Below are 57,671 nucleotides of genomic sequence, written 5' to 3'. Positions count from 1 at the left end.
TTCAACTCAGTTGGTCTTTTGATCAATTGATTGGATATTTAAACACATGGTCAGCTGCAAAACATTTTATAGAAGAGAGAAACTTTAATCCAATAGAAAACTTACAAAGAAAAATGGAAAAAGTATGGGATGATGGACTTAGCAAGCAAATTGATTTTCCTTTACTTTTTCGAATGGGTCAGGTTCAAAAATGATTTCTAGTTGGCTAAACAACACCTTAAATCATTTTTCTTAAGCTTTGATTTACGTCTTTAGTATTTATAATAACAGAGAAAATGGAGCTGTGGAATTTATTTTATATATTGATGCGACGAAGATCTTATTTTTGATAAAATCAATTATAGTTAAAAAGGAATCTTTTTCGCTGTTAGTATCTTATGACTTTTGTTTATTTTGATTTTTTACATTTAGGTGTATTGGAATTGATTAATGCATTATATTTGTAGTTCAATGAATGTTACGAAGGCTGAGCAAAAGGTTTTGGCTTATTGAAGATTCGTTCAGTTTGTAAAAAAATTAATATTTACTTGGAAGAATTCCTGCTTGTTGAATATATTTGTCTCAATGGAATGATCTTTGTTTTTTTTTTGGTAAACAGGGCAATGGAAAATTTAGCTGGCGCATATAATAGGGATAGGATTATCTGATTTTAATTTATCTATTTGTAAGTCCGCCATTAAAATTAGTATTGGAAATTATTGATGAGTTATAATATTGTAAAACTTTAATTAGATAAATTTAGAATGGATAAGAAGTATTTTGTTTTGCACTTGTTACCCTCAAGACCAGATTTTGCTCAGACTATGTCGGATGACGAAACAGCAATTATGATGGAGCATATTGGGTACTGGACTGAAAAAATGAATCTTGGAAAAGTTCTTGTATTTGGTCCTGTTTTAGATCCTAGAGCAGTTTATGGACTTGGCATCGTTGCAGTGGATAGTGAGCAGGAAGTAGAAGAATTCATTGCCAATGATCCAGCTGGAAAGATAAATAAATATGAGTATTTCCCAATGAGAGCAATGGTTCCAACAATGTGATTAACTACGTAAATATAAAATTTATTACAAAATGAAAAGAAGGAATCTGGTTATTTACTGGATAGCTACGGCACTATTTGCTTTCGGGATGACAGCAAGTGGAATTTCTCAAATCCTAGGATTAAAGGAAATGAATGAAATAATGATCCATTTAGGCTACCCTTTATACTTAATGCCATTGTTAGGTGTTTGGAAATTGATGGGAGTAATCGCTGTATTAGTGCCAAACTATAAATTGGTGAAGGAGTGGTCTTATGCAGGTTTCTTTTTTCTGTTATCAGGAGCCCTTGTTTCTCATATCGTCATGGGTGATAGCGGAAAATCAATATTAGGTCCCTTGTTCCAAATTATTTTTTTATGTATTTCTTGGTATTTTCGACCTGAAAACCGTAAACTCAAAACATTTTAATGATGGCCAAGAATCCTGAGGTAAATTGGTTTTTTGAACAAAATACAAAATGGCGCGAAGCTTATTGTGAATTGAGAGAAGTACTGATTAGCTCAGAATTGACGGAAGAACTGAAATGGGGAACTCCATGCTATACACTTGGGAAACAGAACGTAGTGTTGATTCATGGATTTAAGGATTATTGCGCGTTACTTTTTATGAAAGGTGCAATCATGGATGATCCAAATAATATATTGATTCAACAGACAAAGAATGTCCAGGCTGCTCGACAGATAAGATTTTCAAATCTTATAGATTTGTTAAAGCAAAAGACCGTTCTATTTTCCTATATAAAAAATGCTATTGATGTTGAGAAATCCAAGGTCAAGATTGAGTTGAAGAAAACTTCCGAGTACATTATACCTGAAGAATTTAAATTGGCATTAGAAGAAGTAAAAGGTCTGAACGAAGCTTTTTTAAAGCTTACACCTGGTCGTCAAAGAGCTTATATATTGTACTTTTCTTCTGCAATACAATCTAAAACCAGAGTGGATCGAATTGAGAAGTACGCCAGCAGAATTCTTGAGGGTATAGGATTAAACGACTAATTTATCCTGAGAATAGGGTTAAATTCTGGTCTATTATACTAAACCAAGTGGTTGGGAATCCTTTGTTAATGTTTTATTTGTGGGATAGATTGGGGAAACATGGAGCTCCTTCAATTCAAATAGAGTATGCATAGTGTCGTCCAGCTCATATGTTAACTTATATTGAGAACTATAGTTAATTGAACAAGCTACTGGTTCTATTGAGTGGGCCTAAATACTCTTAATATCCATTCTTGAACTACTGGTATAAATGATCAGAAAACTATACATTTGCACTAACCCATGACTTGATATCATCAGAGGAGACAAGAAGTTAACAGGAAGTATATTTTGCATTTACATCTGGCTGAGGGGTTGAACAATCTGCTGTTTCAATTAAAATGAGTTATATTATTTGAGCTGTTACATTTGTCGATGTTGAAAACTTTTATTAGTTTTATTTCAAATCTAAAATAAAGATCAATTCAATTCATTTAGCAATAGGAATTTTCAGTTTATAGAAGCAATAAATGTATAACTTTAAAAGCAAGTTATTTAAACTGTTAAATTAAAATTATTATACCTTTTCATGTGATGTTAGTTAATTGAATTTGTATGATTTTATATTTTTGAAGATAAGGATGAAAATTTATATTAAAAATATGGTTTGTAATCGCTGCATTATGGTAGTAAAAAGCGAACTTGAAAAACTTGGCTTTACTCCACTGAGTTTGGTATTAGGTGAAGTTGAGATCCATGAAAATTTGGAAGATTATCAAAAATCTATTATCAACAGGCATTTACAATCATTTGGATTTGAATTGATAGACGATAAGAAAAGTCGCATTATCGAAAGAATAAAGAATAGAATTATCGACTTGGTGCACAAGCAGGATAACGACATTAGAGAGAATCTTTCAGCTCTGTTGAGCCGGGAATTGCATCATGATTACAATTATTTATCCAATCTTTTTTCAGAAGTCGAAGGAACAACAATTGAAAAATATTTTATCGCTCAAAAAATTGAAAGAATTAAAGAACTGTTGGTATATGATGAATTGTCATTGAGTGAAATAGCTTTTCGATTGAATTATTCTAGCGTTGCTTATTTGAGCAATCAATTTAAAAAAGTTACAGGATTAACGCCAAGTCATTTTAAGCAATTGGGAGGAGATAGAAGAAAGCCATTGGATAAAGTGTAAATAGTACAAATCAAATACAGAATTTCACAAAGAATAATTCATGAAACATTTCCAATTTTGCAATGTCAATAAGACTGAATGGAAATGGCAGAAAATAAATTAAATAGTTTGATCTATATTCCTCTGGAAGGAGTTGACAGCGAACATTGCGCATTCATTGTCGATAAAGCTTTGTCACAAGTGAAGGGAGTCAAAACCCACAAAGTGGAGTTGAACAACCAAATGGCAGTGATTACGACTGATTTTCCGGAAGTAATAAGTGAAATAGTTCGGTCTATCAGGAATCTGGGTTATGGGGTTTCAACCGTAAAGAAAGCTCTTCCGGTGTTGGGTATGAGCTGTGCTTCCTGTGCGGTCAGTACAGAAAACATTGTAAAACAACAACAAGGCGTTGTTTATGCATCCGTAAATTTTGCAAACAATGAGCTTACTGTTGAGTATTTACCTCATGTAACAGACACTGACAAGCTACAGAAAGCAGTACAATCAATAGGATATGATTTGATGATGGATTCTAAAGATGATGGTTTGGAAACACTGGAATCTATCCGAGAAAGAAAATTTAAGGAACTTAGGATAAAAACGATTTGGTCTGCTCTACTTTCATTGCCTGTATTTATCATTGGAATGTTCTTTATGGATTGGTCCTTTGCCAATCTTTTCATGTGGGCGCTTTCCACACCTGTGGTATTTTACTTTGGAAGAGATTTTTTTACAAACGCCTTGAAACAAGCTAGACACCGTTCAGCAAATATGGATACTCTGGTGGCATTAAGCACAGGAATTGCATACGTATTTAGTGTGTTCAATCTTTTGTTTGCAGACTTTTTACATCAAAAAGGGTTCCAATCGCATGTATATTTTGAATCAGCATCTGTTATTATTGCATTTATTTTGTTCGGAAAATATTTGGAGGAAAGAGCTAAGAGTTACACATCATCAGCGATCAAAAATTTGATGAGTTTGCAAGCCAAAACTGTTACACTTGTTCTTCCTGATGGCACAGTAAAATTAACGGATATCGAAAAAATAAAACCAGGTAATATTTTATTGGTTAAACCTGGTGAGAAGATAGCAGTTGATGGGACGATTATTTCTGGCAGTTCTTACGTGGATGAGAGTATGTTGACCGGCGAATCGATTCCAGTATCCAAAAAGGAACATGAAAAAGTCTTTGCCGGGACAATAAATCAAAAAGGCAGTTTCCAGTTTCAGGCGATCAACGTGGGAGAGGATACAATGCTTTCCCAGATCATTAGAACGGTGCAAGAAGCACAAGGAAGCAAAGCTCCAGTTCAAAAACTTGTTGATAAAATATCGAGCATTTTTGTACCAGTGGTTATTGGCATAGCTGTTCTCACGTTTATTTTATGGTTTCTGATGGGAGGTGAAAACGGATTAGTTCAAGGATTATTGGCTGGCATTACTGTATTGATTATTGCATGTCCATGTGCTCTGGGATTAGCAACGCCTACCGCAATTTTAGTCGGAGTCGGCAAAGCTGCTGATCTTGGGATTTTGATCAAAGACGCCGAAAGTCTAGAGTTAGCAAAAAAGGTGGATGCAATTATTTTAGATAAAACAGGAACCATCACACTTGGTAAGCCGCAGCTTACGAACATCCAATGGTTGAATGACGACGATTCAAGTAAGGAAATTCTTTTGGGGATAGAAAAGCAATCGGAACATCCATTAGCAGAGGCCATAGTAAAATATTTAGAGCAAGTCCCTGTAAGAAAAGTATCAAACTTTATAAGTATCACAGGTAAAGGTGTAAAAGCCAATCATGGCAACGAAACCTATTGGGTCGGTAGTAAAAACTTGCTGACAGACAATAATATAAGCATTGCCACTTCACTACAATTTTTCGCAGATCTATGGAGCCGCCAATCCAAAACCTTAGTTTGGTTCGCCGATAGCAAACAGACCCTTTCTGTTATTGCAATTTCCGACCAAATCAAAACATCATCTTTAGCAGCTGTTAAGGAAATGCAAGAGATGTACCTAGAGGTGTATATGCTTACCGGGGATCATGCGACTACTGCTAAAACCATAGCTGAACAATTGGGAATTAAACATTATAAATCAGAGATGTTGCCCCAAAGTAAAGCCGATTTTGTGAAAGAATTGCAGCAACAAAACAAAGTCGTCGCAATGGTTGGTGATGGAATCAATGATAGTTCTGCTCTTGCTACTGCTGATGTAAGTATTGCAATGGGCAAGGGCTCAGATATTGCTATGGATGTAGCAAAAATGACAATTATTTCTTCCGATCTAAGAAAGATACCTCAGGCAATTAAACTTTCAAGGCAGACAGTGGCAACCATCAAACAAAATTTGTTTTGGGCATTTATCTATAACGTTATCGGTATTCCGATAGCTGCAGGTATTTTGTATCCAATCAATGGTTTTTTGCTAAATCCAATGATTGCAGGAGCAGCAATGGCATTGAGCAGTGTAAGCGTGGTTAGTAACAGTTTAAGGTTGAAGTGGAAAAAATGAGTTTTTGTGGTATTGCTGCAAAATTTACTGTAAATTTCACAAATCAAGTTATAAATTCTACAACGGTTTTTGGCAGTAGTGTACTTAAATTTGCAATGCAGGAAGATCATGATGTATCAATGAAATTAAAACAGCAAGTTGACTATGTTCTTTTTAGGCATGTTTGTTATGGACATGAGTTAAAAACTGATGACGTAGTAAGTCACCATGTTTCAAATAGAATGAAGCTTCTTTACCAAATATAAAAGCAATTGTGGTGAGCGTTTAGAAAAAGATGATTATACATCTTCATAATATTTGGTTACGTGTAAACATTAAATACATAAAAATAAATACAATGGATAACAAAGAATTTCAGTTTAAAACAAATATAAATTGTAGTGGATGTGAAGCCGCAGTCAAACCCTACTTAGATCAGGAAGAAGCTGTTTGTGAGTGGAAAGTGGACACTACGAACAAGGATAAAATCCTGAAAGTAATTGCAGAAGGCATTACTGAAGATCAATTAATTGATATAGTAGAAAAAGCAGGTTTCAAAGCGATGCCTTTGACTCAATCAGTTTAAAATTTAAAAATTATAATTTATGAAAAAATTAATTGTAACTTGTGCAATATTCTTAGCTGGATACTTCGCAATATTCCAAAATACTAATGGTTTTTTATATAAGTATATCAATATAAAAAATGCATTAGTAAACAGTGACGCAAAGGAGGCAAGCACAGCCATCGATGTTTTTTATAAAGCGATTCAAAGTGAAGAAAATTTCAAGCAGAAGAATAACCTGCTCAAATCCACAGAAAAGTTGAATAAAGCAGAGAATATAGAAAAACAAAGGGCGGCTTTCAATGATGTGTCCACGATAATGTGGAAATTAGTGAAGGAGTCGGATAAAATAGATCAATCCGTTTATTATCAATACTGTCCTATGAAAAAAGCATATTGGTTAAGCTTTGAAAAAGACATCAGGAATCCTTATTACGGCTCTTCAATGCTTACCTGCGGAAAGGTAGCTGAGACTAGCAAGTAAAATTTATTTCATGCAATTTATTTACAAGGATTACCAAGGCAATGTTTCAAAAAAAATGTTGCTGTTGAAGTTAATGATCCTTTTTCTTTGGCAATTCGGTTTTTCCCAAAGAATAGTTCATTACGATTTATATGTAAAAGACACGATCGTTGAATACGCAGCTAAGGAAAAGAGAGCTATTGCAGTAAACGGTCAGATACCAATGCCGACCCTGGAATTTACAGAAGGAGATACAGCTGAGATTGTGTTGCACAATCTTTTGAAGGAAAGCACCTCTCTACATTGGCACGGTTTATTTCTACCCAATAAAGAAGACGGGGTTCCATATTTGACTCAGATGCCAATTAGATCAGGGGAGACCCGAACTTACCGTTTTCCGATTATCCAGAACGGGACACACTGGTATCACTCCCATTCAGGACTTCAGGAACAGATTGGTATGTACGGGAGCTTCATTATCCACAAAAAGGCTGGCGATAAAACTTTCAGAGTAGGAATCGATGATTTACCATCTATTCCGATAATTATAAGTGAATGGACAAATCTGAACCCAAAAAATGTAAACCGAATGCTCCATAATGCCAGTGACTGGTTTGCTATAAAAAAAGGATCGACGCAGAGCTACTCAGAAGCAATAACTGCAGGGTATTTAAGAACAAAACTCACAAATGAATGGAAGCGGATGTTGGCTATGGATGTGAGCGATATTTATTATGATCGCATTCTATTGAATGGTAGTCAATCTTCTGCATTCACTGCGGTCGGCAAAAAAGCATTGAAGGGAGGTGACAAAATTCGCTTGCGAATATCCAACGCCGGGGCATCATCTTATTTTTGGCTTCGCTATGCTGGAGGTAAAATGACGGTAGTGGCGAGTGATGGGAATGATGTAGAGCCGGTAGATGTGGATAGACTTATTATTGCCGTATCCGAAACTTATGATATTGTAGTTACTATCCCGGAGAATACTAAATCCTATATGTTTATGGCAACCACTGAAGACCGAACTCAATCCGCCAGTTTTTTCTTAGGGAATGGAATTAAGCAAATTTTACCTGAGATGCCCCACCTGAAATATTTTGAAGGAATGAAGATGATGAATGATATGATGGAGATGGATGGTGATTTAGATGATATGGGTATGAATATGAGTCTTAATCAAATGGATATGAATGTCGTCATGTATCCTGAAATGAGCAATGAAACAATGCAGGAAAATGAGCATCAACATCATCCTATGGACCTGGGTGATGATCACAAAAGTGGCGATTCCATTATCTCAAAAAATATTGTGACATTGAACTACGCCATGCTGAAATCTCCAAACGCCAGCTCATTGCCAAATGATGCACCGATTCTACAGATCAAGTTTACACTCACTGGCAATATGAATCGTTATGTATGGAGTATTGATAATCGTGTACTTTCGGAGAGCGATAAAATACTGGTAAAGAAAGGAGAAATATTGAGAATAATCCTTTACAACAATTCGATGATGAGACATCCGATGCACTTGCATGGAAATGATTTTAGATTGTTGAACAAACATGGAGAATATGCTCCAATGAAAAACATCATTGACATTATGCCAATGGAAACGGATACCATAGAATTTTTGGCAAATACTGATGGTGACTGGTTTTTTCACTGCCACATACTTTATCACATGATGGCAGGAATGAACAGAGTGTTTGCAGTGGGTAACTACCAAAACCCTTATTTGCCCAACAGAGAGAAAGCGTACAAACTTTTGCAAAGAGAGAGTAATATGCCTCATTTCATGGTGAAAAATGACTTTGCAACGAATGGAAACGATGGAGAATTGATGTTAATGAATGCTAGATATAGCTTAACTATGGATTGGCGCTTGGGTTACCACAGTAAACACGGTTATGAAATTGAAACTCATTTGGGCAGATATATTGGGAAGATGCAATGGTTGATGCCATTTATAGGATTAGATTGGCGATATAGAAATGATGGAAATAAACAAGACGAGAAAACTCCATTTAATCAATCAAATAAGAAGGATAAAAGGACAGCATTTAGTTTGGGAGTGATGTACACATTACCTATGTTATTAAATGCTCAGGCTGAAATTTATCATGATGGTATTGTACGGCTATCTATGGTGCGTGAAGATATTCCGCTTTCAAAAAGATTGAGAGCCGGGTTTATGGTAAACACCGACCTGGAGTATATGCTTGATCTGAACTATGTCTTAGCCAGGAATTTTAGCATCAGAACGCATTATGACAGCGATATGGGCATTGGTATTGGTCTGACGGTATCCTACTAAGGTAATATACATTGACTTCTTTCAGAATTTTTCTTTGCCTCTAAAAATTGGCAACCTAATTTACCAAGTAAAACAATTTTACTTATCCAGATAGTATTGTAAGATTTGGAATACAATATTATAATAGTTATAGGTAATAGCACCATCTCCTAATGCTACTATTTTGAAGCTGGTTAAGATATTAAGTTTAATTACTAAATTTTCCCTCCATTTTTCAAGAAGAGGCTTCGTTATTACATATATTTACGATAAAATGAGGCATGATTATAAACGGTAATTAGCTATACATATCTAATAAGATAGTTAAATTGAGAAACTCTCCTGTGTTATGTAAAGGATTCTAACTTTGTTGTGTTAGTAAACCGGCATAATATAAATCATCCGCTTTTTTTACTAATTTTACATCTTTAGTTTTGTAAGGAATAAATTTATATTCAACTGTAAATGAATCATGTGAAAAATCAATTATTGAATGCTCTGAGTCCATTCTGGCTCATTTCTTTGAGTATTGTATTTGGACTTACTCTTCCAATATTGATTCAGGATGCAATGTTTCAGGATGCAATGTTATATAGTAGCGTTTCTCACAATTTAAGTATGGGTATCGGCACGTTCTGGTTTCTTCAATACAGTACCTTAAATCTAGAAGGTATTCCTTCATTTCATGAGCAACCACCATTAGTTTTTGGTATTCAGTCCATTTTCTATAAACTATTGGGACACAGTTATTATGTGGAGCGATTTTATACATTATTAATGATTGTTTTTCATATATTGCTTATTAACTACTTGTGGAAAACCATCCTTAAGAACAAAGTCGAATACAAATCCTTTGGTTGGTTACCCGTTTTTTTATGGATTATAATTCCGGTTTGTTTTTGGTCATTCAGGAACAATATGATTGAGAATACAGTAAGTGTATTTACGCTCATCTCTGTTATTTTAAGTTATAAGAGTATTCAGTTGAAAGAGCCCAATTACCTTGCGTGGTTCGGTTCCGGGTTTTTTATCTTTTTGGCGTCATTCAGTAAAGGTATCCCCGGTTTTTTCCCAATTACATTTCCTTTTATTTACTGGTTGGTTATTCGAGATATCAGTTTTAAGAAATGTATTTATTATTCCTTGATATTGATCGCTGTACCTGCTATTATATATGTAATTTTATTATATTTTCCGGAAAGCAGAAGAAGTTTGATGATTTACTTTTATGAGCGACTTATAAAAAGGGTAAATCATATGCCCACTGCCAATTATCGATTGGAAATTCTTTGGAGATTGTTTACAGAATTGATCCCTATATTAATTATAGTTACGATTACAATTTTTGCCAGTGGTAAAAATAAGCTGAGGGATTATTTAAGTGAAAATAGGAAACTGGCAGTTTTGTTTTTTTGTATTGGAATGTCAGGTTCAGTTCCATTGACACTAACAATGGTGCAAAAAGGGTGGTACATGGTACCAAGTTTTCCATATTTTGCTTTATCATTTGCTCTTTTAATTGTACCATTTATCTATAAACCTATCAGCAAATGGAGCATGCAATCATACAACTACAAAACTTTTGTGTTCGTGTCTATATTATTGTTTGTGTCTGTACTGGTATTTTCTGGAATGCAGAAAGGTAAAATTAGCAGGGAGCAGGATATTGTTAGTGATGTGTATAAAGTTGGAAGTGTAGTGCCTAGATTTTCTACAATTACTGTACCCTTGGAAATGTATGATCAGTATGATTTTATTTTGCAAGGATTTTTAGTCAGATATTTTAATATTAGTATCAGTCCTTACCGGCAATATCGATATTACCTTAAAGAGAAAGATATAAATTCTGAAGTTCCAAATATTTATAGAAAAGTTGATATGGACTTAATTAATTATGATTTATTTGTTCAAGATAGCGTACCAAGGTAGTTTATTACAAAATAATTTCAAGTTTTGTTTTGTATGTTTTCATTTATAATGGATATTTTAATATATAGTATTGCCGGGGAAATTAATTTTAATAAGTCCGACTCATTTATTTTGAAATGTCCAAAATAATTTCAGGTGTCCAATGAGTAGACAGTATTTTTCTTTCTAATGAGTATTGGGGAGAAACATATTGAAAGGTTAGCTGATGATTGGCCGATGCATGCTGGAGCAATATTTTTTCAGGAAAAAGGAATTTGTTTATATTTACTGTCTAAATATGTCAAAAGGACATGTTTCCAGATATTTCAGCTGTATCGGAATCACTGAAAAATTAAGGTGATTTTATACTTGTTGGCAGATTAAAGAAGGAATTGTTGAATAGCTAGTTAAATGCAATTTTTTTAAGGGTTTTCCCGTATTGATAATGTGTAATACTTTGTCACCATAGGCTGAATTGTTTTTTGATCGAAACATATACCATTTATAGTTAGCGCAAATTGATTAATATGGCGACCTCAGTAATAATCATAGTTATAGGTATTTTTATTTTCTTTGGACACTTTTTAAGTGGTGTATTTGAGAGACGAAGTATACCGGACGTACTTGGGCTTATGTTGCTTGGAATTTTCATTGGCCCAATATTTCATTTGGTTGACCCTGCTGCTTTTGGACAATTTGGTTCATTATTTAGTAACCTCGTATTGATTTTTATATTATTCGAGAGTGGCACCGATCTGAGGATTTCTGAAGTGAGAAATTCCTTAAGAGACTCCACAGGGATTACAGTCATGGGGTTTTTGACCACTTGGGTTACAGCAACGATATTATGTTATCTGATTTTTGATATCTCTTTTTTATCTTGTCTATTTATAGGTGCAACTCTGGGAGGTACTTCATCAGCAGTTGTCGTCGGATTGGTGAAGAAAGTGGCCATAAGACCGCGGACATCGACTACTCTTATTATTGAATCCGCAGAGTCTGATGTATTCACTTTGGCCATCCCGCTTAGTATATTGGGACTAATGACTACGGGTGAAATCCATGCAAATGCTCTTGTATCACAGTTTATCTCGTCATTGATCATGGCATTATTTTTTGGAATTGGCGGAGCATTCCTATGGTCCTTTATTTTGAATCAGTCACCTGCTTTGAAATCAACAAAATTTTCAACCCCGGCTTTTCTTTTTATTCTATATGGCATTACAGAGTACCTCAATTTTAGTGGACCACTTGCGGCACTTTCATTTGGTATAGCGATTGGAAATTTGCAATATTTTGAGCCCAAACTTTTACAGAGATTTATCACAAATCAGAATATCATATTGCCTCAGGAGGAAAAGGATTTTTTTGGGGAAATGGTTTTTCTTTTACGGACTTTCTTCTTTGTGTTTATTGGAGTAAGTATCAAAATCAACCGACTGGATTGGCTGTTTTATGGTGCTATGATAACGCTTGTATTATATGTAGTCAGAATATTTGCGGTAAGAATCGTTGTAAAAAATAATACACCATTGTTGGATAAAGCAATGATGTCATTTATGATTCCCAAAGGTTTAGGTTCAGCAGTGATCGCTACACTACCTTTGCAACAAGGATATATCGATGGTATTATCATTCAATCTGTATGCTTTTCCATCATTTTATTTTCTACATTATATTGCGTAGGGTTGTTCTTTTTAGCCAAAAAAGGTATCACACTTCCGTTCTATGCCAAAATATTTGGGCCTTCAGAAGTTGTGGGAGAAGAGATAAAGTCTAAGGCAAATGTAAAATGATGAAAGCAGTATATTATGTAACATTACTTTTAATCATTTTGATGATGGCATTTTTTGCTTTCAATTTTTTTTATGATACATTCATGGATCCATACAAAAAATTTAAACACTCGGTCGTGTTCTTGATTGCGACTTTGATTTTGGCAGTCGGAATATATCTTTCTTACAACGTAGGATTTTCGACCCACAATTATAGTAGTGCGGTTATTCTTCACCTTGTTTCCGTGGTGCTTACACTGGTATGGATGCTTATTGCGATGCTTTTTATAATTCCTTTTCGATGGCAGTGAGTCCTATTTATATGCGTTGGAATTTTAATTTCATATTTGAAATGAGGACTGAGAAAATTCACAATCCGTTTTTTATTTTACTTGTTTTGTGCAGAAAGTGAATCAGAGAAGTATTCTATAGCTTGTTTATAATCAGGTTACGGATTTTTAGTGTCGGCTATATTTATATTGCTTAAAAAGAAGAACGTTCTTTAATCGTTCCAATGCCCGACAGCGATTCAAGATCTTATTTATTTACAACAGACAGATTGGAAAGATTCCTGACAAATGGATTCAGATATCCGCTTCTAGACATGTATTTGGACGATTTTTTTGGAGCTGTGTTGACGGATCAGAAAAATTTAAAATTATTAGATGCAGTGATTGAAAAAATATGTGCTATAGCACATCCAAATGACACTGACATTTGTGTCCTAACGCACAAATACTTTTCTGATGCATTCTTCGCTTACAGAGTCACTCCTGAGGGTATTGAACCAACTGTAATCACCAGAATTAGATCCGATCACACAGCGAATCAAGTTTTTGAAAAAGGATGCGGGGCTGCAATAGGTCAAATGAAAGCTGCGTCAGAGGGAAAATGAATAGGCTTGGTTGCAGAAAATCGAACTCCGGCAATAGTAGTGATAATTGACTTTGACTATTATACCGGTAAATTGTCAAATATAATCCGGCTGAGGCCTTCAGGAGCTGATTATGGTATCGAGTTTTCTTCGGACAATTCAAAATTTTACGATCAAAGTCGTGGAGCTGTTTCTCAGTAAGACTTATTTAAATCTGATAATGCATCTATCACTGCTTCAAAAACTTTGATAGATGCGCCTTCTGTAACACTTGGCAATTCCAATCCGGGTCGAATAACAAAATTTATGTTTCCTCCTGTGATACTATACTCAGTGTTATTCACTCACCAAACTAGCCGAGCTTAGTATGTAATTTTACATTTAAATCCTTAGACGTCGCACCATGCAAAAACAATACCTTTTTCCCTTCATTTTTAGCGGGATTTAAGTACGGAATAATAGGTCTCCATTTTGTGGAAAAACTGCCCTCTGAGATATTAAATCTAATCAGCAATACATAATTGTACGCAATCCTATGGATCAATCGACCATTTTAGAATGGAATAGTCTCGAAAAGTTCAGTACAATGATGATTTACCACTCGACAGGACAACTGGTACAAGTGATTTCGGATATTACTACAACTCGGAATGTAATTGAAAGACAAAATTTAGCTTCAGGATTATACATATTTTTTTTACACTCCCAAGATGGACATTTCTTGCGTGGCAAGTTTTACATTGCATAAAATCAGTGTACATAATACTGGTAAAAAAATGGTATAATCAAAAACCAGCAGAAATATTGAACGTCCTATACAAAAATTAAAGCCGATCTATGCAATAAGCTGTAACTGCATTGAATTAAAGCATTATAATAAATATAAATGTAATCTTTAATCTTGTGATGAAATCGAAACTGAAGGATTAACTCCTCTTCACAAGTCCAATAAGGAACAGCAATACAAGCGCACCAACAACGGAAGTAATAATACTACTTAACAAACCGCTTCCTAAATGAATTCCGAGAACTCCAAAAAGCCAATTTCCTAGGAAACCGCCCAGTATACCAACAATGATATTGCCTAACAAGCCAAAACCATAGCCTCTTCTGAGCTCACCTGCCAACCACCCGGCTATTGCACCGACTATCAAAACAACTACTAATGTGTTTAAGTCCATTTGTGAAAATTTTGATTGTGATAAAATGATTATTTGGTAAAGATAAAATAAAAAAAGCGGAATTCCAAGCTTTCATAAAAGCTTATCACATCGCTTTAAACCAACTACAATCTGAGCATGAATTCCTAACCCATAGATCTATGGATGTATGATCAGGAGAATATAAGCGAGAAAATTTACTAACAAGACAACACCGTAAACGATATTTGATTTTCCACTGATCAATAACATGAGTACAATAAACACAGAAAGAGATAACACTGCCTTGTGGGAGGGGAGCAAACAGATTTTAATTTCAAGCGCTTTTAAAAATTTTGTTTGCGATTGTTAGCGTTTTCTATTTTCAGAATTTCACGATATTTAGCAACTGTTCGTCTCGCTATCGGATAACCGCTTTTTTCTAGCTCCACCGCAATTTGCAAATCCGAAAGAGGTTCCAACTTACTCTCTGCATCTACTAATTCTTTGAGCCTGGCCATGATTTCCTGATTTGTGACTTGCTTGCCATCAGATTTTGACATGGCTTGTTGAAACAAGGATTTCAAACTGATTACTCCAAAATCTGTGAGAGCGTACTTGCTGCTGGTCACTCTCGAGATGGTTGATGCATTGAGTCCGGTCAAATCCGCAATATCTTTTAGTACCATTGGTTTGAGATCATTACGATCTCCGGTAAGAAAAAACTTCTTTTGAAACAACACGATGGATTTCATCACATCCAACATATTGTTTTCTCTTTGATGGATCATTTCCATCAGCCATTTAGCGGAGTCAAATTTGGATTGCAGGTACTGAAGTGCTGCTTTTTGGGATTTTCCTGCGCGTTTGATACTTTTTTGCTTGTCGAGTTCCTCTACTTTTTCTTTGTTCAGCTTGATTTGTACTTGTTGAGTAGCCAGCGATATATTCAGTTTGTCGGAGTCTATTCTTTCGATGACAAATTCAGGTATGATTTGCTGACTTTTGGTCTGAGCGGTCGAATTCAAGCCCACGGGTTTTGGATTCAGTTTTTGAATCAGCTGTATGGCACATTTGAGTTCTGTTTCACTCAAGTGAAGCTGATGTTGAATTTTAACATAGGACTTTTGGGCGAGGTCCTGCAGGTGCGATTTTACTATTTCAAAAGCAGCCTGGATGCATTCTGTTTTAGCATGTTTGGATTCGAGTTGGAGAAGTAAACACTCCTGTAGATTTCTTGCACCAATGCCCGGAGGGTCTAGACTTTGTATTGTCTCTACGGCATCCTGTAGCTCTGATTCGTCGATAAAAAGGTTATGGTAAAAAGCCAAATTGTCCAGCAAGTCATCGTTTGACATGCGCAGGTAACCATCATCATCCAAACTATTGATAATGTATTCACAAAGAGATTTTTGGGAAGTATCTATATCGAGTAAATGAATTTGCTGCTGTAGGTTTTTCCTAAAGTCCACAGATTCAGCAAGCGTAGGAAATCCTGACAAATCCGTATCCTGATGTTGGGCGAGCTGATAATCCTCAGCTGTCTCCTCATCGTCCTGCAGAATTCGGTCCATAAGCTCCCCTGTTTCCTCTGAGGTAAGAGTATCATTATTTTCTTCATCGGTTCTGTCATACTCCTGAGGGTCCTGATTTTCAGGGGTATCCTGGAGAATTTCCAGCATTGGATTGTCCAAAACTTCATCTCTGAGCTCTTTGTCCAATTCAGCAGAGTTGTATTGGATGAATTGCAAAAGCTGAATCTGTTGTGGAGACAGATTCATTTTCTGCTTTTGTATTTGTTGGAGATTCTGGCGAAACATGGATAATAAAGCAACAATTATTTTCACAAAAGTATTTGTAAAAGGCTCAGCTTTCCACCAAAATTTGGGTTCTCCTATCCCAAACAAGGACATTCCACATCCCTGTTGTCATAAAAAATAAAAGAATTTATCCTATTGAGAAACACTGCTCATGTAACCCATCCCCCTACGGGTCTATTTTCTCAGCATTTGAAAGTTGGAACATGAGTCTATTGAGGTCACTTCGATTGAGCTTGAGCTTCCCCCTCAGTGTGATTTTTTCAGAAGTATAAAGGATTGGCTTTAGAGTGTGGACTTCAATTACAGTTTCAGGTCCTGCACCACCACAAAAGAAGCAGTTTTTATAAGGAAATTGTGAAAAAACGAATTCTTGTTGGTTCTTGTAGCCGTCTGTGGGTATAATAAATCCGCGCAATTCGACCAGGGTGTTTTCTCTAGACTGCAAATCCTTGCTAAAAAGCGGAAAATCGACTTCAAATCCCATATTTTCGTCCATCATCTTTTTAAAGCTGACCTTTGATAAAAGCTCCCAGTCTCCCTGAGCTTTCAGTGAACAGACTTGAAAGAGGATCAATGCAAGAACTGCATACCAGAATTTATTATTTATGATTTTCATTCCAATGTTTGATGATGGATTCGGCTAACTTACCCTGTGGTGTATAATCTTTTTCCGGATAACCTTCATGACCTTTCATTTCAGGGAACCATTTCCACAAAAACCCCCCGGCAAAGTAAGGCTTACACCAAAAAGCGGAATACAAAGCATCAAATGCATTGGCCTGGGCTTGTTCATTGACCTGTAAACGATCGACATTAGGCTCTAGTTCCCATGACTTTCCTGCGCAGCTATCTACACTCAGATAACCATATTCAGTAAATAAAATAGGTTTTTGCATCTGCTTTGAAAACATTTCCAATTCTGATTGCCATGGTTTCCATTTTTCTAAGAGCAATTCTTTTGAAGGTGTACGTTCATCTGTGAGTGGAAAATAAGCGCTTATACCAATGTAGTCAAGCTCATTCCAGAAGGGAACAGTGCTATATTGATCCCAATTGGCGCTATAACACAATTTGCCGGAATAGATTTTGCGCAGTTTTTGAATGAGCTTGCGCCAAAATTGCGGCCGCCTCTCGGCAGAATGTTTAATTTCTGTTCCAATGCAAATCATTTCCACCTGAGATTCGTTGGCTATAGCTGCGATGTCGAGAATGTATTTTTCATAAGCTTGTTCCCATAAGCTCCAGGCACTGTCTGAATCAAAATCCAGGTCACCTATCCATTTTCTATGAATATACACATGAGGTTTAAGCATAACATTGAGCTTATTCTGCCTTGCCAACCTTATACTTTCGCGAATACCTTCAGGGGTTTCTCCCCACCATTGCCAGTGATTGACATCATAATGCAATTCAGGACGGTTTCCAGAACTAAAAGCATAAGGGATTAAAGCTATCCAGTCTATCCCTAGCTGTTTGATAGGGACCATTGGATCTGATTGGAAAGGTTCAGGAGGCGCGACAAAGTTCACCCCTTTAATCAACAAAGGACAGACTTCTGATTTTTGATGAGGAGGATAAAGAAAAAAAGCGCTGAAACAAATCAGTATGAATAAAAGAACCAGCAAAACTTTCATGTCATGCAAGAATAACTATTTCATTACCACCGATGATGAAGCAGGGAGGCAAAAAGTGAAACAACGACTTATCTCTATCCCGATATCAGGCTGTAATCCAGTATTGACCGGATAGTGTCGCGATGAGGATAAAACAGAACCTTAGGAAGGCCTTTTCTTGCTTCACGCAATTCTTTTATTTCATTTGAGATATCGCAATCTGAATCCGCAAATTCCTCGATCAGCTGTGATTCTGTCGGGCTGCATTCATTGTAAGTGTAACGTACTAACTGATTTAATGTAAAAGTATCTACCATAGGCTGAATTGTGATCATTTATGATAGTACAATAACTTCTGATGACTCTGTCTTATTGTTATGATCGATTGATTTATTTCACTCTGTACCAACTTTGAGTTCGGCCCAGAAGAGAAATCCCAAAATAACCTCGTACTTCAAGCTCCTCAGGGCTTTTGAGCCACATACTGCAAGAATATACTTTCCCATTTTTTGGATCCACGATTTGACCGTTGGACCAATAGTTCTTATACTTGCTCATGTTCCACATGATATCTAATCCAACCAGATTCTTTCCTTTTTTATCACCTGGACAATCATTGCAAATTTGCGTTGTGGCACCTGGGAGGAGTTTGACAACTTTAGCAAAATAGCTGTCGTTCTTCATGTAGATTTCGACATACGATTTTTCTTTACCACTTTGGTCATCAACCGTTTTCCAAATGCCTGCAGGACTATTTTGGCAGAAAATCGACAATGATATTGCATTGAGCAAGAAAGTCAAAAGATATTTCATAGACATGAGTTTTTTTGAAATAATGTGAAGGTAACCTCTTCAGTTCGTTTTGCCAAGATCCTTTATCCCAATTTTTGATGTTGAGATTGCAGATGCAATGATTCGCAATACAATTTAAGTTGTAAAAATTGGGTTTGACTTCGTGCCCAATGAATGCGATATATCAGATATAGGTTTGATGTATGGTGAGTAGTGATTATTTTTACAGGTCAACTGATAATGATGAAAAGATATTGTTTTTTATTTTGTTTGCTGCTCTCCGGATTCATCGCTTGCAAATCTGACAAAAACTCAGGATCGACTGCAGTATCCGAAGCTGCAAGTTCTAGCCAAATTGCAGATTCTCTGGCACAAAAATATACTGTCGACACTTCAAAATCCTTATTGTATTGGAAAGGAAGCTCTATAAAAGGTTCACACAACGGATCTTTAGGTATTGCACAGGGATGGATCAAATTGTATGAAGGAAAGCTAATTTCCGGAGAAATAGAAGTAGACATGCACGCATTGAAAAATATAGATATGGTGTCTGGTGACGGTAAAGAAGATCTTGAAGAACATTTGAAATCACCGGACTTCTTTAATGTAGACAGTTTTTCCAGAGCAAAATATGTACTGAATGCAGCAGAGTCGCGTGCAGATTCTGTCAATAATGTTTTATTGAGTGGTGTGCTCACCATCAAAGGCATTTCTCATCCAGTCGACATTCCTGCTCAAATGAGCATCAGTGGCGAAGCTGTAATGATCTCAATCTCTCCTTTTGTCATAGACAGGACAAAATGGAATGTAATGTACTCTTCAAAAACCTTGCTTTCTACTATCAAAGACAAAATTATCGACGACGAAGTTTACATCAGCAGCAAGTTGATGGCAATTAAAAATTTGAATTGAGCGAGTCTGTACCAGGACTTTTGTACATATTCATTCCTGCGTAATAGATCAGTCTCCAGCTGTCTGAAACTTTTGCAAATCTTCGGATAATCTTCAGATCATTATGCTTGTGCTTTGCTGTTTCTTCTATTATTATCGGATTGAGCGCTTTCCAGCTTACATTAAAATCTCCGGCATCCTTGCGTATGTTTTTTTGAATAGTCCAATTGTCATTGGTAAAGTAGAACTTTTCGTCGCCAATAAATTTTGGATCAGCCTGATCCGGTATACCTTCAAGAGGAAAGCTGATATGATTCATCTGGAAACTGCTGTCTGAGTGAAACTTTTCATAAAAATCATAAAAATCCTTTGGTATGAGGTCGTTAACTTCTTCCGAAATTACCGATTGAATGGGAGGAGCTTGAGCCGGTCGTTTACAAGAAATAAAAGCATACAGTGACACTACTATAAGTAGTGTCAGTTGATTACTGATGTGTCGCTGTAGCCCAAGCAAATTCTGCTTCAAGTCCATGTTTGGTTTGATATGATAGAAGTGAAAAATCGATTTCAATATATGCTTCCTGGCAGATGACTTGATCAGATTTATGATCCAGTTGAAGATGAATTTGGTTTCTGAACGAAATCTCTTTTTTGCCATAGCACTTGTATACCGCTTCCTTGAGTGACCAAAACAAAACGGCGTTTTTAATGCAGCTTTCTTCATCAGAAAACTCCTCGAGCCACTGTAATTCTTCATCATTGAGAAATTTGGGTAGAATACTGCAAATTTTATTCTGAAACACTTGCAGGTCAACTCCCATTTTTTGTTGTCCCCATGCTGCAGCCGCAAAACGATGAGAGTGACTGATGGATATAAATAAATCTTCTTTTTTGCTGTGTACTTTTCCATATTGGTCTTTGAAAAGGGATTCTTCGGGATGAATACCGAGCTGGTTGTGTATCAGATACCTAGATGCGAGATATTCTTTGCGTTTGAGTGGGTGTAAACCGTCCAACCATTTCAATAAATCCGCATTTACAGAATAAGCATTTTGAAAAAACTCATCTGATTCGTTGATTTCCCAGACCGCAAGATGCAGTTGTTCACCTAAATTTTGTGATAAGTAAAGAGGCATATTGTTCGAAATAACGAAGGTAACAGGATTAAAATATATAGTGGAAAATCCTGATAAATAAGTAGTAAAACTTCAGAGTAATCACCCATTTTTTACAGATTTTCGTTATAAAATTTGTAAAGTGTAACAGATCGCCATAACATTGTGACGTCCTACTGAACTAAATACTCACAGCAGAGCAAATTATATTGCTTCGCTCAATCCATTAGTCGTTCGTTTTTTACCTTAATATTATTTATTGAATGTTTAGCTCTGATTTCCCAAAAGTCAGAGTCCTGAAGCGCAGGTAGTGATTGACTGAGGTCCTTCCAATTATACCCCAAAAACAAATGTCCTATGGTGACACTACCTGCACGCTTTTGGCTAAAATCTACTTGGAAAGTTTTGGTTTATTAAAATAATAAAATCCGGAGTTTTTCTTTTTGCAAAGGCATCGAAAGAAAAACTCCGGTCAATTTTTGTAAAATGCGTGATAAACATAGTCCGGCCTAGTTTCCGGAATATGAATAAAATAGGGTGGTTTTTTCACTATTAGGTGATTATGATCCTCCGGAATGATTCAGCCATCCGGGGGATTTTTTTTATATGCATTTATGAGTTTTGCAACATGGAACTTGATCTTAAAGTCTTGACATCGTCGATGACATGTCAAATATAATTCTCAGATGATAACTTGAAATGAAAATTGAAGAGTTAGATCGGCTGAGTTTTTGATTCTCCGACTCGACTGTAAATGGAGCGATTTCTGCTGATAACAGCAGAAATCTTACATGCGGTTGAGCTTCTCCATCAGCTTTGCGCTGATATCTTCACCTTCAGGCTGGTATAGTAATCCAACGGAGCTATCGAATATGAACATATAACCTTGCTCTTTTCCCATCTCGATGATGGCTTTGCTTATTTTGTCTAGCAGAGGCTTAGTGAGCTCCAATCGCCGCTTGTCCAGAGATTCTTTAGCACTTTCCTGATATTTGACGATAGCTTCCTGTGTCACCTGCAAATCGGATTCTTTTTGTTTTTGGGCTGTTGGCGTTAATGTACCAGCTTGTTGATCTTTCTGGTACAATTTTAAGTCTTCCTGAAACTTGCTAATCATTTTTTCTCCTGTCTCAGAGAGAGATTTTTCATATTGGAGCAATTGGTCAGCAAGGAGTTTTGCTTCCTGCAAAGTATCAATGAATTTGACAGAATTGAGATAGCCTATTTTTTGTGTATTTCCGGCTATTGCAAGACTAAGGCATGCCAGTGTTATATAAAATTTTAATTTCATCATGTTATGAAGTAAGATCTTTGTTTGATAATGTGTGATTGGGATATAGCTTACATAGTAGTAACCTAAACACAGGGAAGTGAGTCAAATTCTGCTGGAAGAGTTTCAAATTTACTTTTCTTTTTCGCTCTCCAGAGCTTTGCGATCTGCCTCTTTCATACCCTCTTTAATTTCATTATTGATGGCATTTTTGGCATTGTTGAACTCTCGGATTCCAGCGCCAAGACCGCGCATGAGTTCGGGGATTTTTTTTCCACCGAAGAGTAGCAATATAACGAAAACTACTGCTACCATTTCCCATCCTCCGAGGTTTCCGATAAATAAAAGATTCATATCTGATTAATTTTAACCGTCAAAGGTAATCTTGGAACGAATACCCTTCTGTGAAAAAAGACTTAAGATTTTGCAAAATGTTTAATCATCCCGCTTTATTTTTTTAATCCAATCTCCCTCAGCCTTTCATCCAGATATTCTCCTGCGGTGATCGGTGTGTATGCTAAAGGCTTTTCATCTGAAATACAGCTGGCCAGACAGCTCAGGTCCATCTCACTGCGTGGATGTAAGAAAAAAGGAATCGAAAGTCTAGAAGTATGCCACTGCGCTCTGGGAGGATTGACCACTCTGTGTGTGGTAGATTTTAGATAGTTATTGGTCAATCTTTGAAGCATATCACCTACATTGACTACAATTTCCCCGGATTGAGGCACCACGTCAAGCCATTCATTTTGTTTGTTGAGGACCTGCAGACCTCCTGCTGAGGCTCCTACCAACAAAGTAATCAAGTTGATGTCTTCATGTTGTTCAGAACGAATGGCGGAATCCGGTTCATGGATAATCGGTGGGTAATGTATGGCCCTCAAAATTGAGTTACCATTATGGATTTTATTATTAAAAAAGTCTTCTTCCAGTCCCAGATGAAGAGAGATGGCTCTGAGCAGGTGACTTCCTGATCTTTCAAAAGATTTGTAAAGTGCATTTCCTGTTTGGCTGAAAAAAGGGAGCTCGTGTACTTGAACATTGTCCGGATATTCTCCCTGGATTGCATCGCCGTCAACAACAGACTGACCGATCTGAAAAAACTCTTTGAGATCCCCTACTTTACTCTGTCTAGCGTGTTCTTTTCCAAACGATGTGTAGCCTCTCTGTCCGGCTAATCCCGGAACTTCATACTTAAGCTTGATTTCGTTGGGCAGAGAGAAGAAATCTTTGGACAAATTGTAAAATTCTGTGACAAGATCCTGAGGAATACCATGATTGATGACTCCTACAAAACCTATATTATGGAAAGCAGCACCAAGTTGACTGACGAAATCTGCTCGCTCTGACTGACTGCCTCTTACAAATAAATCGAGATCTACTAATGGTATTGAACGTGTGGACATATTTTTTTTAATCCATTTGGAACAAAAATTGTTCCATTTTACATCATAAAAAGATTATTTGACCGATCATATTCATTTAGCTAACTTTTTATAAAATTTCAACTTGATGGACAAGAAGACCATTGTAATCGGCGCAAGCCCCAACCCGGAGCGTTATGCTTATAAAGCTGTGCAGTTGCTGCAGGAGCATGGACATACAGTCATTGCATTGGGAAAAACAGAAGGTGTGATCGGAGAACTCCTTATTGATATAAGCCGTCCCTCAGTACGAGCGGATACAATCAGTTTGTATATCAACCCACAGCATCAAACAGATTGGTACTCCTATATTCTCAGTGTACAGCCTTCGCGTTTGATTTTCAATCCTGGTACCGAGAATCCAGAACTGGTGGCCTTAGCAAATGCACATGGCATCGATTGTCTAGAGGCATGTACCTTGGTCATGCTGAATACAAGACAATACTAAATTGACTTACGCTTTCGAAAAGCAGGATTAACGAGTACCGGTGGTTTTCTGCTTGTATTTTTCCAGATTTGGGCAAATTGTCAGTACATCCTCGTCAATGTCAGTATATACTTTAGGCAGCTCTTGAATCAACCAGGAATTGAATTTCTCTGACTTTTTAAGTTCTTTTGCGGCTGTTTGAATCTTGGCATAGTCTTGCTTCAGGTTTGCCTTATGAGGTGCACTTCTAGAAGTCAATTTGAAAAGCCTGAAGTATTTTTTTCCATCGGATTCAGAAGAAGTTACCGGATCAGAGATTTCTCCTACTTTGAGATTGTCAATGGCAAAATACACATCCGGATCCAGGTCTCCCGTTTCAAAGAAATAATTGCCGCTTTTTGGATTGAGTAATCTACCTCCATTGGTAAATGATTCGGATTTTTTGTCTGAATATTTGCGAACAGCTGCCTCAAAAGACATCGTGTCTTTGATAATGACTTTTTTAATTGAATCCAGATAGTTTTTTGCTTTAGTATAGTCCTCATCTAGCATACGAGGCTTCACGAGTATATGACGTGAAAGGATAGAGTTTCCCCTTCGACCCATCAACTGGATTAAATGGAGACCATATTCGGATTCTACGATGCCGGAGAGGCTGTCTTTTTGTAGGTTATAGGCTACAGCTTCAAATTCTGGCACAAAGTTTCCTCGTTTGACCCAACCCAGATTTCCTCCGCTTTTTGCCGATCCATAGTCTTCAGAATATTGTTGGGCAAGTTTTTCAAAGCTTTCTCCGGCTAAGATTCTTTCCCTGATTTTTTCCAGTTTTTCTTTAGCCAATTTCATCTGCTCAGGATTGGCTTTGGGTTTGTAAACGATTTCGCTGATTTCTACTTCGGCGTTGAAATATGGCACACTGTCCTTGGGAATGGCTGCAAAAAAAGTCTCGACCTCCTGAGGTGTGACATTGACATCTCCTAATATGGTGTTTTGAAGTTTTTCTGTGAGCATTTGGTTGCGGAGGTCTTCGCGAAATCTCTCTTTTACCACACTCACCGGCTGCCCATAAACTTCCTCGAACTTTTCAAAATCATTGTTCATATATCCCAAGATCTGCTCTATACGAGCATTCAGTTGTTGCTCCACATCTTCGTCTTTCACATCCAGACTATCAACTTTTGCTTTGTGAACAAAAAACTTTTGGACGATCATGTTTTCCAACACCGCACAATTGTCGGATTCGCTGAGGATGGATTTTTTGTCTTTGAGATAACTGATGCTTTCCTGCCAGTCAGAGTACAGTATATATTCTCCTCCGACTTTGGCAATGATTTTGTCTGCTATCAGTCCCTGTGCATTTCCAGACAAATAGAATAAAGTAACAAAGAGGTATAAAAGTGAGGTTCTGATGAGATTCATTCCTGATTATTTAAAGATTTCTATTTGTTTTTCTTTGAGTGCTTTGTCGTAAAGCGATTTTCTGATAGACTCTATGCTTTTACTTTTTCTTTGGTAAAGTATAGCTTTGGTTGCTTTATCTTTAATAAATGACATCGGTGGATCCTGATTTGGTTTGACTATGTCAAATATGCGCAAGTAATATTCGTGATTAAAGTCCGCAAAGCTTCTATTGAGCCCTTTTGAAAGAGCTGATTCAGAAACGGATTTTGCAGGTAGAAATTGTTTGAGATCGGACCATCTGACCCAGTTGTCTTGCTGGAGAAAGCATTTGGAAGCATCGTTTTCACAAAATCTCTGGAGTTGCAATAGTTGTGGACCTGTGGGAGACTTCCACAGTAACTCGAAATCCCTTTTATCTTGTAGGGGTTTGTTGGCTTTCACAAAAAGGCACTTAATGATGGTGCTTTCGAGTTTGTATTCTGCCTTATTGCTCTGGTAGTAATTATTGAGTTCTTCTTCTGAGATTACTGTGTCGACCTTTTCGTTTAGGAGGGCCAATTCTGAATGATAAAGCAAAAGAGACTCCTTATAGTCATCTACCATCGCATTGATTTCCTGGAGATTGTTCAGCTTGGAAGAAGCGGCATTTATAATAATTCTATCCTTGAGCCAGCGATCGGTATAACCACTCAGAAGCAAAGCTGTGTCTGCATCTATCAATCCAGTCCCTAATGCATCAAAGGCATCTTGTTGATAAAGCTTCTGATCCTTGTAACTGGCCAATACAATATCATCCTTGTCTTGGGAGGATGGATTGTTATTTTGCTTACATGAGGTGAGCAAAAGGACTGCTGTAAAAATCAAGAGGCCTGAGCGCATGAAGAGCAAAGGTCGCAAGAAGTCCTCATTTTTTTACCATACTCTCGAATACATCGTTGTTAATCCGAACAGGATATTTCATTTTCAACTCATCTATCCAAAGACCTTCGAGATAATCTTGATAATCAGCGATGATGTATCCACGGGCTTCGTCAAGGGATTTTGGCCCTGGAGCCATCAATTCAGACACTCTCCTGAAACTGTAGCTTTTTGGGTTGTCTTGAACCAAAGCTGTGGTAGAACTCTTAGAAAAAGTGAGACCAGCCAGTGCTTCCTGATTTTTAGGTTCGGCTATGGTACGCGAATAAGAGATAAAAGACTTTTTCTTGTCATACTTTGATATAGCTTTATCGATACCTTTTTTGTTGATGTACTTGTAAATTTTTTCAGCAAGATTGCGATCACTGGTATCGATGCTGATAGCTTGAACGACTGCTCTTTCTTCCCACTTGTATTTTCCTTTGTTTTTGTCAAAAAACAACTTTAGACCTGTAGTGTCTTCTGAGGCTTTGTCCCATACATTCAGCTTGGTCGCTTCAAACAAAAGAATTCCTTCACGATATTCCCTCATGAGTGACTTGAAATCCGGATATTTATCTTCCAGACGGGTTTCTTCAAACTGCAGGCATTTTTGAGCCACAAAATCATTGAACATGCTTCGGACAGTTTCTTTCACATTTTTATTATCACCTCCTTGCAAGCGGTTTCTTGTATTGGATCTCACATAATCCGCAAATTGGTCACTGGTGATGCTGATATTACCAATTTTGGCCATTTCTTCTTTCACCAGATTCTCAGGGGCTTTCCATTTATAACTAAAAAATAAAGTGTCCATCTGACCGGCGAATCTATCCAGAGCAGCTTTATTTTCTACATAAGGTGCTTCGGTTTTAATCTTTTCGATTAGGGTACCTTGAGCTGCTGCAAATCTTGAATCTCTCTGAATTTCCGACTGGACTTTTCGCTTTGCCCGTTCAAATGGCAACTCTTCTTCTCTCTTGATACGCTTGATTATATGATATCCTATGCTTGTTTCTATTGGACGACTGACATCACCGTCTTTTGCCAATGAAAAAGCTGCATCTTCAAAGGCGGGTTCGTACTGATTAATTCCAAAAAAACCAATATTGCCTCCCAGAGGGGCACTATTCTTGTCATCACTCAATTGTCTTGCCAATTCTTCAAAGCTGGCGCCGCCTTGAATCAAAGTATAAATACTGTCAGCTTTGAGCATTGCCTTGCCATCTGGCAAGCCTTTTTTATGCTTTTTGATAAGAATATGAGCTGCTTCAATTTTTCTACGAGCTGGGCGTGAATCATCAACTTTTAGAATATGATATCCCAGTTTGGTGCGGAATGGCAACGAAACATCTCCCGGTTTCAAAGAGTAAGCTATATTCTCTAAGGTGTAAAATCCTTCCGGCAACATCGAAGTAAACCATCCTATACGGCCACCATTTTTTGCAGAATTGATGTCATTGGATTTTGCCCTTGCGACTTCTGCAAATGATGAACCACTACGGATGGATTTATAGGCATCCATTGCCATATTATAACTCTGCAATGTATCGGCGCCGGTTGCATTGGGACTAAGATTGAATAAAATATGACTCAACAAGAGATCCTTCTTCTGTCTATCATATACTTCATGGGCCAAACGATCTGTAACTTCCTTGTCGTTGAGATAGTTGGTTGTCAACTGCTGTCTATAACCCTCAAGTTCCTTAATCAAACTGGGGATGGTATCCAGCTTCATATCGCGGGCTGCTTGAACTTTGAGCTTGAACTTGGTGTAAAGTTTGAGATAGTCATCGAGTGATTTTCGACTATAGTCGGCTTCTTTGCCGTTGTTCTTGTTGTAGATGTACTCAAATTCAGACAGTTTGACATCATTGCCTGCGACTGTAAAAAGTACAGGATCTTTGGTCTGGGCGTTGAGTAAGGAGACACTACAGAAAAGGGCTGCAATTAGCCATTGTGAAAAATTCATAAATGCTGGACGTTTTGCTGACAAAAATAAGGCTTAAACGGATATTTCCACTCAAATGGTGATTTTAACCAATTTATTAACGCTTTATTGTCAAAATCATGCCAATTTTAATGTTTTCTTAAGGGTTTTGGCTCAAAGACTTCTTGCAGTGGTTTTCAGTGTTAAATTCTGATCGAAAAGCAGAACTAAAGATCATTCTTGAAATGATTGAGGTACAAAACCCTATATGAAGTAACTTATATAGCTGGTCGAACGTAAATATTGAATTCAATTTTATTTTCCTTTCTTGATAGAATAATTTATTTTCATGATTCACAAATACATTTTATTTTGAACTCAGTGAGGTACTCCCCATCTTGGACAAACTTCTAAACAATATTATTTTTAAATTTTCAAAATTATAAGTTTTTTTCATTTGATGAAGGCAATTCAGGGATATTGATTTAGCTCCTTGCCTCACAGAATCGCTTTATATGAAGCCCATACGCTGGAGGTTGTAGCGGACCTAGCCGGTGAAGGTGATCTAGAGTAACCAATTGAACCTACTAATTATCTTGTGAATTATAGTTTAATTGCTTTAATGACTTGGGAGCCTTTCTTGGATGAAAATTTAAAGAAGTATATTCCTGATTCTAGTTCAACAGGCCATTGGAAATTCATTTCACCTGATGAAAAATCTATCAAATCATGGTAAGCCATCTTTCCATCAATGCTAACTATTTCCATTTCAATAAACTTATTCAAATCCACTGACCGAATAGTTATTCTATCATGGGAAGGATTTGGGCATATTTCAATGTTCAGTAATTTGTTTTCAACTTGTTTTGTACTAGTTGAGGATCTTATTCTCACATCCAAAATAAATCGACCAAGTCCTGTCTTATATTTCTGATCGAAATTTACAAAATATGTTGTGTCACTACCGGAGTATCCCAGAAAGTATATTCGCCATTGCCATTTTTTGTGATAGATACAGATTCTCCATTCACTCCTGAAATCTGGTAACCATATATGGGTCCACATTGTGCATCCATTAACAGAATGAATCCATCAAACATATCATTAGAATTTTTTAATACTCGCCCATTCCCAATATTCAAATCGCCATAAAAATATCCAGCAGATAAGTAGGTATTCCTTATTTCGGAATAATGGGAAAAGTTATTGGGTAAAATAAAAGTCTCTTTATTGAATTGGTTAAGAGAGAGAATATGCGATTGATCGTCCAAACTAAGTATAAAAATATTGTAAGAATTAAAATTATTTAGAATTCTAATTCCATACACCTCTATGTGTGCCGCATTAAAAGAACCAAAATATTTAAATTTCCTTCATTAGTTAAAAATAATTGTTTAGGGGATTGATCATTGGATCCACCAATTCCTTTTTTTGCTCAGACATTTTTATTACTATCTATTTTGAAATAAAATCCATCATAACTTCTTCCATTTGTATTTCTTATAGTGTCCTTTTTCGATATTATTATTGATCCCCAGAATTTACCAATGACTTGTAAATTGCCAATAAGATCAATACTATAATCTCTTATAACTTTTTGGTCATCTCCTTCAAAATACCATTTAGTGAATTCAAAAGTATTTTTATCTAATTGTAGAATAAATAAATTCAAATCTGATTGACCAAGTCCTGAAACAAATTTTTACCCATTTAATTCATAGGTTCCTTGAAACTCCAAAGTGCAAAACAATCTACCATCGAATTCTTTAAACTCCCCCACACTAACATAACTATATGCTTCAGTAACAAAGATTTCCTTAATAATAATAATTGTGTCTTTTAAAGGATTATATTTCAAAATAATAGCATAGCCATCAGAATAAGGATTGAAAATGGGTTTTTCATTAATATAAAACGTGTCTAATGTATAAATTGAAAAATATATACACGAATCGCTGGCAAGAAATAAATCTGAGCTAAACACATTTACATTCCCATAGATCTGATGAACAGTTGTTAATTTTTAATTTGAATCAAGCCCTATTAGTGCAAAAGCAGAGGCTCTGCTATTTGTATTATTCGGATCTATTTTTCCTTTAGATTTAGTAACATATTTATTTTCTACTAATACTGAATCGTTTACACCTGGTGACATTGTCAATCCAATATAAGAATTGTAGTTTTGTATTTGATTCCAGGATTAACAGACGCACCTGATATTGACACAGTTTATAATATTTCAAGTTGTGGAAAGGCAGTTTGTGAATTAAAAATTGCTATCAATAAAATAATATTAATGGACATTATTTATTGCTTAAATTGTAGATTCCATGTAAGAATGTTAAAGTTTAATTGTAGTCTTATATATCGTGAGATAAAGCTCTATTTAGACATCTGTATTTTGTTGAACATTGCTTTCTAAGGTGTAAGAAAAATTGGTTTTTTAAATCTAATTGGATTAAGGCATAATACTTAGAATGTAGTTTCAGACAAAAAAGATCAATTTTTTTGAATTACTATTAAATAGTGAACTAAAATGTCAATTCCTCTTTGCAATTCCCGTAAAAGGGCCCTAGTATGGCTAATTATGAGTAGGTATCACAATTCTTTATGATCAAGGCCGTCGTTTAATAAGGAAAGCCTTAATTTATCCGATATTTTTCTATTTTCTGATTTGCATTTTTACTAAGTTTCAATGGTTTCCCGATAGATCTATATAGCTACGATTGGGTATAAATACAGGCATTCTCTGTGAGGAGTAATCGCAATGTAGGGCTAAGTTTAGCTCGGAAAGCTCAATACAGACTATAATCATTTACTTGATTTGCGATTTGTGATTGAATTCGGTTGAATCAACCTTCTTTTTTTTTGCCAGGTTGATCCTAGCTATGTTATCAAACAGCAAAATCAGGCTATAGTAAATTTAATTCCGTTTAATCAAATAGATCCTTTTTTAGGGAGTATTACATACCTTTGGTTGTAACTTAAAAATTGAGGCATAGGCCATTATGAAGCAGAATTCAGAAGAACAGTTCAGAGGTGTAAAATATGGATTCGAATCCTGCGTTTGGTCATACCAAGGACCAGGGAGTTGGTTTTTTGTTTCACTGCCTGCTGAATTGGCTCTTGAAATTAGGGAGAAATTCAAATGCGAAGAAGAAGGTTGGGGAAGATTGAAAGCAAACGCGAAGGTGGGTAATACAATTTGGAAAACTGCGATTTGGTTTGATACCAAGAAGAATACCTATATCTTACCACTAAAAGCAGAAATTAGAAATAAAGAACAAATCGCTGAGGGTGATAAAGTAAACTGTTATATTTGGCTTTAAAATTAAAAATTAATATATGATCAATTCTATCAACTGGTTTGAAATTCCGGTTACTGATTTTGAAAGAGCGAAGGCTTTTTATTCAGAGATTCTAAATACGAGTATTGGGGAAATGCCATTTCCTGAAGGAAGATATGGTATCCTGGCCTATGATCAGCAGGGCGTAGGCGGAGGACTTGTCCAGGGCGAAGGATTTGTACCTTCTCAAACCGGTACCATTGTTTACCTGAATGGGGGCGAAGATTTAAATGTGCCTTTATCAAAAGTAGAAGCTGCGGGGGGCAAAGTCGTCATGCCCAAGACTTCTATAGGGCAGAATGGATTTATGGCTCATTTTATTGATACCGAAGGAAACAGAGTTGCTTTACATTCCATGCAATAAAGGAATTTGTGAAGCAATCCATTGGTGATCGATCGGAAAGTTGAATGGATTTTTTTCTTCTGAACGATCATCAATGGTTACTATGGGAGAATTAGTTAATTTGTGCATTTGGCAGATTGATGTTCGAAAACAGCATTTTATTTGACAGTTCAACTTGTAAGTAATAATGAATTCAATTTCACCGAATATTTTTGTAAACGACATCCATTCGACAATTGATTTTTACGAAATCTTGGGATTTCAAGTTGTGGCAAGAGTCCCTGAACAAGGAGAGAGTGTATGGGTTATGATGGTATCCGGGTCAGTAATCTTTATGTTTCAAACTTTTGAAAGTTTGGGCAATGACCTGCAAATGATTTCAAGACAAAAAGGTGGTGCATTGCTTTTATATATACAAATTTCCGATATCCGAAATTATTTTGACCAAATCAAAGACAAAGTAAAAATTGTTAAAGGACTGGAACTGACTTTTTATGGTGCAACAGAATTTTCAATAGAAGACAATAATGGTTTTCTGTTGACTTTTGCTGAAGATGAACCAGCTCAATAGAAGTCCATACAATCCTTAGCATGAGATTTAACACTTCGGTTTGATACAAATTAACGTTTGATTATGAGTGAAAAACTACCCAAATCAAAGGCATATAATATTACTTGTTTTTATAGTTTACTGATCCTGTTGGCAAAGCTTTTTTTAGTTGTTTTGTTGACATTCTTTATCCATAGACTGATTTTTTTATTGGTTTATATTGGGATTGCAAATCTAAGAGATGATATATTATTAATTGCAAAGGCATTTCTTGTAGGAATAAGATTCGATTCAGTGGTGGCACTCTATGGACTTTTATTGCCATTTGTCATGGCTCTGATCAGTATTTTTGTAATGCCTCAAGACCTGTCTCAATGCAATAGGATGAAGAAGTGGATCCACTACTATGGAATTGTCATGTTCATCCTTTTTAACCTTATATCAGTTGTGGATTTCTATTTTTATAAGTTCTTTCAGTTTCATATCAATGTATTATTTTTTGGTATAGTGTACGATGATACAAAAGCAGTTCTGAAATCAGTATGGACCGATTATCCGGTAGTGAAAATATTATTGTTCCTTGGATTTGTGGTGATGATATACTGGATAATACTTAAAAAATTGATACAAAAGAATTACAATTTCAGTTTAATTTTTAATTGGAAACATGGTATTGTTATCATTGGAACAATTGTTTTATATGCTATTGGTCTAAGGGGATCTCTCGGTACTTTCCCATTGGAAACAGAAGATAGTGTCATCTGCGACAATAGTCTGATTAATACCCTCACACTCAATGGAGTATTTGCTTTAAAAACGGCAATGAGTGAAAAAGCAAAACAGAATATAGACACCGATGTGCAAAAGAGATTGATCAAAAACGGATTTAAAGATGCTAGAGATCCGATCGGATATTATCTGGGAAAAACAGTCGTAGAAAATGATCACTTAGAAGATCTTTTGATCTCGAAAACACAAGAAGACAGTTTTCTGACAAGTCACCCCCCAAATGTAATTTTTATCCAAATGGAAAGTTTTGGCAGTTTTTACTTGGATTTGCATACTGCTACCTTGAATGTACTTGGATCTTTGGAAAGCAGCCTGGGGGATTGTATCATGTATAGAAATTTTCTTTCAGGTACTTCAGGTACTATCGGATCACTGGAGGGCCTTCTGATAGGCTGTCCGATGAATCCACTTTCACAATCCACATATATGAATTGTCCATTAAATTCCAGTGTCGCTATGCCTTTTAAGGATGCCGGATATTTTACCAATTTCATAACGAGTTCTGAGTTGGGTTGGAGAAATCTGGATAAGTTTGTCAAGTACCAACATTTCGATGCCGTAGAAGGGGCGGAAAAATTACTTGAAGTTGTAGAACATTCTTCACGTTGCGAGTGGGGTGTGTTCGACGAATATTTATTTGAGCGTGCTTTTCAAATCTTGAAGAGTCCAGGGGAAAAAGCCAAATTTATTTATGCGATGACGACCACTAATCACACTCCATTTGAACTGCCGGACCACTACAAACCTTTTCCGGTTTCTATACCACAGAATATTGTAAATTCCCTTAGAACATCTCAGGATATTGCAATAAAAAATTTTACTAATTTCCAATATGCAAATGATTGTCTGGGAAAATTTATTGATAGGGTAAAAAACTCTGAATGGGGTGATAATACCATAATTGCAGCCAGCGGTGATCATAACACTTTACAGCTTTTCAATTTTTCTGATCGTCAGACGCTGCAAAAATTTGCTGTTCCATTTATTCTTTATATACCCAAGAAGTATATGCGGCAATGTCTGGTAGATACAAGTCGCTGGGGTTCACACAAGGACGTGTTTCCAACTCTGTTTCATTTGGCTTTGTCAAATGCACCATATATCAATACAGGAGTCAATCTATTGGATACTTTATCGTCAGATAATTTTGGGATCATCAATTATAATGTTGCAATGGATAAAACGGGTTGTGTGAATTATCAATCTAACCCAATATATTACATGTGGTCAGGTGAAGGTTCCAAGCAGCTCACCCCAACTTCAACTACAAGTAGTCCTGAACTGTTAAGACTGTATAAGCGTGCCCGGTCGTATCATGCTTCTATGTGTTATTATATTCAATCTGAATTGATTAAATGTAAACAGTGAAGATGATGTATTTTAATGAGTTCATCGCTCTATCTGTGTTTTTGTGTCTTGAATCCAAGGTTGAAACATCATTCCAGATTATCCGAAAATTAGAGTTAACATTCAATGAGTAGTTTACAAAGAGACTAAATGTCTTTTCCATCCTTTAGGGTATGTATTGAAATTGATAAAGGGTGCAAAAACAAATTTTTTCAGACATTTATATTTGTTGACTTTTGAAACAATGGTATGCCTTAAATTTTATTTTTATAATTAGGGAAGATAAATGTGATCATGTATAATTAATTTAAATTTAAGAATTTAATTTCTATTGCAGGTCAAATTAATTATAGAAACTGGCTTAGATAATTCTAAGGTTAGATTTGTCTGCGATGAACTTTAAAGAAGACAGCAAGTGATTTTTCTTTTGGATATTGTAATAAACAACTGCCCTTGATCCGAAAGCTCGAAAATAGTTTTCTATACCTGCGATCATGGATCCTTCGAAGTCTATGTATTTGATGTTTTTCATATTTTGAGCTTTTTGAATGACGTTCCACACCATAAAAGAAACTGCTCCGCTCTTTTTAAATTTTGGATTCGTTGCAGATGCAAGAAATATAATGCTTTCTTTGTCTATAACAAACGCACCACCACAGTACATATTCGATTGATTATGATCAGTGACATACATACTAAAACAGCAAGCCTCTTTACTTAAGTTTTCCCATAATCTTAGAAGGGAAAGATTTTCGCCTTTATGAATAATATTTTTAGCTTGCAATAAATTCGCCAAGCCATCGATAGATTCATTTTCAATAATTAGTAATTGCTGCTTGTTTGCTTTTTTTATATGGTTGGTGACGCTGGTTGAAAAATTGGAATATATCTCTGACAGAGAAGAGTCAATATCTAAATGGTAACTATGATATGGAGTCACTGAGTAGTTTTGCCATAGAAAGGGAATGTGATACTGGAAGGAGGGAACAAAATTGTAATTAAATATATGCATCTTATCTTTCAGTTGGTCCAAAATGGAATGCAGTACAGTTTTTAATGTATAATAGTATCTGTGCCTTTTCCCTTGCAATGGGCAGAAGAAAACACCAAGGTATTGTATCCAGCTCGGTTTGGTAATCCATTTGAAGCAGAAAAAAGATTTTTCACAAAGAGGCATTACAGCCAGGATTTGATCACCGTTATAGCAAAATAGTGCTTTCCAGTTGGGATGTACAGCATCCAGATAAAATGATTTGGCATAAATAATATATTGAGGTGAATCGTCTATAAATTGATTCCATTCCAGATCATTGATTTCGGTTCTGGATTTTAGGATGGTATTTATTTGTAAGCTCACTGTGGGTATTCAATTTTCAAAGCAAGTTCATTAGATTTTTGAATGAGAATTGGTGGGGCTTTTGTCTGTTTCAGAAAATTGGCATATGGTTCGTCGGGCTGCGTTATACATTTTAAATAATCTTTTGCCATTTTCTCAGTACTACAAAACCCATTGAAAATTGCAAATTTTTCGATTTCTGGAATCCTTGCATTTCCCAGAAAGCGTCTTTTAAAACTAGCTCTATGATCTAGTTCAGAATCAAAAAACAAAACATCTCCGGCTTTAGTCGGGGGTAAATATAAATTTTCTTTTTTTTCAATTCTCTGTGAAATCGAAATATGGAAAGCTCTAGATATTTTTTGGATCGTTCTTTCGACCGGACTGCCATAGACATGTTTTATAAATCTGTCTTTTCCCCGATTTGTTCCTGGAATAAGTAAAAGACCACCTCCCTCCGGTTTATTCTCTTGCAGGTAAATTCCTCCCTGGACCAATTGATGCTTTTTGTCTTTGTGGGTGAAAAATCCTTGTGCTTCCATGATTGCAGTGTCCCTGTGCCAGTCAAAAAATCTATTGTAATGAACTGAACATTCAGGTACACAGACCATTTGGTCGCCTAGAAGCTCTTTTGCAGCAAGAATATACTTTGGCTTGAAAATTAGATCGATAAGTTCCGGAAAGTCTCTATATATATCATTGATGATAGAATTGGAATTGAAAGTTGACTTTTTCCAATACTCACTTGCAAACAAATCGTGGAAGAAATTTCTGAGATACTTTACCTCTTGCTCATTCAAGAGACCGGGCAAAATCGCGTATCCTTGATCTTGGAACGTTTTTATTTGTTCATGTGTAAATTTCATTTAGGCAATATGTTTAGTAAAGAATGTAAATTATCAAAAATTCCAGTCCTCAGCTAACTGCAATGCTTCACTTTTAAAAACAAAAGCATGATGGGATTCCGAAGTTTCTGGAACGGAAAACGAAATCAAAACCCTAAGTTTCATTGCATATTCTCAGTTACAATATACGGCAATATCTCACTTAGTTGTATTTAAATTAACATTTTAAATTTTGGTATTATATGTATTGACCTTGTTATCTGATCATTTAACGAGGTGAATTGAGAGATGGTTGAAAATGTAAATTGGACTAGATCAGCCTAAATAAGGGAGGAAATTCTAAAATCACACCTTCCTCTTCATCTTTTTGGTCGGGATTTAGAGGCCGTCTGATAGATTAATTTGGAATGAAGAATGTTTCTTCCAATAACGAAACATGTCATAACTTTAGTATTGTTGCCATTCCATCCCTCACTACCAATTTCAAAGCAAATTTGGATTAAGCCCACATTTTACAGTAGAACATCAGTTACGCACCAAATGGATTTCATAATCAAGTCTTTGTGCAATGCTTGATCCGTAAGTATAGAATTTATGAATCGAAGCTTGTGCAGCTGCACCAGAGGCCTTCATTATGAACCCAAGTCATGGGATCAATTGGCATAGCCACCAATCAGTTGGATCACAAGCCATGATTTTACTGCTAATTTGCTTTTCACAATGATCCCTGATTAAAAAATCCAGTGAGAAAGTTTGAAATATGAGGCTCTGTTCAGGATGATAAAATTAGGTTTCAGGGATTGTTTTCATTCGGGTACAGGCTTCATGAAAGGAACTATCTTTATATTTGTTGGGTTAGCAAAGAATGCTCACTAGTGATTAATGTGAATCAAGTTTACCACAAAATAATATTTGGATACCTTGCCTTCTTTTTGTTCGGAGGCTTGGTTCTGAATGCTCAGGAATTTTGCGCTTTTGATCAGAAGCATGGACTGCTCCTGTCTCAGGATCAATCCTATAAATCAGCAGTAACAGACCTCGAAAAATTATTGTATCAACAGGCCTTGAAGGACATGAAATCCCAAAAATTTCGCTCTTCCGGTGCACTTTATACCTTACCTGTCGTAGTCCACTTGATTTATCCTCCCGGATCAAATATTGGAACAGGAAGCAACCTCACTAATCTCGAGGTGGAACATGGGATAGATCTCATTAATGATGCTTTTGCCAATCAAGGGATGTTTAAAAGTCCTATTGGCACTGACATAGGTATCTCATTTTGCTTGGCAAAGCGAGACCCCTCTGGAAATCCAAGTTCGGGAATCACCAGAACAGCCTCGACGTTGGTCAATCAAATCATGTGCAATCCAGGGACTGACGCAGCCGTAGAAGGACAAATCAAAAGCCTCATCGCCTGGGACTGCAGGCAATATGTAAACATCTGGTTGGTTACTGACTTGTTTAACAATAACTTTGGGTGTGGGCTAGCCGGATTCGCATATTTTCCAGGTGCGCCATGTACTGTCGATGGGATTATGCAAGAAGCTCGATATTGGACAAACGCAGGAGGAGTCGGCGTGACGGCACATGAAATTGGGCATTATTTAGGACTGGATCACACATTTGCGAACGGTTGTGCGAATGCAGATTGTATGCTGGATGGAGATCGTGTATGTGACACACCTCCGGACAATTCTCCTTCTTTTGCGCCTTGTGGGATAAATTCATGCAATACGGATTCTCCGGATCTTCCGGATGATACCGAAAATTATATGGACTATACTGGATGTAGCCCACTACATTTCACTGGTGGGCAAAAAACACGTATGGTTAATGCTCTTTTGCTGAGGAGGGCAAGTCTTCTGACTTCCAATGGTTGTCAACCCGTAAAACAACTGGATGCGGCATTGCCCGAAATAAAATTTAAGTATGCACTTTGTTCGGATAGTATATGTCCGGAGTTGATTTTGAGAAACGAGGGCATCTCTTCCGTAACCACAGTTTTGATAGACTGGACTATTGATTCGGTAGCGCAAACCCCCTTCGTTTGGAATGGAAATATAATTACCGGACAATCAAGAACTTTATTTCTACCCTGCAGCTTAACGACTTTTGGTGTACATACCTTGAGTTTCATCATTTCTAGCCTGAATAACGCACCGGATCAAAATTCTATCAATGACACGCTGGAGAGTACCGTTGAAGTATACGGAGTTCCATCCATTCAATCATTGAAGACCGGTGCATCCCATTGCATCAGCGATGGAATAGTCAGCCTGGATGTCAAAGGGGGCAAGGCACCATATGTTTACAAACTCAACAGCAAAAATTATTCTCAGACTGACAGTTTGTTTCAGTTGCTTTCACCCGGAAATTATTCAGTACAAGTAACGGACCAGTTGGGCTGTACAACTACGGCTTCGTTTGCCATCCCTGACAGTTGCCAAAGTACAAGAAACAAAAAGTTCATTCTCAATAAGGATGCCTTGTATCAAGGAAATGATTGTTATCTGTTGACCAAAGATCTCAATGCACAGGTGGGCAGTGTTTGGTATGAAGACAAAATTGACCTTCGGGTTCCTTTTGATATATATTTTCAAATCAATTTGGGATGTCTTGATCAATGGGGTGCTGATGGTATTGCTTTTGTACTACAGCCAATCTCCACTTCCCTCGGCGCTAGTGGTGGTGGATTGGGATATCAGGGGATAGATCCAAGTATTGTCATTGAGTTTGATACCTGGGAAAATGGCAACTCAAATGATCCTTCATATGATCATATAGCCATCATGAAAAATGGAAGCACTCAACATGTTGGTCCAAACAACCTCGCCGGACCAGTACCAATACTCCCCGGCGCAGCAAATGCAGAAGATTGTAATTTCCACAATGGACTGGTAAAGTGGGATCCCATCCAGCAGACACTCAGGCTGTATCTGGATTGCCAATTCAAAATTGAATACAAAGGAGATATCATCAGCAATACCTTTTCTTCCGACCCATTCGTTTTTTTTGGATTCACATCGGCCACAGGAGGAGCTGTTAATGTGCAACAAGTTTGTCTGGATTATGTAAGCACGGTTTCAGACATAAAAGATCAAATTATATGCAAAGGTGAGTCTGTACAACTTTCAACATCCTCTAAATTTCCACAGATCCGCTGGTCACCGGCTTACAATGTGAGTAACACAAGGATATATAATCCTATTTTTTCACCGGATAGTACAACAAATTATTTTTTGGAAATCAGCGACATATGCAATTTTAAAATTTATGATACATTCCAAATTCAGGTGATAGATCCTGATCTAAATTTCAAAGTATCTCTTCTGGATTCTTGTGATCAAAATTCATCAATCTATATCCAAATTTTTCCGGATCCTCAAGATAGTATTACGCTTTTTTCTATGGATGCAAATCATTTTTCAAAAGATAGTGAGTTTGTCATACCCAGAAAAGAGCTGATCACATTATATTCTAAAACAGGACAGTGCATCAAACCCTTTTTGACGAAGATAACGCCTCCGATACCCAATCTCAGAGATACGCTCATCTGGCAGCAATCCCGCACTTGTAAGGACAGTGCGCGCATATTTGTGCAAGGAATGGGAGGACTCCCTCCATATGAATACGAGCTTGACAGTTCAGGCGTTTGGCTAAGTAACGGTGATTTTAGAAATTTGAATCCGGGCAGCCATAAGATACGTATCCGGGATAGAAGAAATTGTGAAATCTTCAGATCGGTTTTTTTAGGAGACTTTCAGAATAAGATTGTACTCAATGTAGACAGCATGTTGTTACAAAAAACATGTTGCAGCCCAACTGCATTCATCGACGTGGAAGCAAAAGGATCATTTCCTTTATATTATTATTCTTTGGACAATGACAGATGGACTGCTTATAGTGATTTCAGCAATTTAAAAAATGGGCCACACCAAATCGTCGCCCGAGATGAATACGGGTGTGTATCAGACACCTTGGCATTTACAGTTCAGGATTTCACTGCAAATAACAATGAAAGTCAGTCAATCGAAATATGTAACGGGGATTTTTATGAAATTGGACAACACAGATATATCCGAAGCGGGTCTTATAGAGATACTTTTATGAATCAGTATTGTTGTGATAGTATCATCAATACCCAACTTGTTGTAAGAGACACCTATCAGATCGAATATCGTCCTGAGATCTGTAAAGGTGACTTTGTACAAGTGGGCACTCGTCTGTATGACAGCACAGGAATTTATATCGATACCCTTTCCAGTTATTTTAATTGTGACAGTGTGGTAATAACTACATTGCTTGTTCAACCGGTATTTTATTTAAATAACAATAAAGAAATATGCGACGGTGACTTCACCCTAGTAGGCTCAAATAAATACTCTGTAAGCGGGACATATATTGATACTCTTCCAACGGTCCATCTATGCGATAGTGTGATTGAAACCAAGCTTGTAGTGCATCCTGTGTTTGATCAAAACTATTTGCCAAGAATCTGTGACGGAGAATATGTTGAAGTGGGAACCAAGAGATATTCTGCAACAGGAAACTATATTGATACTTTACGCACAGAATACAGTTGTGACAGTGTCATACATACTATGTTGATTGTAAATCCAATTTTGAGAACAATCGAATCCAAAAAAATATGTGGAGGAGATTCTGTCATGACCGGCAGCAGTATTTACAGGGCCACAGGAAACTATGTTGATACTTTGAGTACGATTCACTCTTGCGACAGTATAGTCACCACAAAATTGTTTGTCGATACTGTTGAATCTGAGTTGAGAGTAGATTCGATATATTGTTTTGATCGTCAGTTCGGTGGTGTTGAAATAAAAGTGCTGGAGGGAGTTCCATCTTTCTCCTATTTTCTGAGTTCAGAAAAACAGTATACGACAAGGAACAAGTATGACAATTTGGGTCCAGGGAAATATACCGTTTACATCAGAGATTCATTGGGATGTATCGATAGTCAACAATTCGAATTACTTGTACCGATAGATTTGACTATAGATCTGGAGGCAGAAGTAGAAATCGTTTTGGGTCAGAAAGCGACATTGCAGCCTATTTTAAATTTTTCACCGGGACGAATTCAGTGGTATCCTGAGGAAGGCTTGAGCTGTAGCGATTGTCTGGAACCTGAAGTAGACCTGTTGCATTCACAGACCTACAAATTGCTCATTACTGACGCACATGGATGCACAGAAGAAGCGACGATATACATCAAGATTGACAATGACACCAAGATTTTTGTTCCAAATGTTTTTTCGCCTAATGGAGACAGACAGAATGATTTCTTCTTTGCATATGGAGATAATTCCTTTTCTGAAATTTTGGAATTTCATATCTATGATCGATGGGGCCAGCAGATTTTTGAACGAGAACACATTCCGTTGAATGAGGAAGAATTTGGTTGGGATGGTAGTTTTAGAGGACAATTCTTGAATCCGGGAGTTTATGTTTACTATATTAAAGCGGAGAGAATTGATGGTTCTCAGGTGCAGATTTCCGGTGACCTGACTTTGATAAGGTAGGACATCAGGAATTATCCAGATTAAGCAATAATCCCGGTGTACTTATTACATGAGCTTGCAATTGGTCATTTGATAATAATTTCAAATATCAAGGAAAACAATTTATGAAATACATATTGATTCTTGTAGCTTTGTTAAATCACACGGCTTGTAAATCGCAACTATTTCGAGAAAATAAATTTACCTTTGCCGATTCTTCTTTAGAGTTTATTGCAAAATTTTCTTCAAATGTTAATTATGATACTTTTAAGCTAATGAGTATAAATCAATTTTTTAAAATTGATACGCTAAAGGCCAAAGAAATACACGATTACTTAAATTCAAATAATAATTATTTTCTTCATGAAGACAATTCAAATGACGACTATAAACAGAGAGAACTTAGCAGAATAATTAGGGCATTAATTTCTAGTGCCAAATATAAAAATATACAAGATTCTGTTGTTATAATGATATTAATGGAAAATATAACTACAATAGAAAACGCTAACATGGCTTTAGATTATGAAAGTATTCTACTTGAAGAAAAACTAAAAAATATTAATTTAGATTGTAAAATAAAACTTGCTAATCAATTATTAAAATCAAATAGGTATAATAAAAATATTATTTTAAAATTTTGCAAATCATTTAAAAATATTGATAATTTTAATACTTTTTGCATAGAGTTTATTCCAAAATTAAGAGATTTCAATTCAGTATATACATCGGGTGTCTATTTATTTTTCAGTCAAAATGAGAATTTATATAAATACAGCGATTTTTTTGAAAAAGAGCTTACTACATTAAAGCAAGATCATTTCTATTTACTTGAAAAGGATTTAATTAAAATAAAAGAAGAATTAAAAAATAGACGCCTTCATAAAAGTAGACTATGAGATGTTTTCCAAGGTATTGATGGAAAAATTTACGATAAACTGCACTGGACATTTGATGCTCTCAATAAGAATCAAGGAAAACAATGGAATAAATAAAAAGAAATAAATACCATGAAAAAAATTCACATACTTTTATTTAATTCGATTTGCTTTATAAATATTGCTTGTTGTCAGTCATCTGATAAAGATATTATTAAGTTTGACTTTGAAAAACATCATGATATTGCACAAAAAAACTGTGACAGTTTAGGACAACAGGTTGAAAATAGATATTTTTTAAAAGATCTTGAACTTGAATTGTTTATTAAAAAAAATCAAAATGGTCTGGATGAATACAACAAGCAAGTATTTTACAGTTTAGGAAACCACGTAGGTAATAGTTGTTATGAATTAGGAAAAAAAATTGAAGCTTACAAATTTTCTATTCATTACAACTTTCCAAATGAAAATGTTGGTAGGATTATTAATCTATTATCAATAACTGATAGCATAGCGCTTAATGATTATACTCCAGTCACTCAGCTTTATATGTCAATAAATCAGGATCTATCGGAATACGAGTTTAATAAATTACTAAACCATTTATTAACAAATAAACATACAGATAATTCTGTTGATTACTACATAATATATTCTGAATATTCTCTACCAGGAGAAAGAATTATTGAACTGTTTGGAAAATTAATTCCCAAATACAGAAATTATAGCCCATATGGCCATATGGTAAACTACTTATTGCTTTATTCCAATCATCGAAGAGCAAAAGATTTGTTAGAAATTGAGTATCAATGGATGAAAACAGACTCAATATTTTTAAAATCCCAAATTGCTGGATTAATTAAAGATGTAGAACTTAAATTGAAATCAGAATAGTAAGAAAAACTAATTCCATTCATTTTCCTTATCTTCGCCATCATGTCAGCAGCTCAAGCACAAGATACGATTACATCAAGTATGACCACGCCCCCATTGTCACCCTTTCCAACGGATGGGAAGCTTGAGTATATATCGGAATTTTCTATTTTAAAGTTTCAAAGGAAGGATAAGCTTCAAAGGAAACTGGTAATAGAAGATACGATTAGATGCATAGCAGCACATAAAATTTTTACTAGTTCATTAAAGTGGGAGCTCTGTTTTGACGGAATTGTAGGATCCACCTCTTACTTTTCACTCACTCCTGATCTTAGTAAGATCGAGGGTGCGGCAAAAATAACTTTTTGTACTATCTGCTAGCAAATAATGACGAATTTTGAGATCAATATATCACTAATTGCATATAAGTCAACTGAGCAAATTCACACTTTAAATGGAGCACATTCTAAATAAAATAGTACAAGTTTTCTTTTTATTAGGCCAACCTAGCTTTTGGAATCCTGCTGAACCCAATTGGTCTTATTATTGGAAGCAGTTTGTGGATAAGAAATTAATTACTGCTTTTACTTTTGTAAAAGATATTGAATCTAAATGTGGACGTAAAACTGCTTTGGCATGTATCCACAAATTTGATACTGAAGTTTATTATAGACAAATAGTTTCAGAAAATACTGGATGGACTACTAATAAAGGAATTCATGCTTTCAATGAAGTTTTAGCTCACGAAAATGAGCATATTAAAATTAACAATGAATTATGGCCAAATGGTTATAACAAATCTCTTGATTTAGATACTGATCTATATCCTGATTGGTGGGAAAATGGTCCAGGTGCTGCATTCGGGTTTCTTACAAATTGGCATTGTGATCTATATTCTAAAGAAGCAGGTTGTGAGAATGTACAAGATGTAAATTGGCTTGAAAATCCTAGAAATTCTGCTGGATATAGATATGAGGAAACAAGATGTGTAAATGTCCAAAAAAATGCTATTGTAAATGGTAACGACGGTAATGACTGGTCATTTGATCCTATAAATAAATTTCAGGGAAAAAATTGGAAATTAAGAATTTAGTTAAAAATTAAAACCTAATATGATGAAATTGAAATTTTTAATAATTTGTAGTTTTATTATTTTAATTATTCAACAGTGTAAATCGCAAACTAATCAAAAACTCAACGAATTAAATAATTTTGAAACTCTAACTCAAATATTTGAAAATGAAAATGGATTTAATGAATATTGCGAGCAATTAGATAGTATTTTTTATAGTCTGTTTTTTCGAGTTCCTTGTGATATCATTGATAAATTGAACAAAACTAGATATAATATTATTAAAGCTAAAGCTGATTCTTTTGATTTGACAGTTCCCCAAGTTAATGATGGAGGTTTTTATTTTAAGTGCGATCCACGGCTTTTCGAATATTTAAAATTTAGTTGTGAATATTATGGCCAATCTCCAGAAGTTAGAATGAAAAAAATAATGGAATCGATGGTTATATATGAAAATTCATTGGATAAAAAAGTAATTCAATCGCAAAATGTGCTTTTCAGAGAAAATATGAAATTGATATCAAAAGATTCAATTATTAATATCTATCAAAAATAAAAAATAATTTTTATATTCAAAGTAAATTTATAAGCAATTTAAAGTTTTCAAAAAAATTTGAAGAAAAGTATTTCGATTATTTTGAGTATTTTCTATTAATTAATAGAGATAATTATAATAATTATAAATATATCTTAGATTATTTTTTAAATATTAGCTGAATTCAACATTTAAGTGCGACAAGGTTCAAAAATACTTCATTTGGTGTTTTGTAGCCTAATTTTTTTCTTGGTCGATTATTTATTTGGGATTCAATTCGATCCAAGTCAGTTTGCTTGAGCATGGAAAAGTCTGATTTTTTGGCAAGTATTGTCGTATTAAACCATTGATATTTTCATTGCAACCTCTTTCATAAGCGGAATATGGATGAGCAAAGTATATCTTAGTATTCAATGCTTTTGCCAATGTTTGATGATCTGCATTTTCTTTTCCATTGTCTAATGTAATTGTATGGCATAAGTTTTTATATTTTTTCAATTTGCAACTGATTGTTTTGGCTGTGAATTTAGCTTCTTTGGACTCCAGCTTAATGATCTTGACAAACAAGGATTTTCTTTCCACCATACTGGCAATTTGGGACTTATGATTCTTTCCTACTATAGTATCTCCTTCCCAATCTCCATACCTTTTTTGAGATTCAACAATCTTTGGTCTATCTTCAATACATACTCTGTTTTTGATAATTCCCCTTTGTTTATAGGTATTTTTGCGTCTTCGCCTACTTCTGTGGGAATGTCTTAAATTACTCCATAGATCACCTCCTTTCCTTTTATCTTCATATACATATTGATATATGCACTCTTTACTAACCCTTTCATACTTATCAATATTCGCTCGACCTTCGATTTGCTCTGGGCTCCACTTGATTTTAAGTAATTGATCCACTTTGCTTTTAAGATCGCTTGTAATTTTATTCTTCCTTCCCTTTCCTTGTGCTCTCTGTTCACTCCGATCCTGAGCTCTTGCGCTTCCATATAACTTGTATGAACCAGGTGAAGAGTTTCTATCGAGTTCCCGATATATAGTGCTTCTATGATATCCTAATTCCACAGCAATCTGAATAATGCTCATTCCTTGCCTTTAAATTGTTCAATTAATACCCTTTGAGGGTAGGTGATTTGTTTATACATTTGTGTACAGTTAAAAATCTTGAGGGGAAAGTACCTATTTTTATAATAGGTCTTTCTCCAAAAGAATGTTTTATTAACTGTCGCACTTATTTATGGAATCTAGTTTAATTCAAAAAATAAAATAGAAAAAAATGAATTGTTACTTAAGGAAAAGCAATTTATTTTTAATAGCTCACATATTTTGGATTCAAATCAAATCAAATTAATTGAGTATATTGATCATTATATTTCTGATGTCAAGAAGTAAATAGTTTTTTGAGATTAGGATAATATGGGATTTTCATTCCTAGGCATCATACATAAGGGTACAATGTATCCGTCCCACAAACCACATCTTGCCTAATCATTTCAATGCAATTTCCTTTGCTAAAAAGGGGAGATGAGTTTCAAGGAATTTTCAATCAAGGATCAAGGCAAGTGGAAAGAAACTTAGCCATTTTTTAAAGGAGGCAGGAATACCAAGCCATCAGTATTACTATCACAAAAGAAAATCTGAGCAAAGCGAAGATAAACATCATGGAGAGTTTATTGGGATCAATCAAAGAGATATAACCGATACGGTCGATTCACCTGAATTCCAGATTAGTCAAGTTATTGTCGAATATAAGAATGGGGTAAAGCTACTTATTCAAAAACCAATTATACTAGAATGTTTAAAAGATATTTTACAATTTGACATATGATACCTTTTAAGTGTCAACATCGATACTTTGTATATCATGGTATTGTTGATTTTAGGAAAAGTTTTGATGGATTATTTGGAATCATAAAGCACATCATGGAAAGCAATACCTATACAGACATTGGAGAATTTGAAGGAAAGATGAATCTGCCAAACGGAAGTACATTTCCTGCCGAACACAAGGAAGTTTTTATAATAGAGATGGATCTGTTTGGCAATATTATAAGATCTGAATCATCGAATACTAATGGAGTAGCTGAAGTAAAAAGTGTGATCAAAACCGAAGATGGACAATTGGTGTTGATGATTCAATTTAAAGGAGAGAATTTTAAATTGGGAAGTCAAGAATTTTTTGGATCCCAATTGGATTGTACTTTAGCTTTTATTCAATTGAAATGTAGTGCAGGAGGTATTCCGATTATACAGGATAAATCTAGAGTAAGTAGGAAAATTTCAAAAAATATTATTTCAAGAATATACCCCAACCCTGTAAATCATGCACTAAGTATTGAGTACTATTGTCAGAATAACAGTGTACTGCGCATTATAGTCAAGGACGTTATGGGGAGAATTGTTAGTCACTACACAATAAACAATCTGATACAGGGATATCGTACCGATAGTATCAATTTGTCTGCTATTGCATCTGGTTTATATATTTTGGATATATATGATGAAGAAGGAATAATATTTACCCATAAAATAATAAAGGACTAAAATGAAATCTTGCTTAATCGAATCTAAGTTGCTAATAATTAAATTATTAAAAATTTCAAGTACGTTTTTACCACTATATTTATGTATAGGGACATTAATGGCGCAGGAACCAGATGATCTTGATAGAGGAGATGTGCAGCTTGAATGTGCACCGGAACTTTCTATAAAGGAATTCAGTTCATATAAGAAACAATATAAAGTTGTGACTACTCAAGATATATCTCAACCAAACTACATAGTAGTTAAAGGTTTGGATCCAAACGGGAATGGTCCATATTCCTGGACATTGGGCTCAGCATCTGGTACGCAAAAGTGGAATTTGGATTATAAGGATTTGCAGGGCAAAACATTTATAGATGCTCGCTTTAACATGCCTGTAACGAATGATGAGTTTGGTCCGACGAATGGTTATATAACACTCAAAGATAAACTGGGAAATAAGGCAGTAAAACAGGCTTTGGTTTTCTTTGAGAAAGATGCCCCTAGCTTTTGGAATCCTGCTGAACCCGATTGGTTTTATTATTGGAAGCAGTTTGTGGATAAGGGGAAAATTAAATCTATTGTATTCAATGATAAAGATAATAACTTTGCAAGTACTAGTAGAGTGGATAATTCATTTGTAACCACAATCAGACAAGAAGCGAGCGAGCACAATTGGGTTACCAATCACGATGGTATTCACACTTTTGTTGAGACATTAATTCACGAAAATAAACATATCGAAATTTGGAATAATTGGTGGCCAAATGGTTATGATAGTACTATTGACTCAGATCACGATTATGTGCCTGATGAATGGGAGAGAACAATAGGCATCCAGTTCAAATTTGCTATCCCACAATTAGATGGGTACGAAGTTGGAGGAAATGCGGGAATTGAATATGAAGAAAAGATTTGTGAAGCAGCTGAAAAGGCATGCGATTTTATGTTACATGATAATAAAGATAGGTCTTTTAATCGCTTTAATAAGTATCAAGGAAAGCAATGGAATAAATAAAATAAATTATTATGAAAACAATATATATATTTATAATAAATTTAATTGTTGGAATTAATTTCACAACTTGTCAAAATATTCATGAGAATAAGAGGAATTATAGTACGACTATCAGATTAATATTTAGCAATACAAATTGTGATAGTATAAATCGAATTATTGAAAGTAAATATTTTACTATTGATAGTGGACTTATTAATTCAATTGTCAATATGGAATCATCATTAAAAGAATATAATTCGGATTTGTTTCAAAATACTGGTAGTTATTTAGGAAATTTATGCTTTGATTTACAAAATAAAGTTGAAGCATATAAATTTTCAATTAACTCTAAGTACCCTATTAATAATGTAGGAAGATTAATATCATTACTTTCTCTTACTGACAGTATTTACAATTCAAATTATATTGCAATTCCAATACTTTTTTCAAACATAAATAGCCATTTAGAAACCGTGGAACTTGATAGTATTTTATATTTTTTTGAAGGAAATACACTTAATAAATATTGTATAGGATTTTATATTCTCAATTCCTACTATTCTTTGTCTAATGAAAAATTACTAAAACTAATTGGAAAATCTATTCCCTTATATAGAAACCAGTCTTCATATACTCACATGATTTTTCACCTTTTAGAAAAAGCAGATAAAAGTGAGTATGCTAAAAAGCTATTAATGATTGAGTATCAATGGATGAAAACAGACTTAACATTTTTAAAATCTAAAATTGCTGGACTAATTATAGATGTAGAACTTAAATTGAAATCAGAATAGTAGGAAAAACTAGTTCCCTTCATTTTCCTTATCTTCGCCATCATGTCAGCAGCTCAAGCACAAGATACGATTACATCAAGTATGACCACGCCCCCATTGTCACCCTTTCCAACGGATGGGAAGCTTGAGTATATATCGGAATTTTCTATTTTAAAGTTTCAAAGGAAGGATAAGCTTCAAAGGATACTGGTAATAGATGATACAGTTAAATACATAGCAGCACATAAAATTCTTACTAGTTCATTAAAGTGGGAGCTCTGTTTTGACGGAATTGTAGGATTCTCCTCTTACTTTCCAATCACTCCTGATCATAGTAATATTGAGGGGGCGACAAAAATAGCTTTTTGTACTATCTGCTAGCAAATAATGACGAATTTGGAGATCAATATATCACTAATTGCATATAAGTCATCTGAGCAAATTCACACTTTAAATGGAGCACATTCTAAATAAAATAGTACAAGTTTTCTTTTTATTAGGCCAACCAAGCTATTGGAATCCTGCTGAACCCAATTGGTTTTATTATTGGAAGCAGTTTGTGGATAAGAAGAAAACTAGGCAAATATATTTTTTGTCAAAATGAATTATAGTAAAACCTGAATATTGTAATGATGATGAAGTAAACGCTTGTATTTCAGAGAGAGAGAATGCAAAAATTATGTACTATACACAAAAATCTTCGGAATATAATGACGAGACAACTCATTAGGGATTGCAGACTTTCGTGGAAGTTGTTGTTCATGAGAATCATCATATTACTTTATGGAATTATTTTTAGCCGAATGGTTACCAACCCAGATAATTCAAGTTGTGCTGATGAAATCGGAGGACCAAATGCAGATTACGATCAAGATTATTATCCAACTTGGTTTGAATTAAGTCTAGTGTCCGTGAGTTGTAAATGGATGGGCAGGTTATGACATCAGGACAGAATGGAGTGAAGTATAGTTACATTTTATAAGATTGATTTTGAGCACAATAATCCTATTGCGCGAAGATATTGAACTTGCAAAATGCTAACGGCAATGAGAAAGGATTTTAGTATATAGTTGGACTCAATTTACACTGTATAAATTTGCTTGTAAGTAATTGAATTCAGCTATTAATTATTCTGCGATTGATAATATTTTTGAAATCGCTTTTGAATTTTCTTAATCACGATTTCCGTTTTCTTTTCATCACTGGCTTTGCCATATATAATGTCGTAAAATAAAGCAGCAGTGGGAGCTGATCTGAATAGATATGGAAAAGGCTTCGTCAAAGGGCTCCCTGAAGAATCCAACACAATAAATGCCTCGGTGCCACTTTCAGTTACTTTACCAATTGCTAAAATAAGGAAGGAATCCTGAGGAGTTTTTTGTATTACTCCATTGACATCAGTCAAAAACATCGCATTCGGATCCGAAAGCAGATGATGTTCGTCATCCTGATAAAATAGCACTTTACTGAAGGAATAATATTTGGAAAAGGCTATTTTTAAATTTTTCTCTTTAAGATCGCGTTCCTTGATAGTTTGTATTTTCAAAGCCATCCATTCCGCTCTGGCTTTTTGAGAAATATCTTTTTTGGCAAGCTGCTCTTCAATCGCTTTGATCTTGTTTTGTTTGTGTGCCAGACGAACCAATATGCTGCCATGAGCCAAGGTCTTTATTTCTCCGGAGGCCCTATCTGCCAGGAAATCAGAGGACTGAGCCCTCAATTCAGGCATTAAAGTTTTGTTAATCAATGAGATCAGACTGATCATCATATAGAGAGGTAGATATAAATTTGCGTTATGCAACATGGGTTGAATTGGATTCAGACCTGCAAAATTAATCGTTTATTTGTTCAGAAGTTTTCATTTTCTTATGTCACAATATATTGATATCGAAGCGCTTAACCAGCAGATTGGCATTGAAAGCCGATTTGTGGATGCCCTTTTGGGTAACCAATCTAAAATCATCGTAGGTCAACGACATATGATGTCCAGACTGTTGATTGGTTTGCTTACACGTGGGCATATTTTATTAGAAGGTCTCCCGGGACTAGCTAAAACATTGGCTATCAAGACCTTGGCGAACTCTGTGTCTGCCAGTTTCAGCAGGATCCAGTTTACACCTGATCTCTTGCCTGCTGATATAGTCGGTACCCAAATCTACACTCCTGATCAGAAGTTCGTGATTCGTAAAGGCCCCATTTTTGCACATTTCGTCCTTGCTGATGAAATCAATCGCGCTCCTGCAAAGGTTCAGTCAGCACTATTGGAGGCCATGCAGGAAAGACAAGTAACAATCGGTAAGGAAACTTATCCTTTGGAAGAACCATTCCTGGTATTGGCTACGCAGAACCCCATAGAGCAAGAGGGCACCTACCCGTTGCCGGAGGCTCAGGTAGATCGTTTCATGATGAAGGTGGTCATCAAGTATCCAAGTTTGGAAGAAGAACGAGAAATTTTCAGAAGAAATATGAACGATGAGATCTCCAAAGGCGTCGAACAGGTCATCACCATACCTGAGATTCTAAGAGCAAGAGAGGCGGTAAAGAAAATTTATATTGACGAAAGGATCGAAAATTATATCCTGAATATAGTCTTTGCATCCCGAAATCCTGAGAGGTACAAATTGAATGATCTTCAGAATTTGATTACCTATGGAGCTTCCCCCAGGGCGACTATATTTTTGGGTCAGGCTGCCAGGGCCAACGCCTTTTTAAATCATCGTGGATTCGTGATTCCGGATGATGTCCAGCAGGTTGCAAAGGATGTCTTACGCCATCGCATAGGCTTGAGTTATGAGGCTGAAGCTGAGAATATCAATACAGAAGACATCATCAGCTCATTGCTTTCAAAAGTAGAAGTACCATAGAATCTATGCTTGAAAAAAATCGGGATTTGAGGTTGGCAATAAAAATAATTCTTTCTGCTTACTTATGGAGTAATGTTGTGTTATTGCAAGCACAGGACAAGGAAGCTTGGAATGAAGTCAAATCCCTATTTGAAAATCCGGAGAATGGGATTTGGGTTCAATACTATTTGGGCAAAGACTCCAGATCAGTACCTTTTAAACTTGTGTTGGCATATGATAATCACGAGTACAAGGGTATTTTATATCATATAGATGGATCCATTCAGACATATTTTGAAGGTGATTATTCGCCAGAAAATATTCAGTTTGTATGTCTGGATAATAAACAGAACAGGATAGGTTCATTCAAAGGAATTCGAAAGGACAGTACCTTGAATGGCGAGTATTTTAACAATGACAAAACGGAAGCAACAATCTACACTTTCAAAAGAACACTAAGTGGCCAGGAAAATGTGCAATGTTCCGGCCTTGAGTATTTTAAAAGGTTTGAATCTGCAGACCAGATTGAATTGTTTGTACAACATCACGAGGATCACAGTGTCGAAGCAGATTTTGTCAGCCATACTGGCAATATTTTAAGTTATAAAGGGAATTGTCCGCAGAGCAATTGCTCAAAACCATTATTGCGCCTGACGAGTTTTATCCAAGGTGAGCATAAAATTTTGTCTTGCTCAGGATTTGATAGCAATAGGATTGAGATCAATGAAAGATTGCCGATGGATAATTGTGGAAAAAAAACCACATTTATTCAACAAGGACAGTTGCATCTCCGATGCCAGTATTTTACAAAGGACAAATATCATGTAGCAACCAAACTACCAGATGTATCACACCGGTCCTTTGATAAATGGCTGGATGAATTGATTCTCGCTTGGATCAATCAGGTATTGAGTTATAATGCGTTAGAAGAAAGACAACTTTATTCTTCAAATGAAGTGGATCTCGATTTTTACAACCAGGATTTTATTTCCGGTATTTTATGGTTTAAAGAACCTTGGTCAGCTACTCCTAGACCATATCATTTTAATTATGATCTGCGCTCTAATAAACTTCTGGATCTGGATGATTTTTTTGTTCGCGAAAAGGAAGTTATGGATTCGATATTTAAATTGAGAGATGAATGGAAAGAAAATTTGACAAAAGACTTAAGTATGGAGGAAAGAGATTTTTTTGAAAAAGATAAATTCGATATTTGGACCATCAAATCTCAAGGTATTTGTTTTCACTCCAGATTTTCACCGGTGTATGGTGTTCGGAAATTTATAGTTCCATTTGACCAACTAGATACGTATCTCAAAAAATCAGGTAGTATCAAAAAAATTATCGCACGATAATGGAAGCTCAGGAATTGCTCAAGAAAGTTCGGAAGATAGAAATCAAGACAAGAGGCTTGAGCAAGAACCTTTTTAGTGGAGCATACCATACCGTATTCAAAGGGAGAGGAATGACATTTTCTGAAGTGCGGGAATATTCGCCCGGGGACGATGTCCGCCATATAGACTGGAATGTAACAGCGAGATCTGGGATCCCTCACGTCAAGGTCTTTGAAGAAGAAAGAGAACTCACATTGATGCTGATGATTGATATCAGTCATTCTACACATTTTGGTTCGAATGTTCAACTGAAATCTGAATGGATAGCTGAGATTGCCGCTGTGCTGGCATTTGCCGCCACGCAGAATCACGACAAAGTAGGTTTATTGTTATATAGTGACAAAGTACATTTGTTTATCCCCCCTCGCAAGGGCAGACACAATATTCTCCGCATCATCCGCGAAATAATCAATGCGAAAACAGAAAGCAGTTCTACTCAACTGCGCACGCCGCTGGAATATTTTAATGGAAATATGCACAAGCGAAGTATCTGTTTTATCATTTCGGATTTTTACTCTGACTTGCCTGAAATTTCTTTAAAACTCGTGGCGAGAAAACACGATCTCATCGCTCTACACATTACTGACCCACTTGAACTGAATATGAAAAGTTCAGGATTGGTGAACTGCCGCGATGCCGAAAGTGGTCAAGAACTTTTGGTGGATTTTTCTTCACCCGGCAATCGGAATCGGTACAAAATTAGTCAGGAACAAAGAGCTGCATCATTACAATCCACATTGGAAAAATTTCAGGTATCGTATTTGCCGGTAAAGACAGATGATTCGTACCTGCAGACACTTTTAAAATTTTTTAAATCCAGATCCAAAAGATGATAAAAATCAGATTCATTTTTTGGTTTATGCTGTTCGGTGTCAGCATTTGGGCTCAGACCTGGCAGCAGTCTTTGGATTCGACGAGAATGTGGATCGGAGACCAGCAAAATTTAACATTGCGATCCAAAGAAAAACCGAGTGATGAATCTCTGTTTGCGGGTTTGGATACGATCTCTTGGTTTGAATTTGTGGACAAAGGGGAGTGGGTACAAGATGCTGACCGGTTTTTCATAAGAAAAATTCGGTTTACGGTTTTTGACAGTGGAGTTTATCAACTACCGGATTTATCCTTACACTCTGGTTCGAATCCACTTTACCTTCAGGTAAGTCTTGCTCCGGACAGTACCAAAGTATTTAAGCCTATCAAAAACATTGAGGAGACAGCTTCAAAGCCTGCATACTTACTTTTCTTGTTGGTGGGACTTGCGGTAATTATTCTAAGCCTGATCCTTTTATGGTTTTTCTTTCATACGGATACCTCCAACAAAGCAGCTGCAGTTTATGAAACGAGAAAAGAGCCTTGGCAAGTAGCTTTAGAAGAATTACAGGTATTGGATCAAAAAAAACTATGGCAGCAGAATCAGCTAAAGCAGTATTATGACGAATTAAATTTTATTGCGCGCAGATTTATTTCTTCAGGATTGCACATTCATGCTATGGAGATGACATCTTCAGAAATCCTGGACGCACTTTCTCTGGCCGAGATTAAAATCGAAGCCAATGAAACCTTAAAGAATAATTTTCAGGTAACGGATTTAGTTAAATTTGCACAGCATATACCTGAGCCCGAAGAGAATCAAGCTGCAATGCAGAATATCCGACAGTTTATAGAACAAAACCGAAGCGGAAGTAAAATACTTCAGGAGAAGTATGCTCAAAGTTGGAAGAATTATTTGGGAATGGAATTGAGTGCCCAATTTGAGAATCCGGACGAATTGGTGCAGGAAGAAATTCTGTCACTCAGGATGAATCCCCAAATAGATCGGATTGTGCTCATCAAAAATTGGGTTCATCTACATGAATTTTCTCTTCCACAACATTTGGTTGAATGGCATTGGAATCATATGGGAATGCTGAGTAGATGGCATAATCAAATCATGCGTGAGGCTTCGCAAAACAAAATTTATTATGTCTTATTTTTTATAGCCATACCCGTGATTGCCATTTTTCTCCCGTTGATTTGGGTGGTCACTTTATTTCAAAAACAAAATTTGACCGGAAAAGGAAGATTTAAATTGAGTCCCGGAAATAAATTACTGTGTACTTATCAACTCAAATCCGTATGATGAGTTGGTTGCAGCATATAGAGTTGAAAGATCCGATCTGGTTGTGGGCACTTTTGCTTGCTCCACTGATATTGTACTACACTAGAAAGAAGCTATTTTCCAGCCTAAGTTATCTTTCAATACCTACAGTGGAAATATTGCCTAAAGCGAGGACTTGGAAAAGTGTATTGTTTTCATTTTTACCTTTTTTGAGTGTATTGGGTTGGTCATTACTTGTAATTGCCATGGCGAGACCACAGCGCGTCCTTAGTGAAGAAATAATCAAAGGAGACGGGATTTCAATTTTTCTCACTATAGATTTGTCGTCAAGCATGTTGAGTCAGGATTTTAATCCAAACAGACTTGAGGCGAGCAAGCTTGTCGCAATAGATTTTGTGCAAAAACGCAAATATGATAAAATAGGAATCGCAGCTTTTTCCGGAGAAGGATTTACTCAGTGTCCTCTTACTTCCGATAAAGATATACTCATCAAACTACTGGAAGAACTCAAATGTGGCAATCTGGAGGATGGTACAGCTATCGGAATGGGAATCTCTGTAGCGATAAATCGCTTGAGGCAGGATTCAGCTAAAAGTAAAGTCATCATATTGCTCACAGATGGTGTGAACAATGCAGGCGATATTTCTCCACAAATTGCTGCAGAGATGGCGATTACGTACAATATAAAAATTTATTCTATTGGGGTAGGTACTAACGGAGAAGCATATTCTCCGATTGGAAGAAATCCAGACGGTAAGTTTGTATTTGGAATGGTGCCGGTAAATATTGATGAAGGATTGTTACGCGATATTTCAACACGAACAGGTGGCAAGTATTACAGGGCAACAACACTAGAGCAATTGAAAGTTATTTATAATGAAATCGATCAGTTGGAAAAAACAAAACTGGATATCAAAGTATTCAAGAGATACAGCGAAATGTTCAGACCATTTGTTTTATTGGGATTATTGATTCTAGCGTTATCCTATATTTTCAGAATGTATCTTCTTCAATTTAAAAACTGACACTGATGATACAACTGGACCAGTCTGTTTATTTTATTCTTCTACTTATAATTCCATTCATTTGGCTGTTATCGTATGTAAAGCAAAAAAACCAGGACAAGCAGATCTCAGCTTGGGGTGATAAAAATGTGGTCGTTCAAAACATTCATACCTTACCCGCAAAATTTCGTCTGAAGTCTGTTTTATTTTTTGTGGGAATGTTGTTTAGTATTTTGGCATTGGTCAATCCTCAGTTTGGGAAACGAACACAGAAAGTAAGGTCTTCGTCCAGTGAGATTAT

Annotated in this window: 58 protein-coding genes (2 of these 58 cut by a window edge); 39 read left to right on the top strand and 19 right to left on the bottom strand. The window is 35.9% G+C overall.

Going from position 1 to position 57,671, the window contains the following annotated elements:
• From IPI99_03935 to IPI99_03860, 16 genes are all read left to right on the top strand, one after another.
• Positions 1 to 194: the 3' end of a class I SAM-dependent methyltransferase gene (locus IPI99_03935; GenBank protein MBK7339663.1), read on the top strand. The gene continues 547 nt to the left of window position 1, outside the view; 194 of the gene's 741 nt are visible here — the last part of the coding sequence; the start codon falls outside the window, past its left edge; its stop codon occupies positions 192 to 194.
• Between the two features lie 549 nt (positions 195 to 743).
• Positions 744 to 1,040: a hypothetical protein gene (locus tag IPI99_03930; protein MBK7339662.1), complete on the top strand. Its 297-nt coding sequence runs from the start codon at positions 744 to 746 to the stop codon at positions 1,038 to 1,040.
• 31 nt (positions 1,041 to 1,071) lie between these two features.
• On the top strand, positions 1,072 to 1,449 hold the full coding sequence (locus IPI99_03925) for a DoxX family protein (GenBank protein ID MBK7339661.1): 378 nt from the start codon (positions 1,072 to 1,074) through the stop codon (positions 1,447 to 1,449).
• A gap of 2 nt (positions 1,450 to 1,451) precedes the next feature.
• Entirely contained in the window at positions 1,452 to 2,036 is a 585-nt protein-coding gene (locus IPI99_03920) for a YdeI/OmpD-associated family protein (GenBank protein ID MBK7339660.1), read from the top strand.
• 620 nt (positions 2,037 to 2,656) lie between these two features.
• Positions 2,657 to 3,217, top strand: coding sequence for a helix-turn-helix transcriptional regulator (locus IPI99_03915; protein ID MBK7339659.1), 561 nt, complete (start codon positions 2,657 to 2,659; stop codon positions 3,215 to 3,217).
• 84 nt (positions 3,218 to 3,301) lie between these two features.
• Positions 3,302 to 5,719 (top strand): copper-translocating P-type ATPase, encoded by a 2,418-nt coding sequence (locus tag IPI99_03910; GenBank protein ID MBK7339658.1) that lies wholly within the window; start codon positions 3,302 to 3,304, stop codon positions 5,717 to 5,719.
• Positions 5,716 to 5,964 carry a hypothetical protein gene (locus tag IPI99_03905; protein MBK7339657.1) on the top strand — a complete coding sequence of 83 codons (249 nt, stop codon included), beginning with the start codon at positions 5,716 to 5,718 and terminating at the stop codon, positions 5,962 to 5,964. The genes IPI99_03910 and IPI99_03905 overlap by 4 nt, the downstream gene beginning before the upstream one ends.
• Positions 5,965 to 6,056: 92 nt before the next feature.
• Positions 6,057 to 6,284, top strand: coding sequence for a hypothetical protein (locus IPI99_03900; GenBank protein MBK7339656.1), 228 nt, complete (start codon positions 6,057 to 6,059; stop codon positions 6,282 to 6,284).
• Between the two features lie 19 nt (positions 6,285 to 6,303).
• Positions 6,304 to 6,747: a DUF3347 domain-containing protein gene (locus IPI99_03895; GenBank protein MBK7339655.1), complete on the top strand. Its 444-nt coding sequence runs from the start codon at positions 6,304 to 6,306 to the stop codon at positions 6,745 to 6,747.
• A gap of 10 nt (positions 6,748 to 6,757) precedes the next feature.
• Positions 6,758 to 9,046, top strand: coding sequence for a multicopper oxidase domain-containing protein (locus tag IPI99_03890; protein ID MBK7339654.1), 2,289 nt, complete (start codon positions 6,758 to 6,760; stop codon positions 9,044 to 9,046).
• A 453-nt stretch (positions 9,047 to 9,499) separates the two neighbouring features.
• Positions 9,500 to 10,954, top strand: a complete 1,455-nt coding sequence (locus IPI99_03885; GenBank protein MBK7339653.1) for a glycosyltransferase family 39 protein — start codon at positions 9,500 to 9,502, stop codon at positions 10,952 to 10,954.
• A gap of 506 nt (positions 10,955 to 11,460) precedes the next feature.
• Positions 11,461 to 12,729 carry a cation:proton antiporter gene (locus IPI99_03880; GenBank protein ID MBK7339652.1) on the top strand — a complete coding sequence of 423 codons (1,269 nt, stop codon included), beginning with the start codon at positions 11,461 to 11,463 and terminating at the stop codon, positions 12,727 to 12,729.
• Entirely contained in the window at positions 12,726 to 13,019 is a 294-nt protein-coding gene (locus IPI99_03875; GenBank protein ID MBK7339651.1) for a hypothetical protein, read from the top strand. The genes IPI99_03880 and IPI99_03875 overlap by 4 nt, the downstream gene beginning before the upstream one ends.
• Before the next feature lie 203 nt (positions 13,020 to 13,222).
• Complete coding sequence (locus tag IPI99_03870; protein MBK7339650.1) at positions 13,223 to 13,603, top strand: hypothetical protein; 381 nt, start codon at positions 13,223 to 13,225, stop codon at positions 13,601 to 13,603.
• Between the two features lie 6 nt (positions 13,604 to 13,609).
• Positions 13,610 to 13,783, top strand: coding sequence for a hypothetical protein (locus tag IPI99_03865; protein ID MBK7339649.1), 174 nt, complete (start codon positions 13,610 to 13,612; stop codon positions 13,781 to 13,783).
• Between the two features lie 334 nt (positions 13,784 to 14,117).
• Complete coding sequence (locus IPI99_03860; protein ID MBK7339648.1) at positions 14,118 to 14,330, top strand: hypothetical protein; 213 nt, start codon at positions 14,118 to 14,120, stop codon at positions 14,328 to 14,330.
• A 178-nt stretch (positions 14,331 to 14,508) separates the two neighbouring features.
• On the opposite strand, the gene IPI99_03855 is transcribed toward IPI99_03860, so the two are convergent.
• The 6 genes from IPI99_03855 to IPI99_03830 all read right to left on the bottom strand — a co-directional run bounded on the left by IPI99_03855 (position 14,509) and on the right by IPI99_03830 (position 18,967).
• Positions 14,509 to 14,763 carry a GlsB/YeaQ/YmgE family stress response membrane protein gene (locus tag IPI99_03855; protein ID MBK7339647.1) on the bottom strand — a complete coding sequence of 85 codons (255 nt, stop codon included), beginning with the start codon at positions 14,761 to 14,763 and terminating at the stop codon, positions 14,509 to 14,511.
• A 305-nt stretch (positions 14,764 to 15,068) separates the two neighbouring features.
• Complete coding sequence (gene rpoN / locus IPI99_03850; GenBank protein MBK7339646.1) at positions 15,069 to 16,502, bottom strand: RNA polymerase factor sigma-54; 1,434 nt, start codon at positions 16,500 to 16,502, stop codon at positions 15,069 to 15,071.
• A 205-nt stretch (positions 16,503 to 16,707) separates the two neighbouring features.
• Entirely contained in the window at positions 16,708 to 17,157 is a 450-nt protein-coding gene (locus IPI99_03845) for a hypothetical protein (GenBank protein ID MBK7339645.1), read from the bottom strand.
• Entirely contained in the window at positions 17,141 to 18,175 is a 1,035-nt protein-coding gene (locus tag IPI99_03840; GenBank protein ID MBK7339644.1) for a hypothetical protein, read from the bottom strand. The genes IPI99_03845 and IPI99_03840 overlap by 17 nt, the downstream gene beginning before the upstream one ends.
• A 74-nt stretch (positions 18,176 to 18,249) precedes the next feature.
• Positions 18,250 to 18,489, bottom strand: a complete 240-nt coding sequence (locus tag IPI99_03835; protein ID MBK7339643.1) for a hypothetical protein — start codon at positions 18,487 to 18,489, stop codon at positions 18,250 to 18,252.
• Positions 18,490 to 18,544: 55 nt separating this feature from the next.
• Positions 18,545 to 18,967 carry a DUF2147 domain-containing protein gene (locus IPI99_03830; GenBank protein ID MBK7339642.1) on the bottom strand — a complete coding sequence of 141 codons (423 nt, stop codon included), beginning with the start codon at positions 18,965 to 18,967 and terminating at the stop codon, positions 18,545 to 18,547.
• A gap of 219 nt (positions 18,968 to 19,186) precedes the next feature.
• On the opposite strand from IPI99_03830, the gene IPI99_03825 reads away from it, so the two are divergent.
• Complete coding sequence (locus tag IPI99_03825; GenBank protein MBK7339641.1) at positions 19,187 to 19,858, top strand: YceI family protein; 672 nt, start codon at positions 19,187 to 19,189, stop codon at positions 19,856 to 19,858.
• Here the strand turns inward: IPI99_03825 and IPI99_03820 are convergent.
• The 5 genes from IPI99_03820 to IPI99_03800 form a co-directional block, all read right to left on the bottom strand.
• Positions 19,842 to 20,369, bottom strand: a complete 528-nt coding sequence (locus IPI99_03820) for a hypothetical protein (GenBank protein MBK7339640.1) — start codon at positions 20,367 to 20,369, stop codon at positions 19,842 to 19,844. The genes IPI99_03825 and IPI99_03820 overlap by 17 nt on opposite strands.
• On the bottom strand, positions 20,323 to 20,973 hold the full coding sequence (locus IPI99_03815; GenBank protein ID MBK7339639.1) for a 4'-phosphopantetheinyl transferase superfamily protein: 651 nt from the start codon (positions 20,971 to 20,973) through the stop codon (positions 20,323 to 20,325). The genes IPI99_03820 and IPI99_03815 overlap by 47 nt, the downstream gene beginning before the upstream one ends.
• A gap of 766 nt (positions 20,974 to 21,739) precedes the next feature.
• A complete protein-coding gene (locus IPI99_03810) occupies positions 21,740 to 22,246 on the bottom strand; it encodes an OmpH family outer membrane protein (protein ID MBK7339638.1) in 507 nt (168 codons plus the stop codon).
• A 108-nt stretch (positions 22,247 to 22,354) separates the two neighbouring features.
• Entirely contained in the window at positions 22,355 to 22,576 is a 222-nt protein-coding gene (locus tag IPI99_03805) for a twin-arginine translocase TatA/TatE family subunit (GenBank protein MBK7339637.1), read from the bottom strand.
• 95 nt (positions 22,577 to 22,671) lie between these two features.
• Entirely contained in the window at positions 22,672 to 23,625 is a 954-nt protein-coding gene (locus tag IPI99_03800; protein ID MBK7339636.1) for an isopenicillin N synthase family oxygenase, read from the bottom strand.
• 106 nt (positions 23,626 to 23,731) lie between these two features.
• On the opposite strand from IPI99_03800, the gene IPI99_03795 reads away from it, so the two are divergent.
• A complete protein-coding gene (locus tag IPI99_03795) occupies positions 23,732 to 24,091 on the top strand; it encodes a CoA-binding protein (GenBank protein MBK7339635.1) in 360 nt (119 codons plus the stop codon).
• A 27-nt stretch (positions 24,092 to 24,118) separates the two neighbouring features.
• Here IPI99_03795 and IPI99_03790 read toward each other — a convergent pair whose 3' ends face one another.
• From IPI99_03790 to IPI99_03775, 4 genes are all read right to left on the bottom strand, one after another.
• Positions 24,119 to 25,489: a peptidylprolyl isomerase gene (locus tag IPI99_03790; protein ID MBK7339634.1), complete on the bottom strand. Its 1,371-nt coding sequence runs from the start codon at positions 25,487 to 25,489 to the stop codon at positions 24,119 to 24,121.
• Between the two features lie 6 nt (positions 25,490 to 25,495).
• Positions 25,496 to 26,350, bottom strand: coding sequence for a hypothetical protein (locus tag IPI99_03785; GenBank protein ID MBK7339633.1), 855 nt, complete (start codon positions 26,348 to 26,350; stop codon positions 25,496 to 25,498).
• A 25-nt stretch (positions 26,351 to 26,375) separates the two neighbouring features.
• Entirely contained in the window at positions 26,376 to 28,340 is a 1,965-nt protein-coding gene (locus IPI99_03780; GenBank protein ID MBK7339632.1) for a peptidylprolyl isomerase, read from the bottom strand.
• A gap of 561 nt (positions 28,341 to 28,901) precedes the next feature.
• Complete coding sequence (locus IPI99_03775; GenBank protein MBK7339631.1) at positions 28,902 to 29,363, bottom strand: T9SS type A sorting domain-containing protein; 462 nt, start codon at positions 29,361 to 29,363, stop codon at positions 28,902 to 28,904.
• A gap of 1,943 nt (positions 29,364 to 31,306) precedes the next feature.
• Here IPI99_03775 and IPI99_03770 point away from each other — a divergent pair.
• From IPI99_03770 to IPI99_03755, 4 genes are all read left to right on the top strand, one after another.
• Positions 31,307 to 31,627, top strand: a complete 321-nt coding sequence (locus tag IPI99_03770) for a DUF1905 domain-containing protein (GenBank protein ID MBK7339630.1) — start codon at positions 31,307 to 31,309, stop codon at positions 31,625 to 31,627.
• Between the two features lie 16 nt (positions 31,628 to 31,643).
• Entirely contained in the window at positions 31,644 to 32,009 is a 366-nt protein-coding gene (locus IPI99_03765) for a VOC family protein (GenBank protein MBK7339629.1), read from the top strand.
• Between the two features lie 166 nt (positions 32,010 to 32,175).
• Positions 32,176 to 32,559, top strand: coding sequence for a VOC family protein (locus IPI99_03760; protein ID MBK7339628.1), 384 nt, complete (start codon positions 32,176 to 32,178; stop codon positions 32,557 to 32,559).
• A gap of 63 nt (positions 32,560 to 32,622) precedes the next feature.
• Positions 32,623 to 34,695, top strand: a complete 2,073-nt coding sequence (locus tag IPI99_03755) for a sulfatase-like hydrolase/transferase (GenBank protein MBK7339627.1) — start codon at positions 32,623 to 32,625, stop codon at positions 34,693 to 34,695.
• Positions 34,696 to 35,035: 340 nt separating this feature from the next.
• Here the strand turns inward: IPI99_03755 and IPI99_03750 are convergent, their stop codons facing one another.
• Positions 35,036 to 36,031 (bottom strand): hypothetical protein, encoded by a 996-nt coding sequence (locus IPI99_03750; GenBank protein ID MBK7339626.1) that lies wholly within the window; start codon positions 36,029 to 36,031, stop codon positions 35,036 to 35,038.
• Positions 36,028 to 36,876 carry a phytanoyl-CoA dioxygenase family protein gene (locus IPI99_03745; protein ID MBK7339625.1) on the bottom strand — a complete coding sequence of 283 codons (849 nt, stop codon included), beginning with the start codon at positions 36,874 to 36,876 and terminating at the stop codon, positions 36,028 to 36,030. The genes IPI99_03750 and IPI99_03745 overlap by 4 nt, the downstream gene beginning before the upstream one ends.
• A gap of 863 nt (positions 36,877 to 37,739) precedes the next feature.
• On the opposite strand from IPI99_03745, the gene IPI99_03740 reads away from it, so the two are divergent.
• The 6 genes from IPI99_03740 to IPI99_03715 all read left to right on the top strand — a co-directional run bounded on the left by IPI99_03740 (position 37,740) and on the right by IPI99_03715 (position 45,750).
• Positions 37,740 to 42,392, top strand: coding sequence for a gliding motility-associated C-terminal domain-containing protein (locus IPI99_03740; GenBank protein MBK7339624.1), 4,653 nt, complete (start codon positions 37,740 to 37,742; stop codon positions 42,390 to 42,392).
• A 104-nt stretch (positions 42,393 to 42,496) separates the two neighbouring features.
• Positions 42,497 to 43,270 (top strand): hypothetical protein, encoded by a 774-nt coding sequence (locus IPI99_03735; GenBank protein ID MBK7339623.1) that lies wholly within the window; start codon positions 42,497 to 42,499, stop codon positions 43,268 to 43,270.
• A 111-nt stretch (positions 43,271 to 43,381) separates the two neighbouring features.
• Positions 43,382 to 44,143: a hypothetical protein gene (locus IPI99_03730; GenBank protein MBK7339622.1), complete on the top strand. Its 762-nt coding sequence runs from the start codon at positions 43,382 to 43,384 to the stop codon at positions 44,141 to 44,143.
• Between the two features lie 42 nt (positions 44,144 to 44,185).
• A complete protein-coding gene (locus IPI99_03725; protein MBK7339621.1) occupies positions 44,186 to 44,503 on the top strand; it encodes a hypothetical protein in 318 nt (105 codons plus the stop codon).
• 73 nt (positions 44,504 to 44,576) lie between these two features.
• Entirely contained in the window at positions 44,577 to 45,215 is a 639-nt protein-coding gene (locus IPI99_03720; GenBank protein ID MBK7339620.1) for a hypothetical protein, read from the top strand.
• A 19-nt stretch (positions 45,216 to 45,234) separates the two neighbouring features.
• Entirely contained in the window at positions 45,235 to 45,750 is a 516-nt protein-coding gene (locus IPI99_03715) for a hypothetical protein (protein MBK7339619.1), read from the top strand.
• Between the two features lie 240 nt (positions 45,751 to 45,990).
• On the opposite strand, the gene IPI99_03710 is transcribed toward IPI99_03715, so the two are convergent.
• Positions 45,991 to 46,821: an IS30 family transposase gene (locus IPI99_03710; GenBank protein MBK7339618.1), complete on the bottom strand. Its 831-nt coding sequence runs from the start codon at positions 46,819 to 46,821 to the stop codon at positions 45,991 to 45,993.
• Between the two features lie 738 nt (positions 46,822 to 47,559).
• Here IPI99_03710 and IPI99_03705 point away from each other — a divergent pair.
• From IPI99_03705 to IPI99_03685, 5 genes are all read left to right on the top strand, one after another.
• Positions 47,560 to 48,279, top strand: a complete 720-nt coding sequence (locus IPI99_03705; protein MBK7339617.1) for a T9SS type A sorting domain-containing protein — start codon at positions 47,560 to 47,562, stop codon at positions 48,277 to 48,279.
• Positions 48,280 to 48,376: 97 nt separating this feature from the next.
• Entirely contained in the window at positions 48,377 to 49,276 is a 900-nt protein-coding gene (locus IPI99_03700; GenBank protein MBK7339616.1) for a hypothetical protein, read from the top strand.
• Between the two features lie 11 nt (positions 49,277 to 49,287).
• Positions 49,288 to 50,052, top strand: a complete 765-nt coding sequence (locus tag IPI99_03695) for a hypothetical protein (GenBank protein MBK7339615.1) — start codon at positions 49,288 to 49,290, stop codon at positions 50,050 to 50,052.
• A gap of 42 nt (positions 50,053 to 50,094) precedes the next feature.
• A complete protein-coding gene (locus IPI99_03690) occupies positions 50,095 to 50,412 on the top strand; it encodes a hypothetical protein (protein MBK7339614.1) in 318 nt (105 codons plus the stop codon).
• Between the two features lie 329 nt (positions 50,413 to 50,741).
• Positions 50,742 to 50,972 (top strand): hypothetical protein, encoded by a 231-nt coding sequence (locus IPI99_03685; protein MBK7339613.1) that lies wholly within the window; start codon positions 50,742 to 50,744, stop codon positions 50,970 to 50,972.
• A 182-nt stretch (positions 50,973 to 51,154) separates the two neighbouring features.
• Here IPI99_03685 and IPI99_03680 read toward each other — a convergent pair whose 3' ends face one another.
• On the bottom strand, positions 51,155 to 51,835 hold the full coding sequence (locus IPI99_03680) for a hypothetical protein (GenBank protein MBK7339612.1): 681 nt from the start codon (positions 51,833 to 51,835) through the stop codon (positions 51,155 to 51,157).
• A 64-nt stretch (positions 51,836 to 51,899) separates the two neighbouring features.
• On the opposite strand from IPI99_03680, the gene IPI99_03675 reads away from it, so the two are divergent.
• The 6 genes in view from IPI99_03675 to IPI99_03650 are tightly spaced (at most 32 nt apart) and all read left to right on the top strand, a layout consistent with a single transcriptional unit that may run on beyond the window.
• A complete protein-coding gene (locus tag IPI99_03675; GenBank protein MBK7339611.1) occupies positions 51,900 to 52,895 on the top strand; it encodes a MoxR family ATPase in 996 nt (331 codons plus the stop codon).
• A 32-nt stretch (positions 52,896 to 52,927) separates the two neighbouring features.
• Positions 52,928 to 54,229, top strand: coding sequence for a hypothetical protein (locus IPI99_03670; GenBank protein ID MBK7339610.1), 1,302 nt, complete (start codon positions 52,928 to 52,930; stop codon positions 54,227 to 54,229).
• The gene (locus tag IPI99_03665) at positions 54,229 to 55,101 is read left to right on the top strand and encodes a DUF58 domain-containing protein (GenBank protein ID MBK7339609.1); all 873 of its coding nucleotides are present in this window, start codon (positions 54,229 to 54,231) and stop codon (positions 55,099 to 55,101) included. Before IPI99_03670 ends, IPI99_03665 begins: the two co-directional genes overlap by 1 nt.
• Positions 55,098 to 56,387, top strand: a complete 1,290-nt coding sequence (locus tag IPI99_03660) for a hypothetical protein (GenBank protein ID MBK7339608.1) — start codon at positions 55,098 to 55,100, stop codon at positions 56,385 to 56,387. The genes IPI99_03665 and IPI99_03660 overlap by 4 nt, the downstream gene beginning before the upstream one ends.
• Entirely contained in the window at positions 56,387 to 57,391 is a 1,005-nt protein-coding gene (locus IPI99_03655) for a VWA domain-containing protein (GenBank protein ID MBK7339607.1), read from the top strand. The genes IPI99_03660 and IPI99_03655 overlap by 1 nt, the downstream gene beginning before the upstream one ends.
• A 5-nt stretch (positions 57,392 to 57,396) precedes the next feature.
• Positions 57,397 to 57,671: the beginning of a VWA domain-containing protein gene (locus IPI99_03650; protein ID MBK7339606.1), read on the top strand. The gene runs 715 nt beyond the window's last position; the window shows 275 of its 990 coding nt (coding positions 1–275); its start codon is at positions 57,397 to 57,399; its stop codon lies off the right edge, out of view.

The sequence above is a fragment of the Saprospiraceae bacterium genome, assembly GCA_016710235.1.
Classification (GTDB): Bacteria; Bacteroidota; Bacteroidia; order Chitinophagales; family Saprospiraceae; genus Vicinibacter.
The sequence above is the reverse complement of the archived record's forward strand: the minus strand, read 5'-3'. Positions and strand labels throughout refer to the sequence as shown.

Coding starts and splice junctions, on each gene's coding strand:
- IPI99_03930 (MBK7339662.1), top strand. CDS start 744: ATGGATAAGAAGTATTTTGTTTTGCACTTGTTACCCTCAAGACCAGAT.
- IPI99_03925 (MBK7339661.1), top strand. CDS start 1,072: ATGAAAAGAAGGAATCTGGTTATTTACTGGATAGCTACGGCACTATTT.
- IPI99_03920 (MBK7339660.1), top strand. CDS start 1,452: ATGGCCAAGAATCCTGAGGTAAATTGGTTTTTTGAACAAAATACAAAA.
- IPI99_03915 (MBK7339659.1), top strand. CDS start 2,657: ATGAAAATTTATATTAAAAATATGGTTTGTAATCGCTGCATTATGGTA.
- IPI99_03910 (MBK7339658.1), top strand. CDS start 3,302: ATGGCAGAAAATAAATTAAATAGTTTGATCTATATTCCTCTGGAAGGA.
- IPI99_03905 (MBK7339657.1), top strand. CDS start 5,716: ATGAGTTTTTGTGGTATTGCTGCAAAATTTACTGTAAATTTCACAAAT.
- IPI99_03900 (MBK7339656.1), top strand. CDS start 6,057: ATGGATAACAAAGAATTTCAGTTTAAAACAAATATAAATTGTAGTGGA.
- IPI99_03895 (MBK7339655.1), top strand. CDS start 6,304: ATGAAAAAATTAATTGTAACTTGTGCAATATTCTTAGCTGGATACTTC.
- IPI99_03890 (MBK7339654.1), top strand. CDS start 6,758: ATGCAATTTATTTACAAGGATTACCAAGGCAATGTTTCAAAAAAAATG.
- IPI99_03880 (MBK7339652.1), top strand. CDS start 11,461: ATGGCGACCTCAGTAATAATCATAGTTATAGGTATTTTTATTTTCTTT.
- IPI99_03875 (MBK7339651.1), top strand. CDS start 12,726: ATGATGAAAGCAGTATATTATGTAACATTACTTTTAATCATTTTGATG.
- IPI99_03870 (MBK7339650.1), top strand. CDS start 13,223: ATGCCCGACAGCGATTCAAGATCTTATTTATTTACAACAGACAGATTG.
- IPI99_03860 (MBK7339648.1), top strand. CDS start 14,118: ATGGATCAATCGACCATTTTAGAATGGAATAGTCTCGAAAAGTTCAGT.
- IPI99_03855 (MBK7339647.1), bottom strand. CDS start 14,763: ATGGACTTAAACACATTAGTAGTTGTTTTGATAGTCGGTGCAATAGCC.
- rpoN (MBK7339646.1), bottom strand. CDS start 16,502: ATGAATCTGTCTCCACAACAGATTCAGCTTTTGCAATTCATCCAATAC.
- IPI99_03845 (MBK7339645.1), bottom strand. CDS start 17,157: ATGAAAATCATAAATAATAAATTCTGGTATGCAGTTCTTGCATTGATC.
- IPI99_03840 (MBK7339644.1), bottom strand. CDS start 18,175: ATGAAAGTTTTGCTGGTTCTTTTATTCATACTGATTTGTTTCAGCGCT.
- IPI99_03835 (MBK7339643.1), bottom strand. CDS start 18,489: ATGATCACAATTCAGCCTATGGTAGATACTTTTACATTAAATCAGTTA.
- IPI99_03830 (MBK7339642.1), bottom strand. CDS start 18,967: ATGAAATATCTTTTGACTTTCTTGCTCAATGCAATATCATTGTCGATT.
- IPI99_03825 (MBK7339641.1), top strand. CDS start 19,187: ATGATGAAAAGATATTGTTTTTTATTTTGTTTGCTGCTCTCCGGATTC.
- IPI99_03820 (MBK7339640.1), bottom strand. CDS start 20,369: ATGGACTTGAAGCAGAATTTGCTTGGGCTACAGCGACACATCAGTAAT.
- IPI99_03815 (MBK7339639.1), bottom strand. CDS start 20,973: ATGCCTCTTTACTTATCACAAAATTTAGGTGAACAACTGCATCTTGCG.
- IPI99_03810 (MBK7339638.1), bottom strand. CDS start 22,246: ATGATGAAATTAAAATTTTATATAACACTGGCATGCCTTAGTCTTGCA.
- IPI99_03805 (MBK7339637.1), bottom strand. CDS start 22,576: ATGAATCTTTTATTTATCGGAAACCTCGGAGGATGGGAAATGGTAGCA.
- IPI99_03800 (MBK7339636.1), bottom strand. CDS start 23,625: ATGTCCACACGTTCAATACCATTAGTAGATCTCGATTTATTTGTAAGA.
- IPI99_03795 (MBK7339635.1), top strand. CDS start 23,732: ATGGACAAGAAGACCATTGTAATCGGCGCAAGCCCCAACCCGGAGCGT.
- IPI99_03790 (MBK7339634.1), bottom strand. CDS start 25,489: ATGAATCTCATCAGAACCTCACTTTTATACCTCTTTGTTACTTTATTC.
- IPI99_03785 (MBK7339633.1), bottom strand. CDS start 26,350: ATGCGCTCAGGCCTCTTGATTTTTACAGCAGTCCTTTTGCTCACCTCA.
- IPI99_03780 (MBK7339632.1), bottom strand. CDS start 28,340: ATGAATTTTTCACAATGGCTAATTGCAGCCCTTTTCTGTAGTGTCTCC.
- IPI99_03775 (MBK7339631.1), bottom strand. CDS start 29,363: ATGTGGACCCATATATGGTTACCAGATTTCAGGAGTGAATGGAGAATC.
- IPI99_03770 (MBK7339630.1), top strand. CDS start 31,307: ATGAAGCAGAATTCAGAAGAACAGTTCAGAGGTGTAAAATATGGATTC.
- IPI99_03765 (MBK7339629.1), top strand. CDS start 31,644: ATGATCAATTCTATCAACTGGTTTGAAATTCCGGTTACTGATTTTGAA.
- IPI99_03760 (MBK7339628.1), top strand. CDS start 32,176: ATGAATTCAATTTCACCGAATATTTTTGTAAACGACATCCATTCGACA.
- IPI99_03755 (MBK7339627.1), top strand. CDS start 32,623: ATGAGTGAAAAACTACCCAAATCAAAGGCATATAATATTACTTGTTTT.
- IPI99_03745 (MBK7339625.1), bottom strand. CDS start 36,876: ATGAAATTTACACATGAACAAATAAAAACGTTCCAAGATCAAGGATAC.
- IPI99_03735 (MBK7339623.1), top strand. CDS start 42,497: ATGAAATACATATTGATTCTTGTAGCTTTGTTAAATCACACGGCTTGT.
- IPI99_03730 (MBK7339622.1), top strand. CDS start 43,382: ATGAAAAAAATTCACATACTTTTATTTAATTCGATTTGCTTTATAAAT.
- IPI99_03725 (MBK7339621.1), top strand. CDS start 44,186: ATGTCAGCAGCTCAAGCACAAGATACGATTACATCAAGTATGACCACG.
- IPI99_03720 (MBK7339620.1), top strand. CDS start 44,577: ATGGAGCACATTCTAAATAAAATAGTACAAGTTTTCTTTTTATTAGGC.
- IPI99_03715 (MBK7339619.1), top strand. CDS start 45,235: ATGATGAAATTGAAATTTTTAATAATTTGTAGTTTTATTATTTTAATT.
- IPI99_03710 (MBK7339618.1), bottom strand. CDS start 46,821: ATGAGCATTATTCAGATTGCTGTGGAATTAGGATATCATAGAAGCACT.
- IPI99_03705 (MBK7339617.1), top strand. CDS start 47,560: ATGATACCTTTTAAGTGTCAACATCGATACTTTGTATATCATGGTATT.
- IPI99_03700 (MBK7339616.1), top strand. CDS start 48,377: ATGGCGCAGGAACCAGATGATCTTGATAGAGGAGATGTGCAGCTTGAA.
- IPI99_03695 (MBK7339615.1), top strand. CDS start 49,288: ATGAAAACAATATATATATTTATAATAAATTTAATTGTTGGAATTAAT.
- IPI99_03690 (MBK7339614.1), top strand. CDS start 50,095: ATGTCAGCAGCTCAAGCACAAGATACGATTACATCAAGTATGACCACG.
- IPI99_03685 (MBK7339613.1), top strand. CDS start 50,742: ATGACGAGACAACTCATTAGGGATTGCAGACTTTCGTGGAAGTTGTTG.
- IPI99_03680 (MBK7339612.1), bottom strand. CDS start 51,835: ATGTTGCATAACGCAAATTTATATCTACCTCTCTATATGATGATCAGT.
- IPI99_03675 (MBK7339611.1), top strand. CDS start 51,900: ATGTCACAATATATTGATATCGAAGCGCTTAACCAGCAGATTGGCATT.
- IPI99_03665 (MBK7339609.1), top strand. CDS start 54,229: ATGGAAGCTCAGGAATTGCTCAAGAAAGTTCGGAAGATAGAAATCAAG.
- IPI99_03660 (MBK7339608.1), top strand. CDS start 55,098: ATGATAAAAATCAGATTCATTTTTTGGTTTATGCTGTTCGGTGTCAGC.
- IPI99_03655 (MBK7339607.1), top strand. CDS start 56,387: ATGAGTTGGTTGCAGCATATAGAGTTGAAAGATCCGATCTGGTTGTGG.